Source organism: Pseudomonas sp. CCI3.1 (assembly GCF_034313985.1).
GTDB classification, from domain to species: Bacteria; Pseudomonadota; Gammaproteobacteria; order Pseudomonadales; family Pseudomonadaceae; genus Aquipseudomonas; species Aquipseudomonas psychrophila.
On the sequence record NZ_JAVIWO010000001.1, the window covers coordinates 114,931 to 171,831 of the forward strand.

The following is a 56,901-nucleotide window of genomic DNA, read 5'->3' on the forward strand; positions in this document are numbered from 1 at the left end:
CGCGCCGCAGTAGAGCGGGCCGGTGTGGCCCCCGATGGCGTAGAGGAGGTGCTGTTCGGTTGCGTTCTGTCGGCGGGTCTGGGCCAGGCGCCTGCCCGTCAGGCCGCCCTGGGTGCCGGGCTGGACAAGGGCACACGCTGCACCACGCTGAACAAGATGTGCGGCTCAGGCATGGAAGCCACCATTCTGGCTCATGACCGCTTGCTCGCCGGGAGCGTCGATGTGGTGGTGGCGGGTGGCATGGAAAGCATGTCCAACGCACCGTATTTGCTGGATCGCGCACGCAGTGGCTACCGCATGGGTCATGGTCGGGTGCTGGATCACATGTTTCTCGACGGTCTGGAAGACGCCTATGAACGTGGTCGCCTGATGGGCAGTTTTGCCGAAGACTGCGCCCAGCTCCACGGCTTCAGTCGTGAGGCTCAGGATGCGTTTGCCGTGGCGTCGCTGACCCGTGCGCAGCAGGCGATCAAGGATGGCAGTTTCAGCGCCGAGATCGTTCCGGTGCAGGTGACCACGGGCAAGGAGCAGCGCCTGATCAGTGAGGATGAGCAGCCGCCCAAGGCCAATCTTGCAAAGATCCCCACGCTGAAACCGGCTTTCCGGGAGGGCGGGACGGTGACTGCGGCCAACTCCAGCTCGATTTCCGATGGTGCGGCGGCGCTGGTGCTGATGCGCAGGAGCGAGGCGCACAAACGCGGTCTTGAACCCTTGGCGGTGATCCACGGGCATGCGGCCTTTGCCGACGAACCCGGCCTGTTCCCGACCGCCCCGGTGGGCGCGATCAAGCGGCTGATGAGCAAGACCGGCTGGGACCTGAACCAGGTTGATCTGTTCGAGATCAACGAAGCGTTTGCAGTGGTCAGCCTGGTCACGATGGCCGAACTGGATATCCCCCACGCCAAGGTCAATATCTACGGCGGCGCCTGTGCGCTGGGGCATCCGATCGGTGCTTCGGGAGCGCGCATTCTGGTGACCCTGCTTTCGGCACTGCGTCAGCAAAAGGCCAAACTCGGCGTTGCAGCAATCTGCATCGGCGGCGGTGAAGCCACGGCGATTGCCGTGGAATGCTTGTATTAAGGGTTTTTTATGCTGCCTACCTCCGAACACTTACAAATTCGCGAAGCCGCCCAACAGTTTGCCCAGGAGCGTTTGAAGCCCTTTGCCGCTGAATGGGACAAGCAGCACCGCTTCCCCCGCGAGGCCATCGACGAGATGGCGCAGCTGGGCTTCTTCGGCATGCTAGTGCCTGAGGAGTGGGGCGGTTGCGACACGGGCTACCTGGCCTACGCGATGGCCCTTGAAGAAATTGCCGCAGGCGACGGGTCGTGCTCCACGATCATGAGCGTGCACAACTCGGTGGGTTGTGTGCCGATTCTCAAGTACGGCACCGAGTATCAAAAACAAGAGTTTCTGGTCCCGTTGGCCAGTGGTGCGATGCTTGGGGCGTTTGCCCTGACCGAGCCCCAGGCGGGCTCCGACGCCAGTGACCTGAAAACCCGTGCCCGCCGGGAGGGCGATTTCTATGTGCTCAATGGCTGCAAGCAATTCATCACGTCGGGACAAAACGCCGGGGTTGTGATTGTGTTTGCGGTGACGGATCCGGCGGCGGGCAAGCGCGGTATTACCGCCTTTATCGTGCCCACGGACTCACCGGGTTACAGCGTGGCCCGGGTCGAGGACAAGCTGGGGCAGCATGCTTCAGACACCTGCCAGATCCTGTTCACCGACCTCAAGGTGCCGGTGGCCAATCGTCTGGGTGAAGAAGGTCAGGGCTACAAAATTGCCCTCGGCAACCTGGAAGGCGGGCGCATCGGCATCGCTTCGCAAGCAGTGGGCATGGCCCGCGCGGCCTTCGAAGCTGCACGGGACTATGCCCGTGAGCGCGTGACCTTTGGCCAGCCATTGGTTGAGCATCAGGCGGTGGCGTTTCGCCTGGCCGATATGTCGACTGAAATCGCGGTTGCCCGGCAGATGGTTCGTTACGCCGCAGCCTTGCGTGACAGCGGGCAATCGGCGTTGGTCGAGGCTTCGCAGGCCAAGCTGTTTGCTTCGGAAATGGCCGAGCGTGTGTGCTCCAAGGCGTTGCAAACCCTGGGCGGTTATGGCTACTTGAGCGACTTCCCGCTGGAACGGATCTACCGCGATGTGCGGGTGTGCCAGATCTATGAAGGCACCAGTGACATTCAGCGCATGGTCATTTCGCGCAATCTTTGAATCGAGGGCATTAATGATGAGCTACGAAACCATTCTGTTAGACATTCATGGGCATGTTGGCCTGATTACGCTGAACCGGCCCCAGGCGCTCAATGCCTTGAATGCACAGTTGGTCCGTGAGGTGAACCAGGCGCTGGACACACTGGAAGCCGATAACGAGATTGGCTGTATCGTCATTACCGGTTCGAAAAAAGCCTTTGCCGCTGGTGCGGACATCAAGGAAATGGCCGACCTGAGCTATCCGCAAATCTATCTTGATGACCTGTTTTCGGACAGTGATCGCGTGGCGACCCGGCGCAAGCCGATAATTGCGGCGGTAGCGGGCTTTGCCTTGGGCGGCGGTTGTGAGCTGGCGATGATGTGCGATTTCATTCTGGCCGGTGACAACGCCAAATTCGGCCAGCCGGAAATCAACCTGGGCGTGTTGCCTGGTATGGGCGGCACACAGCGACTGACCCGCGCAGTGGGCAAGGCCAAGGCGATGGAAATGTGCTTGAGTGGACGCTTGATCGGGGCCGAAGAAGCCGAGCGCTCAGGGCTGGTTTCCCGTGTGGTGCCGGTGGACGAGTTGCTCGACGAGGCGTTGAAAGTGGCAGCGCTGATTGCCAGGAAATCCTTGCCGGTGTTGATGCTGACCAAGGAATGCGTGAATCGTGCATTCGAGATCAGCCTGTCTGAAGGTGTGCGTTTCGAGCGACGGGTATTCCACGCCATGTTTGCGACACACGACCAGAAAGAAGGGATGGCGGCGTTTGTCGAAAAGCGCGAGGCCGAATTTGAGAACCGCTAAAAGTCACTGACTGTGGATGTGGGAGCGGGCTTGCTCGCGATTAAGGCAACCGGGTATATCAGTCATGCCGGGTCGCTGCCATCGCGAGCAAGCCCGCTCCCACAGGCGTTCTGTTTTTTTGGTGGGAGCCTGCCTGCAGGTGTCTAGATCAGATAATTCTTCAGTTCCCGTGCAATCACCATGCGTTGAATCTCGCTTGAGCCTTCATAGATCTGGGTGATGCGAGCATCGCGGTAGTAACGTTCTACCGGGTAGTCTTCAAGGTAGCCATAGCCACCATGAATCTGGATGGCTTTGGAGCAGACGTACTCGGCCATTTCCGAAGCAAACAGCTTGGCTTGCGAGGCTTCTGACAGGCAGGGCTTGCCCGCGCTGCGCAGGCGCGCCGCATGCAGGATCAGCAGTCGCGCAGCATTGATTCGGGTTTGCATGTCAGCCAGCATGTTGGCAATGCTTTGGTGTTCGATGATTGCCTTGTCAAATTGCACCCGGTCACGGGCATAGCCCAGCGCTGCTTCGAAGGCCGCGCGGGCGATACCCAGTGCTTGAGCGCCAATCCCGATGCGTCCGCCTTCGAGGTTGGACAGTGCGATGGCCAGCCCCTTACCACGTTCGCCGAGCATGTTGGCCTCAGGCACGGTGCAGTTGTTCAGGGTAACGGCGCAGGTATCCGAGGCGCGAATGCCCATTTTATGTTCGGTACGGTCGACGGTAAAACCGGGAGTAGAGGTAGGCACCAAAAACGCCGAAATGCCTTTTTTGCCAAGGTTCGGGTCGGTAACGGCAAACACGATGGCCAGCTTGGCGCGCTTGCCATTGCTGACGAATTGTTTGGCGCCGTTGATCACCCACTGGCCGTCGCGCAACTCAGCCCGTGTGCGCAGGTTATGGGCTTCAGAGCCCGCTTGTGGCTCGGTCAGGCAGAAGCAGGCGATGGTCTGGCCGCTGGCAAGCTCCGCCAGCCAGGCTTGCTTTTGCGCCTCGCTGCCGTATTTGAGGATCGGCCCGCAGCCGACCGAGTTATGAATACTCATCAGTGCACCGGTAGCGCCATCACCGGCCGAAATTTCTTCCACGGCCAGGGCGTAGGCAACGTAATCGACGTAGGTGCCGCCCCATTCTTCCGGGACTACCATGCCCAGCAGGCCCAGTTCGCCGAGCTTGGCTACCAGTGCGTCGTCGATCCAGCCGGCTTTTTCCCAGGCCTGGGCATGGGGGGCGATTTCGCGGCGGGCAAAGTCGCGGGCCATGTCGCGGATCATGACTTGTTCTTCGCTCAGTTCGATGTCTTGCATGACTCAGGCTCCCTTCGCGTCGAATGTGGTGAAAAAACTGGCAACATGCGCGGGATCCAGTGCGTCCAGGGTGGGTGGGTTCCAGTGCGGGGTTTTGTCCTTGTCGATAATCAGTGCGCGGACGCCTTCCATCAGGTCCCCGCGATCAAACCATTGACGGTCCAGGTGCAGCTCCAGGGCGAAACATTGCTCTAGGGGCAGCTCACGGCCACGGCGCAGCATTTCAAGAGTGACGGCCATTGCCAGGGGCGAGCGGGTTTGCAGCAGGTCAGCAGTTTCGTTGGCCCAGTCGCGGGTTTCAGGCGCTGTAACGGCGCGCAGATGAGCAACGATTCGCGGTATATCGGCTTGGGCAAAAACGCTGTCTATCAGGGGGCGAAGACTGGCCAGCGGCGGCTCGGGCAACACGGTCACCGCGAACGTTCCGATCAGTGCTGTCAGATCATCAATGGGGGTGCCTCGCCATTCGAGGGTATCGAGGCTTCTATCCAGTTCAGGCAGTTTGCTGCTCTCCAGATAGCCGTCAGCCAGCCCGCAATACAGCGCGTCGCTGGCGCGGATTTGCACGCCGCTGACTCCCAGATAAGTACCAAGCTGGCCAGGTGTGCGGCTCAGAAAGTAGCTGCCCCCCACGTCAGGGAAATAACCTATGCCAACTTCCGGCATCGCCAGCTTGCTGCGCTCGGTGACCAGACGCAGGTCTGCGCCTTGCACCAGCCCCATGCCGCCGCCGAGGACAAAACCGTCCATCAAGGCAATCACGGGTTTGGGGTAGTGGTGCAGGGTGAGGTCGAGGGCGTATTCCTCTTCGAAGAACACCGTGTGCAGGGTGTCGTTGTTTTTGTAGCTGTCGTATAACGAGCGGATATCACCGCCAGCGCAAAAGGCTTTTTCGCCAGCGCCACGCAGAACGATGGCTTTTACCCGGGGATCTGCGGCCCAGGCATCTAGATGTTGCTGGAGGCTGCGAACCATCTCCAGATTGATGGCATTCAGACCGCTGGGGCGGTTGAGGGTCAGGTGACCAATGTGGTTACGGACCTCGGCCAGAATAGTGTCGTCAATTGGAGCGATTTCCGGTGTCGGTGAGGAGGAAACCTGAGCAGTCATCACTAACTCCCTGCTTTATATTATTTTTAGTCGGTGTTCACGGGCGAACGATCACCGATGCTAACAGTGCAAATTTGCCCATTACAACCCTGATAAGTGCAGGGTTGGTGTGCATTTTTGCATGTCTGCCGTGCAGCAATGTGCGAACTTATTGCGCCAGCCAACCGCCGTCCACATTCCAGGCCGCGCCGCGTACCTGGCTGCCTGCCTCGCTGCATAAAAACAGCACCAGTTCCCCCAGTTGGGGCGGGGTCACGAATTCCAGGGAGGGTTGTTTCTCGGCCAGCAGATCGTGCTGCGCCTGATAGGGATCAATGCCCTGACTGATGCGCTGATCAATCTGTTTTTGCACCAGTGGCGTCAGCACCCAGCCCGGGCAGATGGCGTTGCAAGTGATGTTGCTGGTGGCGGTTTCGAGGCCAACGACTTTGGTCAGGCCGATCACGCCATGTTTGGCGGCGACATAGGCGGCTTTGCCGACCGAGCCCACCAGGCCATGAACCGAAGCGATATTGACAATGCGTCCCCAGCCACGCTTGCGCATGCCGGGTAAGGCCAGGCGGGTACTGTGGAACACGCTGGACAGGTTGATCGCGATGATTGAATCCCAGCGTTCCACCGGGAACTCCTCGACGCTGGCCACATGCTGGATGCCAGCGTTGTTGACCAGAATATCGATGCCGCCAAACTCGCGATCGGCATAACTGATCATGTCGGCGATCTGAGCCGGGTCACTGACATCCGCCGGATGATGGCCGACTTTGACGCCCAGCTGTTCGATTTCAGCAATGACTTTGCTGGCATCGCCAAAGCCGTTGAGTATCAAGTCGGCGCCAGCTTTGGCCAAGCTCAGTGCAATGCCGAGGCCGATACCGCTGGTGGAGCCGGTAACCAATGCAGTTTTACCCTTAAGGCTCATGATCAATTCCTCAGTTCGTCGGGTTGGTGAATGAGGAAACGTAGCACGTGGTTTGCAGTTGCGGATACGAAACGGCCCACCAAGAGGTGGGCCGTTTTCACGCAGCGCGGGGAGAATTAGTCCTGGCGGCTGGTGACTTCCAGCAGGTGGTAGCCGAACTGGGTTTTAACCGGGCCCTGAACCACGTTGATTGGCGCGCTGAAGACGACGGTGTCGAATTCTTTAACCATCTGGCCTGGACCGAAAGAACCCAGGTCGCCGCCCTGACGGCTGGACGGGCAAGAAGAGTTGGCTTTGGCAACTTCGGCGAAATCAGCGCCGCCTTCAATTTGGGCTTTCAGTTCGTTGCACTTGTCTTCGGTGGCAACAAGGATGTGACGGGCAGTGGCTTTGGCCATGAGGGAGTACTCCTTTCAAGAAAGTGCCGAGCCTACCGGATTCAGTGTGGTTTTTCTCGGCAAAAGTGCGGTTTTGTGTTTTTGCTGACTGGCGGATCAGTATTTAGCCGGCTTGCATCGGGCGGCTTTTATAAGCCTTTGTTTTTCAAATGCTTGGCGTGCTCGACATAGAGCTCGACCGGGTTGACGGTTTTTTTGCTCATACGGGCCAGCTGGTTGATGGTGTCTAGGTGATCCAGGGGGTAGTCCGATCTGATCACATGGCCCAGATGGGAGCTGAATCGTCCGACCATTCCGTCATTTTCGGTTGTCTCACGGGTAAAAAATGTGCTGAACACACGACACGCGTTGTGCAGAGGGTCAAGCAGGTTCAGCGGTCCCGACACTCTCGAGCCTTTGATAATGCCGCTCCAGGAGTAATAGAAAACGTCGTTTACCTGCTCGGGACCCATCCCGCCCCAGGTCTCAGGTAGGCCTTGTGGGTATTCAAGATTAAACCTGGCAACACCTTCGGTGGTCAGGGCATTGAGTGCGTTCAGTGCATGTTGGGGCAGTTGCGGATGGCCGCTCAGGGTGGACAGGAATGAGCTGAATGCCGTGGTCAGGCCCGCCGCGACGGTTTCGCCCAGTCTTCCCGGGATAAATGCCTGGCGCAGGCGATCGGCCAGTTCGGAGCCATGGTTGGGCCCGCTGACGGAGGTTACGGATGCGATGATATCGGGAGCAATGGCGGCCACATAACGTGCGGTCAGGGCGCCTTGGCTGTGGCCAATCAGGTTGAACCGCTGTGTTCCGGTCTGTTTGCGCAAGTTGTATATCTGCTTGAGCAGTTGATCGCCTCGCGCTTCATTTGAATGGGTGGCGGAAATAAACGGAACGAAGACGTTCGCACCACGAGAGCTGAGCGCTTCCCTGATGCCGTTGAAGTAGTGGTGAAAGCCAATCCGGTCGAATCCAAAAAGGCCGTGCACCAGTAAAATTGGGTATTTGGTGCGTGCAGAGTCATCCATGTTCAATCTCGCTGGGTGTTTTGAATCATAAAAACACCTTAGCCGATATCGACTTCGCGCAACCGTGGGCAGATTCCCAGGTTGCGCGGCTGTTTACAGCGCTCGATTGTCAGGCGAGGACCCGCGCAGCACGGCGTTGTATTTGCAGTTGTTGGGCGGCGTTGCGAAGCAGTTGTTCGGTTGCATCCCAGCCCAGGCAACCATCGGTCACGGAAACGCCGTAACGCATGTTTGCACCCAGGGGCTGGCAACCTTCGAACAGATGGCTTTCGAGCATCATGCCAATCAGGGACCTATCGCCTGCCAGGCGCTGCGCGAGGACATCATTGAACACGTCAGGCTGGCGTAACGGGTCTTTGCCGCTATTGGCGTGGCTGCAGTCGACCATCATGCGGGCCGGGACAGCGCTTTTTTCCAGCCCGGCGCGAGCTTTGGCGACGCTGCCGCGGTCGTAGTTCGGGCCACTGTGGCCCCCCCGCAATACCAAGTGAGTATCGGGGTTGCCGCGGGTCTCGACGATCGCCGGATGGCCCTGGCTATCGACACCGAAGTGACGATGACTGTGTGCAGCAGAACGCATGGCGTCGCAGGCAATTGCCACACCGCCGTCAGTGCCGTTTTTGAAGCCGACCGGAAGAGCCAGGCCGCTGGCCATTTCGCGATGGATTTGCGATTCGGTGGTGCGGGCGCCAATGGCTACCCAGCCCAGCAGGTCGTCGAAGTAGCCTGCGGCAATGGGCTGCAAGAGTTCGGTGGCGACCGGAAGGCCCATGCGCAGCATTTCGATCATGAGCTCCCGCGACAGGGTCAGGCCGTGAGCCATGTCGTCGCTGCCATCCAGGTGCGGGTCGTAGGCCAGACCTTTCCATCCCACAGTGGTGCGCGGTTTTTCGATGTAAGCTCGCATGACCAGCAACATGTCGTCGCGAACATCGTGGGCCAAGGCTGCGAGATTGCTGGCGTATTCGAGCGCGGCAATGGGGTCGTGGATAGAGCACGGGCCGACAACTACGAGTAAACGGGAGTCTTCACCGTTGAGGATGGCGCGAATGGCCTGGCGCTGGCTGCTGACCTGCTCACTAAGCTTGTTGCTCAGAGGCAGTTGCTGTTTGAGTTGCACTGCGCTGGGCAGGCGACGAGTCGAAACGTGGGTAGTGGCAGTGTGTACAGCTGGCAGAGCGGATACGGATGCGTTCATGGTGTGTGCTTCCTGGGCAGGCGGCGGGTTATCCCGCGCGCTCAGCCCTACTGGGGTGTTCGACAATTGGCCAGACTGGCTATGAGTGCTTGCGTGCCACCAATGTGGGTCCGTTCGGAGGCGGCAGGCTGTCCCGAACGGCGGCTGATAAATCGCCATGCAGTGCAAAGGTCGAAGCGGTAATAAGTGGCGTAGTTCATGGGGTAAATCCTCAATTCAATAAAGTGTCAGGGGCCAAAAAAACAAAACCCCCGGTCGGGAAGCCGACCGGGGGTGAGAATTCTCTGGTAGGCGACCCCTAAGTAGTGGGCGCCGTGTGGGTATCAGGCGCGCCAGTGGCTAAACCAATACCCAAAATAAAATCGTGCTGTGGAGTGCAAGTTGTTCGCGCACACAGCTTCAGCCATACGCTCATCGCGTGCGGTCTTACAAATGTCTGTGGTGGCGTGATGCAACATGGGTTGTCTCCGATTGATGGGTTGCAGCTTACTTGAGGCGAACAGACGTATTCAATCAAAAAATACTATGTGGATTAACAATAAACACTATTGCCTCGAAGCCGGGAGGCGAGAGATGAATTTTACGAGAGAGCCCGGAGTACATAAGACCCCTGTTTGCGGGCTTTGCGGCCCGGCTTGGCGTGCAGGCGGCTGAGGTGGGGGCTGGCCGTAATACTAAATGGGGAGTCACGCCCGATTAAGCGCATACTCAAGCGAGTTCATCACCTTCAGCCTCTAACGAATGTGTGGCCTGGGGAACAATGATCCCGTCTTTCATGCCCAGAAGAACAGCCACCTTGTGGGCTTCACCACGCTTCCCTTTTTTGCGCCCGGCGAGCACTTGATAAGTGGTTGCCGGGTCGACGCCATGTTCCCGAGCAAACTCTTGAACGGATTTCCCCTGGTATTCCAGCCATGCCTTGGCTTGTGCGGCAGTACGAATTCCGGTCATAGTTCAAAACCGTTCAAAAGTGTTTAATATTTATGGATTATATCATCCTTGTGGGTGTTTAAAATGGGATCCTTCATCCAAATGAGTGGAATTGGTGTGCGCTTGCGGCAGGAGCGAGAGCGACTTGGTTTGTCGCAGAAAACTTTTGGCGAAATCGGTGGCGTCGAGGCCAACGCCCAAGGCAAATATGAAAATGGTGATCGCGCGCCCAAAGCAGACTACTTGTCGCGGGTTGCAGGCCGCGGCGTGGACGTGCTGTTTGTATTGACCGGCAGCCCGACCCCGACATTAATCGATAACCTCAGTCATGTAGAAGAAAAAGTCCTGATCAGCTATCGGGTATTGCAAAAGGAAGATCAGGACGCCATTCGCCGCTTGACCACAACCCTGGCCGAGTTGTCTGCGCCGCATCCGGTAAAGGAACGACGCGAGCCTGAGGAAGTAGATCCTGTCAAGGACTGAACATTTACAAGGATTTAACGTTTTGACAAGGATAGTTGACGCAAGTCGGTAGGTTGGTGCATTAGTTTTTGCTAAGGTGTCGGCAATCAACCAAGACCAATTTGCGAGGTATCGACTTGATTCGGGTTCTAGTGGTCGATGACCACGATCTTGTGCGCACAGGGATCACACGAATGCTGGCCGATATCGAAGGCTTGCAAGTGGTCGGTCAGGCCGAGTCCGGTGAGGAGTCGCTTCTCAAGGCTCGTGAGCTGAAACCGGATGTAGTCCTGATGGATGTCAAAATGCCCGGTATTGGTGGTCTGGAAGCTACCCGCAAGATGATGCGCAGCCACCCCGACATCAAGGTTGTCGCCGTGACCGTGTGTGAAGAGGACCCTTTTCCGACCCGTTTGCTGCAAGCAGGCGCCGCAGGCTACATGACCAAGGGCGCCGGACTGGCCGAGATGGTCCAGGCAATTCGCCTGGTATTCGCCGGCCAGCGCTACATCAGCCCGCAAGTGGCACAGCAATTGGCGCTCAAGTCCTTTCAGCCTGCAAGTGACTCCCCCTTTGATGCCCTGTCAGAACGCGAAATTCAGATCGCGCTGATGATTGTTGGCTGTCAAAAGGTCCAGGTTATTTCAGACAAGCTTTGCCTGTCGCCCAAGACGGTCAATACTTATCGCTACCGAATTTACGAGAAGCTCTCGGTCAAAAGTGATGTTGAACTGGCCTTGCTGGCGGTTCGTCATGGCATGGTCGACGCTGGTTAACCATGACTGAAGTGTTTGACGCAAGTGCGTTCCTTTCGACCTGCAGCGGTCGTCCCGGCGTGTATCGCATGTTCGACAGCGAAGCACGCCTGCTTTACGTGGGCAAGGCCAAGCACCTTAAAAAACGCTTGGCCAGCTACTTTCGCAAAACCGGTCTGGCGCCCAAAACGGCGGCCCTGGTTGGGCGTATCGCGCAAATTGAAACCACCATCACCGCCAACGAAACCGAAGCGTTACTGCTTGAACAGACGCTGATTAAGGAATGGCGCCCGCCGTACAACATCCTGTTGCGCGACGATAAGTCTTATCCCTATGTGTTTCTGTCGGATGGCGAATTCCCGCGCCTGAGTATTCATCGCGGTGCCAAGAAGCAAAAAGGCAAATATTTCGGGCCTTACCCCAGTGCGGGCGCAATTCGCGAGAGCCTGAGCATCTTGCAAAAGACTTTTCTGGTGCGTCAGTGCGACGACAGCTACTTCAAAAACAGAACACGACCTTGCCTGCAGTATCAGATCAAGCGCTGCAAGGCCCCTTGTGTCGGGCTCGTTGACCCCCAGGAATATGCTGAGGATGTCCGCCACTCGATCATGTTCCTGGAAGGGCGAAGCAGTGCGCTGACCGACGAACTCAACAGTGCAATGGAGCAGGCCGCCAGCACCCTTGATTTTGAGCGTGCAGCCGAGGTGCGTGATCAGATTTCGCTTTTGCGCAGGGTTCAGGATCAGCAAAGCATGGAAGGCGGGACCGGCGATGTGGATGTAATTGCCGCGTTTGTAAACCCCGGCGGTGCCTGTGTGCATTTGATCAATGTGCGTGGCGGGCGGGTATTGGGCAGCAAGAACTTCTTTCCCCAGGTCGGTATCGAGGAGGAGGTGGCCGAAGTCATGGCGGCCTTTCTCGGTCAGTACTACATCAGCAGCCCTGAGCGCGACTTGCCTAGCGAGCTGATCGTAAACGTGGAACACGAAAGCTTTGGCGCAATCATTGACGCCATTGAAGAGCTGCGGGGCCGAGAACTGGCCATCAGCTACAGGGTGCGTGGTACGCGGGCACGATGGCAGCAACTGGCGGTTACCAATGCCGAGCAGGCGCTGGTCGCACGCCTGACAAACCGTCTGCATGTGGCAGCGCGTTTTGAGGCCCTGGCCCAAGTATTGAAGCTCGACGAGATTCCCCAGCGTCTGGAGTGCTATGACATCAGCCACTCGAGCGGTGAAGCCACCGTTGCATCCTGCGTGGTGTTTGGCCCCGAAGGTCCGATCAAGTCGGACTACCGGCGTTTCAACATTGAAGGCGTGACCCCGGGTGACGACTATGCCGCCATGCATCAGGCGCTGATGCGTCGTTTCAGCCGGCTTAAAGAGGGGGAGGGCAAGTTGCCCGACATCCTGCTGGTCGATGGTGGCAAGGGGCAGCTCTCGATGGCCCGTGATGTGCTTAATGAACTGGCCGTGCCGGACCTGATCCTGCTTGGCGTAGCCAAGGGTGCAACACGCAAGGCGGGCTTCGAAACGCTCTATCTGAATGACGCTGCCCATGAATTCACCTTGAAAGGCGATTCGCCGGCCTTGCATTTGATCCAGCAAATCCGTGACGAAGCCCACCGTTTTGCCATAACCGGGCATCGGGCGCGACGGGGTAAAACCCGGCGAACCTCAACCCTGGAAGGCATTGCAGGGGTAGGGCCGACTCGTCGCCGAGATTTATTGAAACATTTTGGTGGCTTACAGGAGCTATCTCGTGCCAGCATCGAGGAGATCGCCAAAGCACCCGGGATCAGTAAAAAGCTCGCTGAGTTGATTTATGCAAACCTGCACAGCGAGTAGAATGCCCCCTCACCTCGTAGCCAGTTGTGCCGATGAATATCCCTAATTTGATCACCGTACTACGCGTTCTACTTATTCCTTTCTTCATTCTGTTGTTCTATGTGCCGTACAGCTGGAGTTATGTAGCCGCCAGCTCAGTCTTCGCGTTTGCGGCGGCGACGGATTGGCTCGACGGCTATTTGGCCCGTCGACTGGAGCAAAGCACGCCGTTTGGCGCCTTTCTGGATCCGGTGGCCGATAAGCTGATGGTCGCTGTGGCACTGGTACTGTTGGTGCAAGAGCACCATAACGTGTGGCTGACCCTGCCTGCGGCGGTGATTATTGGCCGTGAAATTGTCATTTCCGCGTTGCGCGAGTGGATGGCCGAGCTGGGAGCACGCGCGCAGGTTGCCGTATCGAACATGGGCAAATGGAAAACTGCGGCGCAAATGCTGGCCCTGGTTATCTTGCTGGCCAATCCATCCGACTTCAGCTTCTGGGTGTTGGTGGGTTACGGGCTGTTGCTGGTGGCGGCCGGGTTGACCTTATGGTCGATGCTTCAGTATTTGCGCGCCGCATGGCCGCATCTGAAGACGACCTCGGTTAAATAAATAAAACTTTTTGAATCAATGGGTTGACGCATTCTTTTATTGCTATAGAATGCCCAGCACCAAGACGCGGGAATAGCTCAGTTGGTAGAGCACGACCTTGCCAAGGTCGGGGTCGCGAGTTCGAGTCTCGTTTCCCGCTCCAAACATGGCTTTACGAATTCATTGCAGTTCGATAGAGCAGAACAAAGGACCTTCGGGTCCTTTTTTCGTTTCTGGCTTTTCATCAGCGAGCTTGTCCAGGCGCCCAACAATGATTTCTTTGCGGCATCTCTCTCAAGTCACCACGCAGGATGCTCCGGCTTTTCAGCGGTTTGAAGGCGAGGGTGTCTGGGTATTGCCAAATGCGCAACGCCAGACCCGCAAGTCGTCCAGTGACGAGACTTTCAGTATCTGGCGCTGCCTGTGGGGCGGGAGTTGCAGAGTCTTCAGCTGAAGATAAACAGCCTGGGTAGCCGATCAGACACTGGCGACTAATGCGCCCTCGTTCATCCTGCGTTTGTAGGCACTGTCACGATTCGCCAGCCAGAAATACAACGGCGAAGTCACCACCAGCCCGACGATCCAGGACAAGTCCGCTCCGTTGATGTGTTCTGAAATCGGACCCACATACAGCGGCGTGTTCATGAACGGAATCTGCACCACAATACCGACCGCATACGCCAGCAATGCCTGGGGGTTGTAGCGCCCGTAAATCCCGCCATCCACACGAAAGATCGACGCAATGTCGTACTTGCCCTTATGGATCGCGTAGAAGTCGATCAGGTTGATCGCTGTCCACGGCACCAATACAACCAGTAACACCAGCACCATATCGACGAAGTGCCCGATAAAGTCCTTGGAGGCGAACACGGCTGCAGTTGCACACGTGGCCAGTACGATGATGGAGATCACCGCACGACTTTTGGCCGTTGGAATCCAGCGATACGCAAAGGTCTGCACCAGGGTGATGATCGACAGTACCGCGCCGTACAGGTTGAGAGCGTTGTGGCTGATCACGCTGAGTAGAAAGAGCACCAGCATCAGGGGGCCGATGGAGCCCGTGGCGAGTTTTACCGCTTCCATGGTGTCCATCCCTACCGGGGTGGCGAGGACGGCAACGGCGCCAAAGATGAAGGACAGACTGGAGCCCAGGACCGAACCCAGGTAGGTGGTCCAGAATGTGGACGCAACGGGGACGTCAGCCGGCAGGTAGCGGGAGTAGTCAGACACGTAGGGGGCAAAGGCGATCTGCCACAGGGCAGCCAGGGAAATGGTCGCCAGCACGCCTGCAATGTTGAACCCGCCGCGGGTCAGAAAGTCGGTGGTCTGTATGTGGGTGAAGATGTAGCCGAAACCGAGCACGATCCCGGCGCCCAGCACCCAGGTGCCAATGCGGTTGAGCACGTGGATAAAGCGGTAGCCGATGATGCCGATAATCCCGGAACCGATGGCGCCGATCACGATGCCGACCGGCACGGGCACCGAATCGACCACGCCGTGCAGGGATTTGCCCGCCAGCACGATGTTGGAAGCAAAGAAACCGATGTACATGACACCCGCGATCACCACCACCAGCAACGCACCGAGGGAGCCGAACTGGGCACGGCTCTGGATCATTTGCGGAATGCCCATCTGCGGGCCCTGGGCCGAGTGCAGCGCCATCAGCACGCCGCCGACCAGGTGACCGATGAGGATGGCGACGATGCCCCACATCAGATTAAGGTTGAACAGTTGCACACCCAGTGCTCCGGTGACGATCGGCAGCGGCGCGATGTTGCCGCCGAACCACAGGGTGAACAGGTCTCTTACCTTTCCATGGCGATCTTCGGGGGGCACGTATCCAATCGTGTGTTTCTCGATGAGCGGGGCGTTGGCTGTTGCAGTGGTGACCATGACGAACTCCAAGGCAGGTGAGTACGTGGACGTACTTCGCAGTGCGCCGCCAGGGCGGCGCTTTGTTGTTGGAGTGATCATCTGTAATGGGGGCAGGGAGGTAAATTAGTAAGTTTGTTGCTATAGACATTAAAAAAAGTATCTCCCGGGCTTTTTTGCTCCGGTATGTTGCATGCTCCGTGAACGCTGAATAAAACAGCTTTTTCTTGCACTGGTTTGGGGCGAAATCCCACGTTTCCCGAGGTTCCGATGGCTGCCTACAACCTGCGCCAACTCAGATATTTTGTGACCACGGCCGACTGCGGCAGCGTCGCCGAAGCGTCGCGCAAGCTTTACATCGCACAACCGTCCGTCTCGACCGCGATCAAGCAACTGGAAGACAGTTTTGGTGTGCAGCTGTTTATCCGTCATCACGCCCAGGGCGTGTCACTCACACCCAGTGGCGCACGGTTTTACCGCAAGGCGCTGGAGTTGTTGCGAGTGGCCCATGAGTTCGAACAAAACGCCCTGGCCGACAATGACGTGGTAGCGGGGCAGATCGATATCGGCTGCTTTGAAACCGTTGCACCGCTGTACTTGCCGCGCTTGATCGCCGGCTTCAAGGCGCGTTGGCCCGGGGTGGAGATCCGCATTCGCGACGGTGAGCAGCAGGAGCTGGTACAGGCGCTCACCGCAGGCACTATTGATGTGGCGATGCTGTTTGAACACGACCTGGGAACCGCCATCGAGACTGCGCCACTGATGCCGCCGCAGCAGCCATACGCCCTGTTACCGGCCGATCACCGCTTTGCACAGCAAGCCAGAGTGTCCCTGGCGGATCTGGTCCTGGAGCCGATGATTCTGCTGGATGTGCTGCCCAGCCGGACCTATTTCGTGAGCATATTCGAAGAGCGCGGGTTGACGCCGAATATCGTGTTCAGTTCGCCGTCGATCGAGATGGTTCGGGGGATGGTGGGCAGGGGGTTCGGCTTTTCGATACTGGTGACCAAACCGTTCACCGAGTACACCTATGACGGCCAGAAAGTCGTGTGTGTGCCGCTGGCTGAAACGGTCACCGGTTCAGGCTTGTCGGCTGTATGGCTGCGTCGCGCACCATTGACCAAACCGGTGCAGCTGTTTGTCGACTATTGCCGTGAAGAACTGGCGCAGTTACTTGGCTAGAGCTGTGGCAGCCGGGCTTGCCCGGCTCCCACAGTTGATGGGTATCGTTTGGGGTATCAGGTGCGGATCGAGTGCAGCATCCGCAGCAGCATGGCATCACATCCAGCCAACTGAGCCACACTCACAAACTCATCCGGCTTGTGCCCCTGGTCCATGCTGCCGGGCCCGCAGACTACCGTGGGAATGCCCACGGCATCGAACAGCCCCCCTTCGGTGCCAAACGCGACGGTGCCGAATTCCCGCGAGCCGCTGAACGCTGCAATCAACTCAGCCGCCTGGCTGCGCTCATCAGTCACCAGGCCCGGGTACGCAGACAACTCGGTAAAGCGGATCGCACTCTGCGCGCTGACGGCTTGCATGCGTGGCAACACCTGTTGTTCTGCGTACGTCTTCAACTGCGACGCCACCTTACTCGGGTCCTGGGACGGCAATGCACGGATTTCAAAGTCAAACCGGCAATCGGCAGGCACGATGTTCAGCGCTTTGCCCCCGGTAATCACCCCGGTTTGCACGGTGCTGAACGGCGGATCAAAACGGGGGTCCTGTGTCTCCTGTAATTGGTGTCCTATACGCCCCAACTCGCCAATCAACGCGGCGGCATGCTCGATGGCATTCACGCCATAGGGCGCATAGGCCGAATGACACGCCTCGCCCTGCACATCACAGCGCATGGCGAGCTTGCCTTTATGGCCGAGTACCGGCTTGAGCTGCGTCGGTTCGCCGATAATGCACAGCATCGGCTTCACAGGCCGCTGCTCCAGTACCTTGAGCAACGAGCGCACGCCCAGGCAGCCGACTTCTTCGTCGTACGACAGGGCGATATGCACCGGTATGCGCAACGGCGCCTGAATCAGCGCCGGGACCAACGCCAGCACACAAGCGATGTAACCCTTCATATCCGCCGTGCCCCGGCCAAACAGCTTGCCGTCGCGCTCAGTCAGCTCAAACGGCGGCGTTGTCCATGGCTGTCCATCAACCGGCACCACGTCGGTGTGTCCCGACAGCACAATACCCGCCAGTCCTTGCGGGCCAATACTGGCGAACAGGTTGGCCTTGCTGCGTTCTTCGTTGTAGACCAACTCACTGGCCACACCGAACCCGGCCAGGTAATCGCGCACAAAGTCGATCAGTTGCAGGTTGGACTCGCGGCTGGTGGTGTCAAACCCCACCAGCTTGTGCAGCAGATCGCGGCTGCTACTCATCGATCATCTCCGGCCACGCCGTAGCCGGGGGAACGGTCGGGAGCGATGGCGCGGTCGATGTAGTCCTGCACTTGCGGGCGATAAGCGTCCCAGAGTTTCTGCAGTTCGGTGATCGGGCGCTCATCGGCCCAGTCCACCCGCAGGTTGATGATCGGCCAGGTCAGTTCGCCCACCACCACCAGCGCTGCTGAATGCACCGGGCCGGCCTCGCCGCCGGCGTCGATGGCAGCATGCATTGCAGCCAGCAGCCGATCCGCCAGTTGGCCTTCGCCTTGCTCGAACGCCAGGACCATCGCCTCGATCACTGCACGGTCGGCCAGCATGTTGCCCGCCGCGACGCATTGTTCGCCCGCCACCCCATTGTGAGTACCCAGGGTCTCGCTGCCGCTGAAATGCACGGTGCGGCCCAGGTGATCAATCGCCGTCAGTTGCCGGTATTGGCTGTAGCCATTGCTCGTAAGCGCCTTGTCCAGCGCTGCGGCCGGGGCGAGGCCCCGTTCCAGCAAGTCCAGCACGTCCGGGCCCAGGGCCGGCAGGGTGATGTTCTGGGTTGAAACCGCGCCGACACCGGGGCGCAACCATGGGCAACGGGCACCCACGGCAATACTCGATGAGCTGATGGCGATGCCCAACTGGCCGGTGTCCGCGCAACGGCCAACGATTGAAAACGTCATGGGTAGCCTCCTTACTCCGGGATAACCGCGATCACATCGATTTCCATCAGCCACTGGGGCTGCCCGAGGGCCGACACCACCAGTCCGGTGGAGATCGGGAACACGCCCTTGAGCCATTTGCCGACTTCCTGGTAAACCGGCTCGCGGTAGCGCGGGTCGATCAGGTAGGTGGTGGTCTTGACGATATGGCTCAGGTCGCTGCCCGCTTCTTCGAGTAGTTGCTTGACGTTGCGCATGGCTTGCTCGGTCTGGGCCCTTGGGTCGCCTAGGCCAACGAGCTTGCCTTCGAAATCGGTACCCACCTGACCGCGCACATACACGGTGTTGCCGGCGCGCACAGCCTGGCACAGGTCGTTGTCCAGGGTTTGGTTAGGGTAGGTTTCCTTGGTGTTGAACATGCGGATGCGAGTGTGAGTAGGCATCAAATAAACTCCGAAAAAAAGTGATCAGGCGCTGACAGTCGGTTGGCGAGCCACGGCAGGGGCTTGGCGGTAGTCGAGGTATTTACGCTGGGTGGCGATGTGGTCGGCCACGTGCTTGGCGTCGTGCCAGACGCCCCAGATAAAGGAAGAACCTCGACGCGACTGCCACGGCAAGCCAAGGAAGTAGATCCCGGACTCGCTCGATACGCCGCGCTGGTGCTGGGGCTTGCCGGTAGCGTCGAACGCATCGACCTTCAACCAGCTGTAGTCCACGGCAAACCCGGTGGCCCAGATGATCGACGTGATACCAGCCTTGGCCAGGTCCAGTTCCAGGATCGGGTTCTTGATGCACGGCGCATCAGCAAACACGCGACGGGCTTCGGGTTCCAGGGGCAAGTCCAGGCCGTTGCGCTTCACATAGGCATCCGCCGCATCCAGCAGGGCCAGGTAGTTCTCATCACCGCGGGCCAGGTTTTCCAGCAGGTTGGGCTGAAAACGGGCGACGCTGCCATTGAACGATTGGGTCAGGCCAACCAGCGTCATGCCTTGCTGGGCCAACTCGCGAAAATCGATGGTTTTACCGCCCTGGGCGCCGCTTACCGCAATGGTCACGTGCTCGCGGCCAGGTTTCATCGCCGCCTGATCCCACTCGCCCAGCACACCCAGCCACCAGCAGAAATCGCGGTTGCGATAGGCGCGGGGCGGGCGGTCGTGGGCACCGACGGACAGGTACACCTGGCGACCGGAGCGTTGCAATTCATCGGCGATCTGCACGCCCGAAGAACCCGCGCCTACCACCAGAACGGCGCCAGCCGGCAGCTGCGAAGGGTTGCGATAGTCGGCGGAGTGGATCTGATGCAACGCGGTGTCTTGAGGTGCAATCGCCGGAATCACCGGTTTCTGGAAAGGCCCGGTCGCCGCCACCACGCGGTTGGCTTCGATCACGCCTTCGCTGGTGTGCACGGTAAAGCCCGGGCGTCCGATATTGCGGGTTACAGACAGGACGTCCACGCCGGTGCGGATCGGCGCATTGAACTTGCGTGCATAGGCTTCAAAGTAATCCGCCACCCGCTCTTTTGGCGCAAAGCCATCGTCGGCGACGTCATCGAATGCCAAGCCCGGAAACCGGTCATGCCAGGCAGGTCCGTTGGCCACCAGCGAATCCCAGCGCCCGGTGCGCCAGCGCTCGGCGATACGACTGCGTTCCAGTACCAGGTGCGGCACGCCCTGCTTGCTCAGGTGCTCACTCATGGCCACGCCCGCTTGACCGGCCCCCACCACCAGGGTGTCTATTTTTGTTATCGCTACAGTCATGTCTCTGTCCTTGCTTAATGCAGTTGGATTCAGTTCGTGCATGACTTCAAGGCTAGGAGGAGGGCAGTTTTAAATAAAATATTAAAAAGCTGGGGAGTGAACATAAAAATCGGATGCAGAGGTTCGCACCTCGATCTACCGATCGGGCCCCCTTCATGAAAGAGTGACGCGCCGTGGGCGCGTCGGATGGTCGCCTCACCCTAACGGGTGATTTCGGTGATTTTGCGTGTGTGGGACTATCACTCCACTCCTTGGCGCCACTGACGTGGTGTCCCACTCAACCGTTCTTTCGGCGAGTCTTTGAAGTGGAAAACGACCGGCTTTCATCCGCGCAATGGTTCGAACAGATGGCCAGGGTTACCGAGAACATCGGGCAGGCGGGATTCACCGCGACGTTATTCCAGGCCCTGGAATGCATTCGGCCCATTCAGGCGACAACGTTGTACCTGTACCCCCACGGGGGCATGCCCAGTGCGTTGTTCGAACTGGAAGGTCCCTGGTTGCCCCAAGGCAATGTGCGCCAGTACCTGTCCGGGTTCTACTTGCTGGATCCGTTCTACGGGGCTTGCATCGAAGGTGTCAGCTCCGGGTGTTACAACCTCGACGATGTTGCCCCCGATCACTTCGAACTCGGCGAATACTTCCAGTCGTTTTACCGTCACTCACATCTGGAAGATGAGTTGAACTACATCCTGCAGTCCAGTGCCGGGCTGAGCCTGTCGGTGTCACTGGCGTTTACGCAAAAACTGGACGCAGCTACCACCCAGCAGTTCAAGCGAATAGCGCCCTGGGTTCTGGCGGTGCTGGGCAAGCATTTCGTCGGTCTGGATGCCCGGGGGGCGCGCTTCGAAAACCTGCTGGAACAGCGAATCCATTCGGCCCTGAACAACTTCGGCTCGTCGCTGCTGACCGAGCGCGAATGCCGGATTGCCCAGCTGATCTTGCGCGGCCACTCCACACGTTCGCTGGCCGAACGACTTGGGGTCACGGAAGACACCATCAAGTCCCACCGCAAGAACATCTACAGCAAGTTGGATATCGGCACGCAATCGGAACTGTTTTCCCTGTTTATCGATTCCCTGGCAGAAGCCCAGGGGGTGCTCAGCAAAGACCCCCTTGAAAGCTACATGAGCAAGAACCGCTGAGCGGTGTACTTGCCCTTGTGTGACTCCCAACAAAAAGAGAAAACCATGAATTTACCATTCGAGTTGAAGCGCCAGACTGAGGATTACCAGCAGGCTGACGCGGCCCACCACATCCACGCCTTTGTGGATCAAAAAGCCCTGAATGCCGAAGGCCCGCGAGTGATGGTGCGGGGCAAGGGCCTGTATCTATGGGACAGCGAAGGCAAGCGCTACCTGGACGGTATGTCGGGGCTGTGGTGCACCCAGCTCGGCTATGGTCGCAAGGACTTGACCGCCGCTGCCGCCGCGCAGATGGACCAGCTGTCGTACTACAACATGTTCTTTCACACGACCCATCCGGCGGTGATCGAACTGTCCGAGTTGCTGTTCAGCCTGCTGCCGGGTCACTACAGTCACGTGATTTACACCAACTCCGGCTCCGAAGCCAACGAGGTGTTGATCCGTACCGTGCGCCGCTACTGGCAAGTGGTCGGCAAGCCGCAGAAAAAAATCATGATCGGCCGCTGGAATGGCTACCACGGTTCCACCCTCGCGGCTTCTGCGCTGGGCGGCATGAAGTTCATGCACGAAATGGGGGGCATGATTCCCGACGTCGCCCATATCGATGAGCCGTATTGGTACGCCCAGGGCGGCGAGTTGACCCCGGCTGAGTTCGGTCGTCGCTGTGCCCTGCAACTGGAAGAAAAGATCCTCGAACTGGGCGCCGAAAACGTAGCGGGCTTTATCGCGGAACCGTTCCAGGGCGCGGGCGGGATGATTTTCCCTCCAGAAAGCTACTGGCCCGAGATTCAACGCATCTGCCGTCAGTACGATGTACTGCTCTGCGCCGATGAGGTGATTGGTGGCTTTGGTCGCACCGGCGAGTGGTTCGCTCACGAGTACTTCGGTTTTGAGCCAGACACCCTGTCGATCGCCAAGGGCCTGACCTCCGGTTACATACCGATGGGCGGCCTGGTGCTGAGCAAGCGCATTGCCGATGCGCTGGTGGAGCAGGGCGGGGTCTTCGCCCACGGCCTGACCTACTCCGGGCACCCGGTCGCAGCAGCGGTGGCGCTGGCCAACCTCAAGGCGCTGCGTGATGAAGGCATCGTACGCACGGTGAAGGAAGACACCGGGCCATACCTGCAACAGATCCTGCGCGAAGTGTTCGCCCATCACCCGATGATCGGCGAGATCCAGGGCACGGGCTTGCTCGCGGCCTTGCAGTTCGCCGAGGACAAGAGCACGCGCAAACGCTTCGACAATGAAAACGACCTGGCCTGGCAGTGCCGCACCTTTGGTTTTGAAGAGGGCGTCATCATTCGCTCGACATTGGGCCGCATGATCATGGCGCCCGCCCTGGTAGCAACCCGAGGCGAGCTGGACGAGCTGGTCGAGAAGACCCGCATTGCAGTAGACCGCACCGCACGGATCGCGGGAAAACTGTGAAGTGATCAGCCCACCACCCCGCGTCCGGGGTGGTGGGCGACATCGTTACATCGCCCTGCGTGCCCATCACCATTTTCAACGAATGATTCACTAACGGTATCGATTTCATCGAATGCCGCGGCGCCCTGCATTCCAATTTCCAGGAGTCAGCAATGAATACAATAACAAACGTGGCCGATACTCCCTCCCATCATTCCCCCACCAGCGCAACGTCGGCCCGCAGGTTTCGACAACCGCTGGGCCTTGTCGGACTGGTTCTTTTCGGCCTGGCCTACATGGTCCCGCTGGCGGTGTTTACCACCTACGGCCTGGTCACCCAGATGACCAAGGGGCACCTGCCGACCGCCTACCTGTTGACGCTCGCGGCCATGCTGCTGACCGCCTACAGCTATGGACGCATGGTTCAGGCGCACCCTTATTCAGGATCTGTCTACACCTATACGCGCAAGGCATTTGGTGCCTATTTCGGCTTTATCGCCGGCTGGACGTTATTGCTGGATTACATCTTCCTGCCATTGCTCAGCTATTTGCTGATAGGCATCTATATGTCCGAGTACTTTCCCGCAGTTCCGACCGCGGTGTGGGTGCTCGGCTCCATTGCCCTGGTGACAGTACTCAACCTGGTGGGTATCGAGTCCATCACCCGGGTCAACTGGATACTGATCGTTGCCCAACTGGTTTTCATCGTGGTGTTCGTGGCGTTGTCAGTGAACACCCTGAGCGGGCGTTCCGAACCGCTTTCGCTGCTCGAACCCTTCCACCATGAAGGCTTCAGCGTGCCGTTGATCATGACGGGGGCAGCCGTGCTGTGCCTGTCATTTCTGGGCTTCGATGCGGTGTCGACCATGGCCGAAGAAACCCCTGACCCCAAGCGTACGATCCCGCTCGCCATCATGGTGGTGTCGTTGGTCGGAGGGCTGCTGTTTCTGGTGGTTTCGTATTGTGCCCAAATGGTTTTTCCGGAATGGAACAGCCTCGCCGACCCTGATTCGGCGTCGGTGGACGTGATGCGTCGCGTCGGTGGCGAACTGCTGGTGACAGCGTTTACCGCGACCTATGTGGCGGGCTGTTTCGCCTCGGCAATGGTGTCCCAGGCCAGTGTCTCCCGCGTGCTGTTTGCAATGGGGCGGGACGGAGCATTGCCCCGTGTACTCGGCAAGCTGGTCTCGAAAAAACGGGTGCCTGCCAACGCGATCATCCTGGTCAGTCTGTTCTCGCTGATTGCCCTGTTCATCACCCTGGATACCGTCGCCAACATGATCAGCTTTGGCGCGCTGTTCGCGTTCTCGGCGGTGAATCTGGCAGTGATCAAGCATTACCTGATTGATCAGAAGCTGCGCGGACGCCGCAACTACCTGATGTACGCCGTGCTGCCGGGGCTGGGGTTCCTCAGCACCCTCTGGTTGTGGACGAGCCTTTCGAGCATGTCGTTCCTCATTGGTCTGTGCTGGATGGGCCTGGGGCTCCTGTGTCTGCTGGGCGTCACCCGGGGGTTCCGGGTGGGCATGCCGGATTTGAAAATCGCGGAATAACTACCAAAAAATCCACTTGGGAGTACTGACATGTTCAACCTTGACTACTGGCAGCAGCGTGTTGCCCGCCAAACCTTCATTGACACCGCCCTGATCGACGGCCAGCCAGTGAGCTCGATGTCCGGGGCGACCTTCGACGCCATCAACCCGGCGACCAATCAATTGCTGGCCCGTGTCGCCGCGTGCGGCGAACAAGAGGTCAACCTGGCAGTGCGCTCAGCACGGCGCGCCTTCAACACAGGCCCTTGGCGGCGCATGGCCCCTGGGGAGCGCAAGAAAATCCTGATCAGGTTGTCCGTGCTGCTGATGGCCCACCGCGAAGAGCTGGCGCTGCTGGATTCGCTGAACATGGGCAAGCCGGTGATGGATGCCTACAACGTGGATGTGCCCGGCGCCGCACACGTTTTTGCCTGGTACGGCGAAGCCCTCGACAAGGTCTATGATCAGGTCGCACCTACGGCTCATAACGCACTGGCCACCATCACCCGGGAAGCGCTGGGGGTTGTTGCCGCGGTAGTGCCGTGGAACTTTCCGCTGGACATGGCCGCCTGGAAACTGGCCCCCGCATTGGCTTCCGGTAACAGCGTGGTGCTGAAACCGGCGGAGCAATCGCCATTTTCTGCGTTGCGCCTGGCCCAGCTCGCCTTGGAGGCCGGTATCCCGGAAGGTGTGCTGAACGTGGTGCCTGGCCTGGGCGAGAGCGCCGGCAAGGCCCTCGGCTTGCATCCCGACGTTGATTGCCTGGTGTTCACCGGTTCCACCCAGGTTGGCAAGTACTTCATGCAGTACGCCGCGCAGTCCAACCTCAAGCAGGTCTGGCTGGAGTGCGGTGGCAAGAGCCCGAACCTGGTGTTCGAAGACTGCCAGGATCTGGACCTGGCTGCGGAAAAAGCCGCCTTCGGCATTTTCTTCAATCAGGGTGAAGTGTGCTCGGCCAACTCCCGGCTTTACGTGCAGCGTTCCATCCACGACGAATTCGTCGAGCGCCTGCTCAGCAAGTCCCGCGCCTGGTTGCCCGGTGATCCCCTGAACCCGGGAAGCGCTGCGGGCGCCATCGTCGACAGCGAGCAAACAGCCCGCATCATGAAAGCCATCGGCCAGGCCACTGCGAGTGGTGCCACGCTGTTGAGCGGTGGTGAACAGCTGACCATCAATGGCTCTTCAAACTTTATCCAGCCGACGATATTCGCCAACGTGAACAGCGCCATGAGCATTTCCCGTGAAGAGGTGTTTGGTCCCGTCCTGGCCGTCAGCGCCTTCGATACTGAAGAGGAGGCCGTGGAACAAGCCAATGACAGCATTTACGGCCTGGCGGCTTCGGTGTGGAGCGATGACCTGAATCGTGCCCACCGTGTGGCTCGTGCCCTGAATGCCGGAACGGTGTCGGTCAATACCGTCGACGCTCTGGATGTCACGGTTCCCTTTGGCGGAGGCAAGCAGTCCGGTTTCGGGCGCGATCTGTCGCTGCACTCGTTTGACAAGTACACGCAGCTGAAAACCACCTGGTTTCAGTTGCGTTAAGTTCAGGAGGAGCGGGGTGGTCCGGCGGGTTAGAGGCGAAAGATCATTTGTGTGCTAGAGCCGAACCCTTGTTTTGCGCCAACAGGATGTCGATCAAGGTGCGGGTCACCTTAGGCAGTGCCTGTAAATCACGCACCAGCACACTTCGCTCCCGCACGCGCCAGGGCTCGTCGAGCTCGATGACTGACAAACCCATGGTCTGTTGATGTCGGCGTGCCGAAGACTCAGGAAGGATGGCCAGGCCCACGCCCGCTTCGACCATCCGGCACATCGCTTCAAAGCTGTAGACCTTGATGCGCATGTTCAGCGTATTGCCGTGCAGGGCTACCTGTTCACTCAAAAAACGCAGGAGGGTGGTGCCTTCGTGCAAGCCGATGTGCGGATAGGCCAGGGTTTCTGCCAGCTTGATCGTTTTGCGCCGGGCCAGCGGATGATCGAGGGGCGTCACCAGTACCAACTGGTCGGTACTGAAGTGTATGACCTGCAAGCTGTCGGCCTCTACCGGGCCGGCAATGATGCCCATGTCTGTAGAACCATCCATCACCCCGCGAACAATGTCGCGACTCAAACGCTCCTGCAGGTCAACGGTCACTCCTGGACGTTCGGCAAGAAAACCGGCGAGGATTTCGGGGAGAAACTCAGTGGCTGCCGTGGTGTTGGCAAATATTCTGATATGCCCTGAGGACTCGGTGCCGTACTCGGTGAACTCGCTTTTCATGTAGTCCACCTGACGCATGATCACGCGCGCATGGTGCAAAAACAGTTCGCCCGCAGGTGTGAGTTCAACCCCCCGGCTGTCACGGTAGAGCAGACGGCTGGCGAGGTTGTCTTCCAGGCTCTTGATCCGGGCACTGGCCGCGGCCGGGGAAATGAAAGCTTTGCGCGCACCCTGGGTCATGCTGGGGGATTCGGCAATATGGATAAACAGACGCAGGTCGACGAGATCAAAGTGCATGGCTGATTTTCCCTGGGCATGAATGCGGCAGCAGGACTTCGGCGTTAACCAAAACCGAACGCCCCCTAACGCAAACGCAGATTCACAGATCGCTGTCCTTTTGGCAATTATGTCCAAAATAACAAGCCACGGGGTAATCACCGATGAGCGATAACGCACTGTCCGCCTGGGTCGGACGCACCGAAGAAATCCATGATCACCTGAGCCTGAACCTGGTCACCCGCATCGCGGCCACCCTGGGTGAGCAGGCGCCCCGGGCCGGCGAACCCTTGCCGGAGCTGTGGCAGTGGTGTTTCTTCCAGCCAGCGGTAGAGGGCAGCGGTCTGGGCGGCGATGGTCATCCGGCCCGGGGAGGCTTTCTGCCACCCGCCGACAACCGTAACCGCATGTGGGCTGGCGGTCGTATCGAGTTCCACACGCCACTCAAGGTGGGCGCTCAAGCCACGCGGGTTTCCACCATCATCGATGTCCTGCAAAAGCACGGCAAGACCGGCGCTCTGCTGTTTGTCACCGTCCAGCATGACTATCTGCAGGACGGGCAATTGGCGATTCGCGAAGAGCAGGACATCGTTTACCGCGAGCCCACCCCTCCCAAGCTTGCGAGCGGAGAACCGTTGCCCGAGGGTGCATGGCAGGAGTCCGTCACGCCCACCCCCACCTTGTTGTTCCGCTACTCGGCAGTGACCTTCAATGGTCACCGCATCCATTACGACTGGCCCTATGCCACCGAGACCGAAGGCTACCCGGGGTTGGTGGTTCACGGCCCGCTCATGGCCACGCTGAGTCTGCGCGCTTTCTGCCGAGCCAATCCTGCTGCACGCCTGCGGCGGTTCACCTATCGCGGCGTTCGCCCGTTGATTGCACCCCGTCCCTTTGAGGTGAGCGGTCGTGTTGTCGCTGCAGGCAAGGCCGAGTTGTGGGTGGGTAATGACGAAGGTGTGGCCCAAAAGGGCGAAGTGACCTTCGACTGAACAATGACAATAAGGATCTGCAATGAATCCGTATCTGAACGAAGACTACAACGCTATTCGCGAGGGTGTGCGTGCCCTGTGTGCCGAGTTCCCGGCGGAGTACTGGCGCAAGATTGACGAAGAAAAGGGCTTTCCCGAAGCGTTCGTTGGCGCCATGACAAAGGCTGGCTGGTTGTCGGCGATGATTCCTGAACAGTACGGTGGCTCTGGCCTGGGGCTTGCAGAGGCTTCGGTGATCCTGGAAGAGGTCAATCACTGCGGTGGTAACTCCGGCACCGTACATGGCCAGATGTACAACATGTTTACCTTGCTGCGCCACGGCAGTGAAGAGCAGAAAAACTACTACCTGCCCAAACTCGCCAGCGGCGAACTGCGCCTGCAGTCCATGGGTGTGACCGAACCGTCCACTGGCACCGACACCACCAAAATCAAGACCACTGCGGTGCGCCAGGGCGATGAATACGTAATCAACGGGCAGAAGGTCTGGATCTCTCGGGTTCAGCACTCGGACCTGATGATCCTGCTGGCTCGCACTACACCGTTGGCGGAGGTGGAGAAAAAAGTCGACGGCATGTCGATCTTTCTGGTCGACTTGCGCGAAGCCATCGGTAACGGTCTGACCGTGCAGCCGATTGCCAACATGGTCAATCACGAAACCAACGAGCTGTTTTTCGACAACCTGAAAATCCCCGCCAGCAGCTTAATCGGTCAAGAGGGCAAGGGCTTTCGCTACATACTCGACGGGCTCAACGCCGAACGTACGCTGATCGCCGCCGAGTGCATTGGTGACGGCCGCTGGTTCAATGAGAAGTCGGCACAGTACGCCCGCGAGCGGGTGGTGTTCGGCCGCCCGATCGGGCAGAACCAGGGTGTGCAGTTCCCGATTGCCGAAGCCCACATCGAGCTTGAAGCCGCCGATCTGATGCGCTGGCGCGCCTGCGAGGAGTACGACAGCGGGCGCAGCGCTGGCGCGGCGGCCAACATGGCCAAGTACCTGGCGGCTAAAGCCAGTTGGGAAGCGGCCAATGCGTGCCTGCAGACCCACGGCGGTTTCGGTTTTGCCAATGAGTACGACGTCGAGCGCAAATTCCGCGAGACCCGTCTGTACCAGGTGGCGCCTATCTCTACGAACCTGATCCTGTCTTACGTGGCCGAGCACCTGCTCGAACTGCCGCGTTCATTCTAGGTATTGATCCGGATTCATATCCGAAGCCTAAACGGAGATTGAACATGCCGATCAGCCATCTCGACCATCTGGTACTGACGGTGCGTGATATTCCCGTGAGTCTGGACTTCTACAGCCGTGTGCTGGGCATGCAGCCGGTAGTGTTTGGTCAGGGGCGCCATGCCCTGTCGTTCGGCCAGCAGAAAATCAACTTGCACCAGGCAGGTGCCGAGTTTGAGCCCAAGGCAACGCATCCGCTGCCGGGGTCGGCCGATCTGTGTTTCATCGTCAACGACCGACTGGACACCGTTATCGAGCACTTGCGCGCCCACAGCGTGAACATTCTGGAAGGCCCGGTCATGCGTACGGGTGCCCGGGGACCGATCCGCTCGATCTACCTGCTCGATCCGGACCTCAATCTGATCGAACTTTCGAATTCCATGGAGACCGCTTCATGAGTCAGCACACTCAAGCGCTCACTGAGTTTTTGGCCAGCCTGCACTACGAGCAGTTGCCCGAAGCCGTTATCAGCCGTACCGAAGACCTGTTTCTTGACTGGTTGGGCTCGGCCCTGGCCAGCCAGGGTTCACATCCGATCCCGTTGTTCGAGCGTTATGCGGCAATGATGGGCCCGGTCAGTGGACCGGCCACAATCCTGGTCAGCGGCAAGACCAGCTCCGCGTATTTCGCTGCGCTGGTCAACGGTGCCAGCTCGCACCTGGTGGAGCAAGACGACCTGCACAACAGCTCCGTGCTGCATCCGGCGACGGTGGTGTTCCCGGCGGTTCTGGCCGCGGCACAGGATCTGGGCAAGTCCGGCCGCGAACTGATCGTTGCGGCAGTCGCCGGTTACGAAGCCGGTATTCGAATAGGTGAGTTCCTTGGCCGTTCGCACTACCGCATCTTTCACACCACGGCCACCGTCGGTACCCTGGCGGCAGCCGTTGGCGTGGGCAAGTTGATGGATTTCAATCAGGAGCAGTTCACCCATCTGCTTGGCACCGCGGGCACCCAGGCGGCGGGCCTGTGGGAGTTTTTGCGCGATGCAGCAGACTCCAAGCAGCTGCACACCGCCAAGGCGGCAGCGGACGGTCTGTTGGCGGCCTACTTGACCGCAGAAGGGCTGAGCGGCGCGAAAAACATTCTTGAAGGTGAGCAGGGCATGGCTGCCGGAATGTCCAGCGATGCCAACCCGGCTTGCCTGTCCGACAGCCTGGGCAGCCGCTGGGCGTTGATTGAAACCTCATTCAAGTTTCATGCCTCGTGCCGCCACACGCACCCGGCGGCGGATGCCCTGCTGGAGGTGATGCAGCGCGAAAATCTGCGGGCCGAAGACATTGCCCGCGTGATCACGCGGGTCCATCAGGGCGCCATCGACGTGTTGGGGCGCGTGCAGGTGCCACAGACCGTTCACCAGGCCAAATTCTCAATGGGCACGGTGCTGGGCCTGATCGCCGTTTACGGCAAGGCCGGATTGCCCGAGTTTCATCAACACGCGTTGACCGATCCACGCATCGGGGCATTTCGCGACAAGGTAAGCATGGTGCTGGACGAGCACGTCGACGGCGCCTACCCGCAGCGCTGGCTGGGCCGTGTGGAGGTGACGACGGTGCAGGGCCGGACGGTGTCCGGCAGCATCGATGAGCCCAAGGGCGATCCGGGCAACACCCTGAGCCGCGCCGAGCTGGAGGACAAGTTTCGCCGCCTGCTGGCCTTCTCGGGAGCGTGCAGCGACGAGCAGGCGACGGGGCTTGTGGAGCTGGTCTGGCACCTGCGCCATCTGGACAACCTGGACGTGCTGACCCGCACTGCCGCACCTGCAGGGACTGCATCATGAACGACACGGCATTCAAACCCCGCCCGCTGGACGGCATCACTGTTGTGAGTCTGGAACACGCCATCGCGGCACCGTTTTGCACCCGTCAGCTGGCCGACCTGGGGGCGCGAGTGATCAAGATCGAACGCCCGGGTTCCGGTGACTTCGCCCGTGACTATGACGAGCGGGTCAATGGCCTGGCCTCGCACTTCGTCTGGACCAACCGTTCCAAGGAAAGCCTGACCCTGAACGTCAAACAGCCGGACGCGGGAGAGGTGCTCGACAAGCTGCTGGCCACGGCAGATGTTTTGGTGCAGAACCTGGCGCCGGGAGCCGCCCAGCGCATGGGGCTGTCTTTTGAAGCCCTGCATGAGCGTTTCCCCAGATTGATCGTCTGCGATATTTCTGGCTACGGGGAGGGCGGACCCTACGAACAGAAAAAGGCGTACGACCTGCTGATCCAGAGCGAAGGCGGCTTTTTGTCCGTTACCGGCGGACCGGGCGAAAACGACATGGCCAAAGCCGGCTGCTCGATTGCCGATATTGCGGCGGGCATGTACGCCTACACCGGTGTGCTCTCGGCCCTGCTGTTGCGGGACAAGACGGGGGAGGGTAGCCGCATTGATGTGTCGATGCTGGAAAGCCTGGTGGAGTGGATGAATTACCCGATGTATTACGCCTTCAACGGTGCCGCCCCACCTCCGCGAGCCGGTGCCGCCCACGCCACAATCTACCCCTACGGGCCGTTTCCGGCAGGGGATGGTGGTACGGTGATGCTTGGCCTGCAGAACGAACGTGAATGGCAGCAGTTCTGCAACAAGGTGTTGCTGCAGCCGGAGCTGGCGGACGACATACGCTTTAATGCAAACGCGCGGCGCTCGGACAATCGTGCCGAACTGCGGGCCATCATCATTGAGGCATTTGCCCGCATGAGCGCCGATGAAGTCATCGCACGGCTCGACGCGGCGTCCATTGCCAACGCCCATGTCAACGACATGGCAGGGGTTTGGGCCCACCCGCAACTTAAGGCCCGTGACCGCTGGCGCGAGGTGGACAGTCCGGCCGGCAAGCTGCCAGCACTGCTGCCACCGGGTCGCAATCTCGCTTTTGAACCACGAATGGATCCAGTGCCGCACTTGGGCGAGCACACCGACAGCCTGCTCAATGAGCTGGGCTACGGAGCAACGGACATCCAGCGCCTCCATCAACAAGGAGCGGTGTGAGGCGCGCGCCTCGCACCTCGGCACGGAGCACTTTCATGAACAGAACAATCATTCGTTCAGCGTTGTTTGTACCGGCTACCCGCCCTGAGCGGATTGCCAAGGCGCTGGAAAGCGGCGCCGATGCGGTCATCGTCGACCTTGAGGACGCCGTTGCAGAAAACCTCAAGGTCCAGGCACGGGCCAATCTGGACGCCTTTCTTGATGCCAACCCACAGGCACGGGTCCTGGTGCGTATCAATGCGCCGCATCATGAGCAACAGGCGGCCGATCTGGACTTGTGCCGTCGCCAGCCGGGTGTAGTGGCGGTCGTGCTGCCCAAGGCCGAAAGTGCTGCGCAGGTTGAACTGGCTGCGGCGTGCGCCAAACCCGTTTGGCCAATCATCGAAAGTGCCAGGGGCTTGCTTGAGTTACCGGCCATTGCCCGGGCAGCCGGGATCGAGCGATTGACTTTCGGTGCACTGGACCTTGGCCTGGATATGGGCTTGAGCAGCACCAGCGTCGCAGCGCAGCGAATTCTCGATCAGGCCCGCTACGCCATTTTGCTGCACAGCCGGCTGGTAGAGCTGGCGCCGCCGCTGGACAGCGTATTTGCAGATATCAAAAACATCGAGGGCATGACCCAAATGGCTGCCGATGCCAGGGATATGGGGTTTGGCGGCCTGTTGTGCATTCACCCCACTCAGGTTGCACTGATTCACGACACCTACATGCCCGGTCATGAAGAGCTGGACCGGGCCCGACGGATTCTGTCTGCGGTTGAGTCTGCTGACGGAGTATTCGTGGTTGACGGGCAGATGGTCGACGCTCCGGTGATCGAACATGCACGGCGAATAGTGCGGCGGGCGGGTTCTGCGTCAGCCTGATTCAAGCAGCACTAAGGCAACACCAGGCACTACCAAACTTATAACAACAAGAGGTATGTACCCATGTTCAAGCACACCCTCAAGGCGTTGGTCTGCGCACTTCCGTTATTCGCAGGTTTTGCGAGCGCGGCCGATCCCATCAGCATCAAGTTCGCCCACGTTGTCGCCGAACACACCCCCAAGGGCCAGGGCGCGCTCATGTTCAAAAAACTGGCCGAGGAGCGCCTTCCAGGGCAGGTCAAGGTCGAGGTCTATCCAAACTCCTCGCTGTTCGGTGACGGCAAGGAAATGGAAGCGTTGTTGCTGGGAGACGTGCAGCTGCTGGCGCCGTCGCTGGCCAAGTTCGAGCACTACTCCAAACCGATCCAGATCTTCGATCTGCCATTCCTGTTCGACGACATCGATGCGGTCGACCGTTTCCAGCAGAGCCCGCAAGGTCAGGCCTTGCTCAAGTCCATGGAAGGCAAGGGCCTTACCGGCCTCGGTTATTGGCACAACGGCATGAAGCAGTTGTCTGCCAACAAGGCCCTGCATGAACCCAAGGATGCTCGCGGCCTGAAGTTCCGGGTACAGGCTTCTGCCGTGCTGGATGAGCAGTTCAAGGCCTTGCGTGCCGCGCCGCGCAAAATGAGCTTTGCCGAGGTCTATCAGGGTTTGCAGACCGGTGTAGTCAATGGGACCGAGAACACCTGGTCGAACTACGAGAGCCAGAATGTGTATGAAGTGCAGAAGTTCTTCACCGAGTCCAATCATGGCGCCATCGACTACATGGTGATCACCAACACCAAGTTCTGGAACAGCCTGCCGCCGGAAATACGCACCACCCTGGATGAGGTCATGGCCGAGGTCACGGTGGAGGTGAACAAACAGGCCGAGAAGCTGAACCAGGACTCCCGTCAGAAGATTGCCGATTCCGGCAACAGCGAAATCATCACCCTTACCCCTGAGCAGCGCGAGATGTGGCGTGAAGCCATGCGCCCGGTGTGGAAAAAGTTCGAAGGCGCCATTGGTCCTGATGTGATCCAGGCCGCCGAGCTGGCCAACAAAAGTAGCTGAGACCCCGATTGTCGTTGGCGACCCCGTGCGGGGTTGCTAACGGCTACGTTTACGGCGGCCCTGACTTCATCGGTCCCACACGTCGCTTTGCGACCGCTCTATCAAGGGAGAAACCCATGCACGCAGTCGTTCGTGTCTGGAATCACGCGGAAGAAATGCTGGTGGCGTTCCTGCTTGCAGGCATGACCCTGGTCACTTTCGCGTACGTGGTGTTCAACAACCTGTATGGCGTTTTCTACTCTCTGGGGGATTCGCTGCCCTTCGCCAACGAAACCATGCTCGGTATCGGCGACAAAATTCTATACATCGCCCAGGAGATGACCTGGAGCGTAGCGCTGACCAAGGCCATGTTTGGCTGGCTGATCTTTGTGGGGCTGGCCTGGGGCGTGCGGATTGGCGCCCACATTGGCGTCGACTTGCTGGTGCGCCAGTTCAACCCTGCCAACCAGAGACGTGTGGCCATGCTTGCCGTACTCATTTGCCTGGGCTACTGCGCCTTGATGGCGTACTCCAGTGAGCAGTGGGTGGCTACTTTGTATGAGGTCGGGACCAGTGCTGAAGACCTGGACCGTTTCGGCATTGCCCAATGGCAAATCGTAATGATCGTGCCCATCGGATTTGCTCTGATGTTCGTGCGTTTCCTGCAGATTTTCATCCGTATCGCCCAAGGCAAACAGCAGGGGCTGGGCTTGCACAGTGAAGTGGATGACGCCGTCAAACTGGCGGAAAACGACCAGTCGGGGACCGAAAAATGACCATTGCCTTCCTTTTTGTCGCCCTGTTCGTGCTGATGTTTATCGGTATTCCGGTGGCGATTTCCCTGGGTTTGTCAGGGGCCATGACCATCCTGTTCTTCAGTAACGATTCGGTTCGTTCCCTGGCGATCAAACTGTTCGAAACCAGCGAGCACTACACGCTGCTGGCCATTCCGTTCTTTCTGTTGTCCGGCGCATTCATGACCAGCGGTGGCGTAGCCCGTCGCCTGATCGACTTCGCCAACGCCTGCGTCGGTCATATCAAGGGTGGCCTGGCCATCGCGGCGATCCTTGCCTGCATGCTGTTTGCGGCGCTGAGCGGTTCGTCGCCAGCCACAGTGGCAGCGGTCGGCTCGATCGTTATCGCCGGTATGGTGCGCTCTGGCTACAAGCAAGACTTTGCCGCCGGTATTGTGTGCAACGCGGGTACCTTGGGTATTCTGATTCCACCGTCGATCGTCATGGTGGTCTACGCCACGGCCACCGAAACCTCGGTCGGCAAGCTGTTCATGGCCGGTGTCGTGCCGGGCCTTCTGTTGGGTCTCGTGTTGATGGTCACCATCTACATCATGGCCCGCGTGAAAGACATGCCCTCGCTGCCACGGGCATCGTTCAAGGAAATCATGACCGCAGGCCGCCGAGCCGGTTGGGGCCTGATGTTGATCGTGATCATCCTCGGCGGTATCTATTCGGGCATGTTCACACCGACCGAAGCCGCTGCCGTGGCCGCAGTTTATGCTGCTTTTGTGGCCATCTTCATCTACAAGGACATGACCGTCCGTGAATGCCCGAAGGTCATTATCGAAGCGGGCAAGCTGAGCGTGGTCCTGATGTTCATCATCGCCAACGCCATGCTGTTTGCCCACGTACTGACCACCGAGCAGATCCCGCAGTCGATCACTGCCTGGGTGGTTGAGCAGGGCTTTACGCCGATTGAATTCCTGCTGGTGGTCAATATCGTGCTGCTGGTTGCAGGCACCTTTATGGAGCCGTCCGCGATCATCCTGATCCTTGCACCGATCCTGTTCCCGATCGCAATGCAGCTGGGCATCGATCCGATCCACCTGGGTATCATCATGGTGGTGAATATGGAAATCGGGCTGATCACACCGCCAACCGGGCTCAATCTGTTTGTCACCTCGGCAGTCACGGGCATGCCGCTCACACGCGTGGTACGCGCCGTATCGCCTTGGCTGCTGGTGATGCTTGCGTTCCTGGTGTTGGTGACCTACGTGCCGTTTGTTTCTCTTGCGTTGCCGAACTGGCTGGGGATGTAGTTGTAGCCGCTGAGGAGCGAAGCAGTCGTAAAGTCAGCTTCCACGGTTTATCAGGCAAACCGCGTGTACCGGTTTGCGGTCGCTACGCAACCGGACGTAGCCTCGTTCTACTCGTCAACTGCTACGGAGCGGGACGGGTGGCGAATACCGTAGCAGCTGACGAGCCGTGCGAGGCTGCGTTCGGCTGCGAAGCAGTCGTGAAATCAGCTTGCACAATCAATCAGGTACTTCGCGTGTTGCGGATTTGCGACCGCTTCGCGATCGAACGTAGCCTCGTTCTACTCGTCAACTGCTACGGAGCGGGACGGGTGGCGAAAACCGTAGCAGCTGACGAGCCGTGCGAGGCTGCGTTCGGCTGCGAAGCAGTCGTAAAATCGGCATTCCCGGTTAATCAGGCACTCCGCGTGTTGCGGTTTTACGACCGCTTCGCGATCGAACGTAGCCTCGTTCTACTCGTCAACTGCTACGGAGCGGGACGGGTGGCGAAAACCGTAGCAGCTGACGAGCCGTGCGAGGCTGCGTTCGGCTGCGAAGCAGTCGTAAAATCGGCATCCCCGGTTAATCAGGCAAACCGCGTGTACCGGTTTTACGGTCGCTACGCAACCGGACGTAGCCTCGTTCTACTCGTTAGCGACTACACGCGGTTACACAGCAATTGCCCGCCGCGCAGGTTTATACTCGCCGCCATCGCAATTAACCAAAACCTGGGTACCGAGATTCCTCATGAGCAGTTCTCTTTCCATGTCACCTGTGCGCAAGTCTGTGGCACCACTGGTGGCTTTTGCCTTTCTGTTGTTTGGCGCCGTGTTCCTGCAAAACAGTGTCGGCTCGCGCCAGGTACTGTTGCTGGTAGTCGGAGCAGCACTGGGCTTGACCCTCTACCACGCTGCCTTCGGATTCACCTCGGCGTGGCGAGTGTTTATCAATGATCGGCGTGGCGCGGGTTTGCGTGCGCAAATGGTGATGCTGGCAGTGGCGGTGGTGCTGTTCTTCCCCGCGCTGGGAGCGGGCACCTTGTTTGGCCAGCCGGTGGTTGGGCTGGTGGCGCCTATTGGGATTTCGGTCGTTTTCGGCGCATTCATTTTCGGTATCGGCATGCAGCTGGGTGGCGGATGTGCGTCCGGGACCCTGTTCACAGTGGGTGGCGGCAATGCGCGCATGCTGGTCACCCTGTTTTTCTTTATCTGTGGCTCGCTGATTGCCACTCACCACGTTGACTGGTGGTTTGCGCTGCCCTCGTTTGCACCCGTTTCCATCGTCAAGAGCTTTGGCGTGGTTCCGGCTTTGCTCTTGAGTTTGGCCGTGTTCGCGCTCATTGCCGCGGTGACCGTACGGCTGGAAAAGGGCCGGCATGGCAAGCTGGAAGAGGGCGTTAGCAGCGAACATCAGGGCCTGCGCCGCTTCTTGCGGGGGCCGTGGCCGCTGGTATGGGGGGCAATTGGCCTGGCGTTGCTCAATTACGCCACTTTGGCGCTGGCCGGGCGGCCCTGGGGCATTACGTCGGCCTTTGCACTGTGGGGCGCCAAGGCAGCCAGCGGGTTGGGTGTCGATGTTGGCAGCTGGGCGTTCTGGCAGATGCCGGGCAATGCCAAAGCCTTGGCCGCACCGGTGTGGGAAGACATCACCAGTGTCATGAACCTGGGCATTGTGCTGGGTGCGTTACTGGCCGCAGGCCTGGCCGGGCGTTTTGCACCCAGCCTGAAAATTCCGACCCGCTCGCTGGTGGCGGCGGTGATCGGTGGTTTGTTGCTCGGTTACGGTTCGCGTCTGGCGTATGGCTGCAACATCGGCGCGTACTTCAGTGGCATCGCCTCGGGCAGCCTGCATGGCTGGGTGTGGCTCGTAGCTGCTTTTATCGGCAACAGCGTGGGCGTGCGCCTGCGGCCGTTCTTCTTTGTGGGCGAACGTCGGCAGGTAGCGCTGAGCGGCTGCTGAGAAAGCGGGCGGTACGGGCGTGCTGATCCCTTCTCAGCAACGCCCGTATTGAAGCGACAGCAAATCTTTACGCCGATTTCCTGGGTTCAAGGTTGATCAGTGTTCTTGCTCGAAGTGCTTTTTACGGGGTGGCGAGGCGTGATCATGGCTTTCGTCGGCTTCTACAATGGGTACTTCCTTGCCGTTGCAATCGAACAGCTTACCATCGCGAAACACATCACCTTCATTGAGCCAACGGATGTCCCGGGAGCGCAGGATGCGATCGCTGGCGGCGACGAATACCGACTGTTGGTCGGAGTTGCCGGCTCGCAAATGGTTGAACAGCAGGTTGAGCAGGATGGCCATGATCGCTGCCGAGCTGATGCCGGAGTGGAAAATGGTCTCGAACCAGGTCGGAAAGTGGTGATAGAAGGATGGGGCTGCAATCGGGATCATGCCGAAACCGATCGATGTAGCCACGATGATCAGATTCATGTTGTTACGGTAGTCCACCTGGGCCAGGGTGCGGATGCCGCTGGCCGCGACGGTGCCGAACAGTACCAGGCCAGCACCACCGAGTACGGCGGTGGGCACCGCGGCGACCAGTCTTCCCATCACTGGCAGCAGCCCCAGAGTCACCAGAATCATTCCGGCGGTTGCCACCACGTAGCGGCTTTTCACGCCGGTTACGGCGACCAGACCAACGTTTTGCGCAAAGGCGCTCTGGGTAAACGAGCCAAACAGCGGCGCCAGGGCACTGGAAATCATGTCCGCCCGCAGTCCGTTGCCAAGGCGTTTTGAGTCGACTTTGGTCTCGATGATCTCTCCGACGGCGAGAATGTCTGCGGAGGTTTCGACCATGGTCACGATAATAACGATCAGCATCGACAGGATGGCCGCGATCCTGAACTCAGGCATGCCGTAGTGCAGGACCTCTGGCAGTGCGACCAGCGGGCCATTCAGCACATTGGAAAAATCAGTCATGCCAAAGGCCCATGCGACCAGCGTGCCGATGACGATTGCCAGCAGAATCGACAGGCGAGAAATGCTGGCGCTTCCCAACTTGCTGAGCAGCAGTACGGTCACAAGGGTGAATGCCGCCAGGCCTATGTTGGCCGTGCTGCCAAAGTCAGCGGCCTGGCTGTTGCCGCCCATGGCCCAGCGTGCGGTAACAGGCATCAGGGTCAACCCGATGGTGACGATGACGATGCCCGTCACCAGCGGCGGAAAGTACTTGATGATGCTCGAAAACAGCGGCGTGATCAGCAGCCCGACCAACGACGCCACAATCACCGCCCCGAACACGACTGGCAACCCGCCTGCACCGTCACTGCCGATGATGGCGACCATGGTGGCAACACCCGCGAAAGACACACCCTGAACCAGGGGCAGGCGGCAGCCGAAGAAGGGAATGCCAAGTGTCTGCAGCAAGGTGGCCAGGCCGCCGGCGAACAGGGATGCCGCGATCAGCAGGCCAACATCGGCCGAAGAAAGGCCGGCCGCCTGACCGATGATCAGGGGCACAGCAATGATGCCCCCGTACATCGTCAGCACGTGTTGTAGACCATAGGCCAGGTTGGGGCCTATACCGAGGTTTTCGTCCTCTGGACGAGATGTAGCTGAAGAAGTCATGGTGAGTAGCTCGCTTTTGTTATTTTAGATGCGTCTAACAGCACGTTCTCAGTCGCATTCGATGAGTTTTTGGGCTCTGTTGCAGCCCGTCGTTGCCCTCAGTGCAGAGCGCAACGGGGTGAACGGATTACTCGCCGCTGACCAACTGGCGGGCCAGTGTGTTGTGGCGTTCCAGCACCAGGGGCAGGTCGACGGTGGTGAGGTGGCCGTCCTTTACCACCACGCGTCCATTGATCACGCTGGTGTCAACGTGGGTGGGGGTGCAGAACACAAGGGCGGCCAGCGGATCGTGAAGGGCGCCGGCATAGGCCAGATGGCCAAGGTCGAAAGCCACGAAGTCCGCAACCATGCCGGGTGCCAGCGCGCCAATATCGTTGCGATTGAGCACTTTGGCACCGCCCAGTGTTGCGATTTCGAGTGCCTCGCGAGCGGACATTGCATCGGGGCCAAAACCGACACGCTGCAACAGCAGTGCCTGACGAACCTCTCCGATCATGCTGGCCCCATCGTTGGAAGCCGAGCCGTCGACACCCAGGCCCACCGATACACCGTGGTCACGCATCTTGCGAATCGGCGCGATCCCCGAGCCCAGGCGCATGTTTGAGCACGGGCAGTGGGCGACCCCGGTGCCCGTGCGGGCGAACAGTTCAATGCCGTGCTGGTCCAGTTGTACGCAGTGGGCGTGCCACACGTCGTGGCCGACCCAGCCCAGGTCTTCGACGTACTCGGCAGGTGTCATACCGAATTTTTCGCGGCTATAGGCGATATCGTTGACGTTCTCCGCAAGGTGGGTGTGCAGCGACACACCGTACTGACGCGCAAGTACGGCAGATTCACGCATCAGGTCGCGGCTCACCGAAAAGGGTGAGCAGGGCGCCACGACCATGCGCAGCATCGAACCATGACTGGCGTCGTGATAGCTCTCGATCAGGCGCTGGGAATCCTTGAGGATGAAGCTTTCTTTCTCCACCACTGAGTCGGGCGGCAAACCGCCCAGGCTTTGCCCAACACTCATGCTGCCGCGGGCAGCGTGAAAGCGCATGCCAATTTCAGCCGCAGCGTGGATGCTGTCGTCGAGCTTGCAGCCGTTGGGGTAGATGTAGAGATGATCACTGGATGTCGTGCAGCCAGAGAGAATCAGCTCGGCCATCGCTGTTTGGGTCGAGACGGCGATCATTTCTGGAGTAAGTCTTGCCCAGATTGGATACAAGTTGGTTAGCCAATTGAACAACTCACCGTCCTGGGCCGCTGGTACAACGCGGGTCAGGCTCTGGTACATGTGGTGGTGGGTGTTGACCAGCCCCGGGATGACTACTTTACCGGCCATGTCCAGAATCACATCGGCCTGTTGAGGCAGCGTTTCGGTAGGGCCGACTTGCGTGATCAGGTTGTCTTCAATGAACAGGCCACCGCGCCTGATCTCCCGGCGTTCTCCATCCATGGTCACCAAAAGTTCGGCGTTCTTGACCAGTAAAGTTTTGGGCATCGGGTTTCCTCTTCCGTGATGGCTCAAGCAAGCATCGGAATGCGCGCTGGGTGACATTTTTGGAGCACGCGCAATGGGTTCGAGCAGCTGTGGAGGTTGCATTTTTAGTTGACCCTCGCAATACGCACCGGCGATTACCGGGGTCGTAGGCGCGGAATTATGTAACCAGAATTATTATGGATTGTATACAAGTAAAGTTCGGTGCTGATTTACCCCGCCACGGGCGGTGGCATTGGGGCAGGAAGGGCAGGTTCTGCAGGTCAGCGCTATGCACTGCCTCTCTTCAGGACATGGCCTGCGATGACCGTTTGGCAGTTTTCGACCCAAACACGTGGCCTGTAGGTGCCAAAAGGGCCAGGTCAAGGGATTATTTGGCCATTAATTTGCCATCAAGCTATGATCAACAGGTGTGATCAACCGGACTTTTCAGCCCTATGCCCGTCGACCTTCAAGCGCTCTACCCAAAACTTATCCATCTGATGCTGGATACGGTTTTTGTGGTCGACAGGGATAACCAGATTGCATTTGTGAGTGATGCCTGCGAAGCACTGCTCGGCTACCGTGCCGAAGAGCTGACCGGAACCGCGATCACTGACTACATGCATCCCGATGATCTGGCGACCACACGGGCTTCCATCGTTAGGGTCATGAACGGTCAACCCCACGTTGATTTTCGCAACCGCTATATCCGCAAGGATGGAAGCATCGTGCATATTCTTTGGGCTGCCTTCTGGTCCGAGGATGTCGGCGCGCGTATCGGTGTTGCGCGGGATGTGACGGCCCTCAAGGAGGCAGAAGACGAATTGCGCTTCCTTGCCCATCATGATCCGCTGACCCAGTTGACCAACCGCTCGCTGTTCAATGATCGGCTGGACCTCGCCATACGCACAGCGAACCGGCGCACAAGCACGCTGGCCTTGCTGTTTGTGGACATGAACGACTTCAAGGGCATCAATGACATTTATGGGCATGCCATGGGCGATCGTGTGTTGTGCATGGTGGCTAGACGGCTGGAAGGTTGCGTGCGCGAGACGGATACGGTGGCGCGCATGGGCGGTGATGAATTCACGGTGCTGTTGACGGACATCCGCTCGCAGGACGTCGTGCTGGAGAAAGTCGCACAGATCAACGCGATCATGGCCGAGCCACTGGGTGTCGAGTTTGGTGGGATGCACATGCCGTCCTGCAGTATCGGTGTGGCCTTTTATCCTGAAGACGGGGAGGACGCCGATACGCTGCTCAGCCATGCCGATGGCGATATGTACCGGATCAAGCGGCACCGCTCTCTGGCCGGGTGAGGGTTTTCCCGGGGTTGGGATTCAGTCCTTTTCAGGCCGGATACAGCGCTGTTTGCCTTTTGCGTCACCGATAGTGTGTCTTTGGGCTCTATTCGTTGAAAAATCAGATCGCCGTGTCTTCAACTTGCACGTGTCTGCGGCTAACATGCGCGCCCTGGTTTTGCATGCCCGGTCAGTTGCAGGGTGTGCGTCCAGCATGCCTTGAACCTTGCCTGTAACTCGCCCGCCATGACGGTGGCGTCGAGCGAAGCTCAATCGCACATACCTGTTTTTTATCCCGGCCCGGTCTTTGCCCGTGCAGGGTTGCACCTGCTTGTCGCGGGCTTTTCCATTGATCAATGAGGTCGTGAGTCAATTATGTCTGTCCAACTGCTGGCGATGGCGCTGGCACCTTTACTTGGGCTGTTTATCATCAGTATCGGCAACGGCATGCTTTCGTCGTTGACGACGTTGCGACTCGACACATTGGGCGAGTCAGCCACCATGGTCGGTGTCGTCTCTTCTGCGTATTTCATCGGGCTGACGCTGGGCTCGATCTTCAATGATCGTCTGATTGTGCGGATCGGGCATATCCGCGCCTACAGCTGCTTCGCTGCCCTGATCGCCACCACGATTCTGTTCCAGGGGATGACTTCAGATCCCTGGACCTGGTTCGTGTTGCGCCTGATCACGGGCTGGGCCAGTGTCGGCGTGTTTCTCGTGGTGGAAAGCTGGTTGTTGATGGCCGCCGACCCCAAGATCCGTGGACGCCTGTTGGCTCTTTATATGATTGCCCTATACGGTGCTGGCCTGCTGGGGCAGGTCAACCTGGGCGTCATCGCGCAAACCGGTGACACCATTCCCTTCATGATTGCGGCCATCCTGGCGTCGCTGTCCCTGTTGCCCATTGTGATGATTCCTCGTGCGACGCCCATTGTGGAGCGGGCCGAACCGCTAATGCCACTGCAGTTGCTGCGTGCAACGCCGACCGGGGTCATCGGCTGTTTTGGCTCGGGCATCGCCATTGCTGCGGTGTACGCGCTGCTTCCGCTGTATTTGCAACGAATCGGCATGGACGTGACTGAAGTCGGACACATGATGGCCTGTGTGATTCTCGGCGCCATGCTGTTGCAATACCCGGTCGGACGCTGGTCGGACCATCAGGACAGGCATCTAGTGCTGATCGTGTTGGGCGCTGCCTGCGCGGTGTTGTCGCTGATCATCCTGTTCCTGCCGCCGGGGTCGCCCTTGCTGGTCGTGGCGTTTTTCCTGCTGGGAGGCGGTATTTTCGCGATTTATCCGGTCGCAGTCAGTCACGCAGCGGATCGGGCATCGTCGGGGGCGATAGTGCGCATGATCCAGGGCCTGTTGCTGATCAACTCGCTAGGGTCTGCCATCAGCCCGCTGGTGATTTCACCGTTAATGACCAGGGTCGGCGAAGGCGGGTTGTTCTGGGCGTTGGCAGCGCTCAATGTGTGCCTGGTGCTGCTGTTTATGTGGCGGCGCGGCAAGCGTTCGGAGCCGGTCACGGCAGCGCCATTCACCGCTGCGGCACAAATGTCAGCGGTGGGGGTCGAGATGCGCGTCACTGAAGACCTCGCCCAGGCCGTGTTCGACCACGAACGGGATATCGACGTTGTGGTGCAGGAAGAAGATGCATCGCACGGTCAAGACGAGCAGAGGGTGCAGCGTCAGGCTTAAGCATCATCGCGATGCACGAGCGTTGCGATGATGGCAGAGAAATGCGCCCCGGGAGGGGCGCATTGATCAGCTCACTGGCATTTGCGGGCGTCGTTTGACGCGGCGTTTTACAAACACGGCAATAAAAAGCACCACCAGTGCCAACACGCTGAAGAACACCGTGTTAAACCAGGGGAAGGGTTCATCGCGGGTTTTGGTAGCTTCGATCGCGGTGATGTTCGGGAACACCGACAGGATCTTGATGCGCCATCCGTAATATCGAATAAGTGCCAGCTGCTCGGCATCTCGGGAGTATCCCTGGGCCTTGGCCTGGATGTCTGCAGAGTCGAACTTGAAATACCATGGGAAGGACCAGCCGGTGTCCTCGTTGCGATACACCATGACTTCCTTGGTGATCGGGTCTTCGGTGTTGATGAAGTACACATCACGGGTCGGGCCGTCGGCCGGATTTTCAGCGTTGATAACGCCGTTGTGATCAACCCGTTTGACTTCAACCCCGGTGACCATCACCACATCGTGTTGAGGCAGAAAGTAAAACAGCCCAAGCGCTACAGCGCCGACTGCAAGCAGTATCGCGCCCAGAATGATGCCCTTGAGCCACTTCATGCAAAAACCCCGTACATATCGATAATTCCTGATTGCTGTTGATTGAACCAATGGCGGAGCTTATCGCAGCCTATCCAGGGGACTACAAGTTCCGAGTGAGCTGCCTACATGATTTGTAGCAGTTTAGTTCTTCATCTACACCCCCAGGCCCTGTTGGATCGACTAAAGGACTGAGGTAGAAGAAAAAGAACTTGGTATCAAGATAAAACACAAATTAGAATCACTCTCATTTGCCATATCCTGCACACAGGGGCCTCTTGAGATGATTGAAGCAGCGACACCGAAAGAGCAGACCCTGCATGCGCTGTATCGCGATCATCGCAGCTGGCTGGAAAACTGGTTGCGCCAGCGCATGGGCAACGCCTGGGATGCGGCAGACCTGAGCCAGGACACCTTTGTTCGCGTCCTTGCCAGCGCCCAGCCACTGGCTGATTTGCGTGAACCTCGAGCCTATTTGCTGACGGTCGGCAAGCGTCTGCTGAGCAATTTCTATACTCGGCGCAGCCTGGAACAGGCCTATCTGGATGCGCTGGCACAGCTGCCCGAAGACAGTGTGCCGTCCCCCGAGCAACGTTGGCTGCTGCTCGAGACCTTGCAGGCCCTGGACGAGTTGCTTGATGGGTTACCGGCAGTAGTGCGCCGGGCGTTCCTCTGGAGCCAGCTCGAAGGGCTGGGGTACAGGGAGATTGCCGAACGCCTGAAGGTCTCTGAACGTACGGTCAAGCGTTACATGGCCCAGGCATACGAACACTGCTTGTTGGTGGACGCTTGAAACAGGCCGATCCTTCAACCGAAGTCAGAAACGTTGCCCGCGCTGCTGCCCACTGGCTGGCGCTGATGGAGTCCGGCACGGCCACTGACCGAGATCGCGCGCATCTGCAACAGTGGCGCGACAGCGCCGGTGCTCATGAGTCCGCCTGGCAGAAAGTGCAATTACTTCGCCAGCGCTTCCACAAGCTGCCTTCTGCGTTGGCAATGGCCACCCTTGACCGTCCTGATCCGGGACGGCGTGCACTCCTGAAGCAGGTACTGTGTGTGGGCGCCGTGGTGCCGACAGCCTGGTTGCTGACACGCCAGTTGCCCCTGGATGCATGGCGCGCCGATCTGCACACCGCCACGGGGGAACATACCGATGTGCCGTTGGCCGACGGCAGCACACTGCAACTCAATACGGCCAGCGCTGTGAATGTCGACATGCAAGCCCGGTTGCTGACGTTGGTACGGGGCGAGATGGCGCTCAAGGCAAGGGGCGTTGCACCCTTCACCATTGACGCCCGCTACGGGCGCATCACCCTGAGTCACAGTGACGTCTGCGTGCGTCTCAATGCAGGGGATTGTCAGGTTTCGGTGGTCAGCGGCACGGTGCAGGTACAGCCCGTGCATGGGGCTGCGCTGTTGTTGCGTGAGGGCCAGCAGGTCAGCTTGGGCGTGACGGGAGCAGGGGCCATTGGTCCGTTTGATCCGTTGCAGCCTGGTTGGCGGGAGCGGGTGCTGATGGCGCAGAACCAGCCCTTGGGGGATTTTTTGCGTGAGCTGAGCCGCTATCGCGCAGGCTGGCTGCGCTGGGAACCCGGGCTTGAAACCCTGCGGGTCACTGGCAGTTTTCAGTTGGACAATACCGACCGCATCCTGTCGCTGCTGGCCGCTACCTTGCCGGTACAGGTGCAAACACGCACACGCTATTGGGTCACGCTGGTACCCCGAAATAACCAGGCGTGAATCCTCTAAAACCTCTAGATACTCTGTTGTAGATCAAGCCCTATTGTGGGAGCGAGCCTGCTCGCGAACGACCTTCGCGAGCAGGCTCGCTCCCACAGTTGCCGTTTTCCTGCGCCAGCGTCTTGTATGTTGGCGCTAAAACGTTTTGCGCAAGGTTCTGTGGCGTCTGCGATGGATTTTGCTTTTGCTTTTGCTTTTGCTTTTGCTGGAGCCACACGAATGTCCAGACGACGCGAATGCCCATCACAGAAGGCCGAACGCAGGTGCTGTTATGGGGGTGGCGCGGCAGGACGCCGCGCCAGCCGCGATGGGCCATGGATGGCCCGTCGCGGCGAGCCCCCATGACAGTGCCGGAGTGAGGGAACCACCGAGCCTGGGCGAGGCGGCCGAATGGTAGGGCAAGCCTTTTTGGTTACTTTTTCGGCGTTTGGAAAAAGTGACCCGCCGTAAGGGCGGAACCCGTAGTAGGTCGTGACATATCGAATGGATATGTACTCGGCATCGCTGCGGGCGCATCGCAAAACAACGGGCACACGGGGTACATATCCGGCATTCGCGGTTAACTGAAATGATGGTTTCGCTCTTACAGCGAGGCACTTTTGTCAAACAGCCACAAAAGTACCCAAAAAGGCCTTGCCCCAGCGTACGGCCCTCGCTGCGCTCAGGTGTCCCTCACTCCGGTCCCGCTCCGTGGGCACGCCGTGACGGGCCATCCATGGCCCAACACGGCTCTCCCGGCATCCATGCCGGTCGACCCACTACGCAGAACCTCCTCTCAGCCTCCCGAAGGGCAGGTAGATCAAAAACCAGTGCAAAAACAAGATCAACTGCCCGCCGAGGCGGCCTACAGGCCGACCTTTTTAGCGGAGCACATTGCTCTGAACAGGTCGGCTGGCAACAGAGTATCTACAGATTTTGTGCAACGCTCGCTGTCCCTTTTTTTCATCTCGCCTGTCATTCAAGGCAAGTGAATAAAATACGAGAGCTTTGCCCCATGCCAGCAGTATCGTCCTTGCGCCTGCGCCCGCTGTTTCGATTAGGTCTTGTGTTGACCCTCAGTTCCAGTCCGTTGTTCATCACCTCCAGTTGGGCCGACAGCTCCGAGCGCCGTACCTACGAGGTACCCGCGGGCACGTTGGGCGCAGCGCTGACCCGCTTCGCCGGTTTGGCCGGGGTTAACCTGTCGGTGGATCCGGCGCTGGTCAGCGGTCACAGCAGTAGCGGCCTGTCCGGTGCGTTTGCAGTCGAAGAAGGCTTCTCCCGGCTACTGCAGGGCTCTGGCCTGCAATTACTGTCCGCAGGCGATAAGGCCTATACCCTGATTCCCCTGGCGCAAGGCAGCGACAGCCTGCAATTGCCCAGTACTTCGATTCTCGGTGCAGACGGTATGGAGGGCGGTGCCGTGTTCGCTGGCGGTCAGGTCGCGCGCAGGGGTTCCCAGGGGATGCTCGGTTCGCGGGACTTCATGGAAACCCCGTTCAGCATGACCACCTACACCAGCGAGGCGGTCAAGAACCTGCAGGCGCGCACCCTGGGTGATCTGATCGGCAGCGACCCTTCGGTACGTGCCACCAACCCGGCGGGCGGGCGCTATGAGCAATTCACCATTCGCGGCTTCAGCCTGTTCAACAGTGACGTGTCCTATAACGGCCTCTACGGCATTTTGCCGACGTATACCATCGACATGGAAATGGCCGATCGCGTCGACATCCTTAAAGGGCCGAGCCAATTGATCAATGGCATCTCGCCCCGTGGCAGCGTGGGCGGTGGCATCAATGTGGTGCCCAAGCGCGCCACGGATCAGCCGATCACCGAGTTTACCGGCAGCTATGCCTCCAACAGTCAGGTGGGCGGTGCGGTGGATATTGGCCGTCGGTTCGGCGACGAAGACCAGTTCGGGGTGCGCTTCAACGGTGTAAAACAGTCCGGCGATACCGAGTGGGACCATCAGAGCGTCGATCGCGAGATGGCCGTACTGGGTCTGGATTTTCGCGGCGAGCGTCTGCGCGTGTCGACGGATATGGGCCGCACCGAACGCATCACCGACGCCCCTCAGGAGCGGGTGCAGGTGGGTCCAAAAGCCAAGGTTCCGGACGCCAGCGATGTTCGCCACAACTACGCAGAGCCCTGGAGCCGGGCCCATACCAAGGATACGTTTGGCGCGGTGAACGCAGAGTATGACGTCAACGATTCGGTCATGGTCTACGGCGCCGTCGGCGCGCGCAAAAGCAACCACGACTTCCTGCGCCATGCCGTTTCGGTGACCAACGATGCCGGTGACTTCAAGGTGCAGCCGCGAGCGTTTACCCGTGATGAAAACGTGCGCACCGCGATGGCCGGTGTGCGCAACTGGTTCCATACCGGACCTGTGAGTCATGAGGTCAATCTGGCCGCCAGCTACTTTTATATGGACTTTACCAATGGCGGCGCCCGTTACGCGGAGGCCAACAGCAACCTCTATCACCCCGTTGAAACGCCAAAACCCGGCACACCGACCCGGCTTGACCCCGAGGTCTACACCGAAAGCCGTTATAGCGGCGTAGCGTTGTCCGACACCCTGGGCTTCTTTGATGATCGCCTGCTCCTGACCGTTGGTGCTCGCTGGCAGCGGGTCAAGGTCGATGACTGGAGCAATGACGTCAAAGGCACCACCGGTTATGACGAAGAGAAAATCTCGCCTTCGGGAGGCATTCTGTTCAAGGCCACCGAACAGCTCTCGCTGTACGCCAACTACATGGAAGGTTTGAGCCAGGGCAAGATTGCGCCGTCGACAGCGTCCAACAATGACGAGATTTTCCCGCCGTTCATCAGCCGTCAAATTGAAGCCGGGGCCAAGTACGACATGGGCCCGTTCGCGATCACCGCAAGCGTGTTCCGGATCCGGCAGCCGGCCTACGAAACCAACGCCATCAGCCGGGTGTTCGGGCCCAACGGCAAGCGACAAAACCTGGGTGCCGAAGTGAGCGTATTCGGTGAGCCGCTCCAGGGGCTTCGCCTGCTGGGTGGCGTGATGTACATCGACAGCAAACTGACCGATACCCTGGGCGGCAACTTTGACGGCAACCGTGCGCCTGCCACGCCCAAGTACAACGTCAACCTGGGCACCGAGTGGGATGTGCCGGGCGTACAAGGGCTGACCCTTACCGGGCGCGGCATCTACACCAGCTCGCAGTATCTGGACCAGGCCAACACCAAGGAAATCGATGCCTGGGAACGCTTCGACGTGGGGGCGCGTTACGCATTCAAGGTCGAGCAAAAGGACGTGACCTTACGGGCCAGTGTCGAGAACGTGCTGGGCAAACGGTACTGGAGTTCGGCGGGCGCCTCGGATGACAGCGAGCCGGGGCTGACCCTCTCGACGCCACGAACCTACCTGTTGAGTGCCACTGTGGGGTTCTGATCTTCAACGGTCTTGAACCGGGGCCTGGCGATGGGGGAGGGACAGTTGCCGACACGCCCCGGTCGTCTCTCTCCAGCAGGAGCTTTTTGGCCTGCCGGGGGGTAGCATTGGGCCTTATCACAGCATAAAAATGGATCTGGCCTTGATCGAGCGACGTCAATTCAGCACCGGCATGAAGGGTAAAAACCTTCGTTATCTCAAGGACAGCCACGCCGAGGCAGGCCCGGTGGTTCGCACGGGCTTTGTGCTGCTTGAACACTTCTCGCTGCCCGCATTTACCCAGGCGCTGGACACCCTCATCACCGCCAACCTGCTGCGTGCCGGTTTGTTTTCATCGCGCACCTATGGCCTGGGCGAAGGCGAGGTCGTCAGCGATCTGGGCCTGGTGATTCGTCCCGATGCCCGCATTGACCCCACCCTGCTCGACGAGCTGGACCTGCTGGTTATTTGCGGTGGCTACAGAACCGAACTCAAGATCAGTGACGAACTGGTCAGCCTGCTCAGGGCTGCTTCCAGTGCAGGGATCACCCTCGGCGGGTTATGGAACGGCGCCTGGTTTTTGGCCAGTGCCGGGCTGCTGGACGGCTACCGTTGTGCTATCCACCCCGAACATCGCCCCGCACTGGCCGAAGTGGCCAAGGCCGCACAGGTCACCAGCGAGCCCTTCGTCATTGATCGTGACCGGCTGACGGCCTCCAGCCCTGCCGGGGCCTTCCAGATGGCGTTGGGCTGGATCAAGGGCTTGCATGACAAGGCGTTGGTCGAAGGTATCGAGGATATTCTGGCGTTTGAAGAATCCCGGTATCGGCGCATCAAGCCGGAGCAAAACATCTGCGTGAGCGCCCCGCTGCGTGAAGTGGTCATGCTGATGGACGCCAACCTTGAAGAACCCCTGGAGCTGGAACAACTGGCGGTCTATGTGGGCCGATCCCGTCGTCAGCTGGAGCGTCTGTTCAAGGAACAGTTGGGCACCACGCCACAACGGTATTACCTCGAACTGCGCATTACCGAAGCGCGGCGCTTGCTGCAGCACACCGAACTGTCACAGGTGGAGGTGCTGGTGGCCTGCGGATTTGTGTCGCCGAGCCATTTCAGCAAGTGCTACAGCGCCTATTTCGGCTACCGGCCCTCCAAGGAAGTCCGTCTGGTCAAATAGCGCTGGCGCATGGCTGTGCGGCACACGGCTGAACCTTGACTATGCTGTTGGCAATTACTGCGCTGGCAGATGATCTGGCTTGAGGGACTGGAATGATTTCAGAATGGGAAATGATTGCGCGCCTGCTGTTGGCCGCAGTGTTGGGCAGCATGATTGGATTGCAACGAGAACATCAATTTTGGACCGCGGGTTTGCGCACCCACATGCTGGTGGCGACCGGGGCATGCCTGTTCATGATCGTATCCGCCTTTGGTTTTCAGCAGGCGCTGACCCAGCAGGGCACGCAACTCGATCCTTCGCGGATCGCCGCGCAGATCGTTACCGGTATCGGCTTTCTCGGTGCAGGCTCGATCATGATGCGCGGTGAAGTGATCAAGGGGCTGACCACGGCCGCGAGCCTGTGGGCGGTGGCGGCCATTGGCATGACCATCGGTGGCGGGCTGTATCTATTGGGCGTGGCGGCTACCGTTCTGATTCTGCTGATCCTGATTACCATCGGGCCGATTGAGCACAGGTATCGCGATTACATAAAAGTGCATGTCATCAAGCTGGTGGCGCCAATTGGCGTATTGAATCGCCAGACCCTTGAGGACTTTCTCGGCAAAGACGCAGGTCGCCTCAAACAGGTGGTTGTTGAGCAAGGCCCGGACATGGGCACCGAGAGCATCACCGTGGAGTTCAGAAAAACCAGCCGGGTGGAAACCGCAGAACTGTTGAAGCGGATTCTGACGATTCCCGAAGTCCGTGAGGAACCACCTCCCCACTGACAACCTTTTCACGGGCTGTCGGCCCCTGTGTTTATCCGGGATGCCTGGAGGCTGTTCGTGAGTGCTCAACAGTGCCCGGCATCAGGTGCAGTGTGACGGCCCAGAACCCAAGGGCCGTCAAGCTGACGCCGGCGCCAAGCAGGCACACACCGGTCCAGCCATGGGCCGCGAAAAGGGCAGTGGATGCCAGTGCGCCAAGGCCGCTGCCAACAGCATAAAACAGCATGTAGCAGCCCACGACGCGGCTGTGCGAGGCGGGCTGTGAGTTGAAAATCATGCTCTGATTGGTCACATGAATGGCTTGTGCGCCGAGGTCGAGCATCACAACGCCGATAAGTAGCCATACCATCGAGTCAGTCGTAAGCCAGAGAGCCCCCCAGGCCAGTATCAGCAGCGCCAGCGATACGCCGGTTGTCCATTGGCCCAGGCCTTTGTCCGCCCAAACTCCTGCGCGCGTGGCCGCGAGCGCACCCACTACGCCTGCCAGTCCAAATGTGCCGATGGTGGTGTGTGAAAACCCGTAGGGCGCGTGGGTCAGGAGAAACACCAGCGCACTCCAGAAAATCCCCAGCACCGCAAAAATGAACAAGGCGAGCATGCCGCGGATTTGCAGCACGGGATCCTCCTTGAGCAACTTAAACATCGACAGCACTAGCCGCGGATATGCCATGGGTGCGGATGACGGTCGTTGCGTGGGCAAGACTTTGTAGAGGATCAAACCCAGCGTCATCATGGCCAGCGCCGAGCTCAGGTACACCCAGCGCCACCCGGCCAGGTCCGAGATCAGCCCGGCAGCCAGCCGTGACAGCAACAGTCCAATCACAACCCCGCCTTGCACCGTGCCCACCACCCGACCGCGTTCTTCTGGCAAGGACGCAGTGGCGGCGAAGGCGATCAGGCCCTGTGTCATGGCAGTTCCCAGCAGACCGATCGCGAGCATGGCTAACAGCATGATCAAGGGGGAGTGGGTTATGCCGACGCAAAAAAGTCCGCCGATCAGCGCGCTGATTTGGACCAGCATCAAGGTTCGGCGGTTGATCTGGTCGCCCAGCGGCACAATCAACAACAAGGCCAGCACACTGCCGACCTGGGTGGCGGTAATTACACCGCCGACAGCGCCAGGGCTGATGGCGAAGTCTTCAGCCACCTGGTCAAGTAATGGCTGGGCGTAATAAACGTTCGCCACACTCAACCCGCTGGCGCAGGCGAACAGTCCGACCAGCCCTCGCGGAGTGCGCAGTGGGGGCGCCCCGCAGACGGGATGAAGTTGATCATTGTGCACGGGCAAACCTCGCGGCAATCTAGTCTCAAATTAAGACTTGTTTCATTGTAGGGCAACCAGTCTTAAAATGAAACTTGCTGCGAGAAATCATTCTGATTTCCTAAACAATCAAAGGAGCCTGCATGGCCAAGCCGCACATTGATCCAGCCCCCACCTGCCCGGTGGCACGGACTGTGGACTTGATCGGCGATCGCTGGTCGTTATTGATCGTACGCGATGCGTTCGATGGCGTTCGGCGCTTTGGGGACTTTCAGAGTGGTTTGGGTGTAGCGCGCAGCGTGCTGACCCACCGGCTCAAGGGCCTGGTTGAGGCAGGTATTTTGGAAGTGCGGCCCGCGTCTGACGGGACCTCGTATCAGGAATACGTCTTGACGGCGAAAGGTGAGAGCCTCTTTCCGGTGGTCGTGGCTTTGCGGCAATGGGCAGAGCAGCATATGTTCGAGCCCCACGAGGCCCATTCGCAACTCGTGGATACAGCCACAGGGCAGCCGTTGGGGATGATGCAGCCCATCGACGCGCACGGACAGGTGATTGCCCCCGAGCAGACACGGGTCATCAAAAAAACGCTGTGACTGACAATGCTGTTCACTCAAGGTTTTTTTGGCTCTGTGGGAGCGGGTTTGCTCGCGATGGTCGTTAACGATGACGCGTCTTTACTGAGTTAATGCGGTGCTCTGAAGACCCTCGCGAGCAAGCCCGCTCCCACACTTGAGCAGCGTTGCTCTTGAGTGAATGGTTCAGGCGAATTGCATTTCCGGGACATGGTCCGGGACGATCAGCTTGCCTGCGGTTTTGCGAATGATTTCTTCAACGCTGACGCCGGGTGCGCGCTCCTTGAGGATGAACGCGCCGTTGTCGATTTCCAGGTAGGCAAGGTCGGTCAAGACACGCTTGATGCAACCTGCGCCGGTCAATGGCAGGCTGCAACGCGACAACAGCTTGGACTCTCCGTCCTTGGACGCGTGGGTCATGGTGACGATGATGTTTTCTGCGCCGGCCACCAGATCCATCGCGCCGCCCATGCCCTTGACCAGCTTGCCGGGGATCATCCAGGAGGCGATGTTGCCGTGTACGTCGACTTCGAAGGCACCGAGTACGGTGAGGTCGATATGGCCGCCGCGAATCATTGCGAACGACTCTGCAGATGAGAAAATCGACGCCCCGGTGCGTGCGGTGACGGTTTGTTTGCCGGCGTTGATCATGTCGGCGTCTGCTTCACCGACCCGGGGGAACGCCCCCATGCCGAGCAGGCCGTTTTCTGATTGCAGCATGACTTCCATGCCTTCGGGAATGTAGTTGGCGACCAGGGTCGGGATGCCGATGCCCAGGTTGACGTAGAAGCCGTCCTGCATTTCGCGGGCGACGCGCTGAGCCATTTGTTCGCGGGATAGAGCCATGGTTGTTCTCCGTGCTCGGGTTCAGGAGTTGGGCAGGGGATCAGGAACGCTCGGTGAGCTGTTCGATACGTTTTTCGAACGTGCCGCAAATGATCCGGTCGACGTAGATGCCCGGGGTATGGATCTGGGTCGGGTCCAGTTCGCCGGGCTCGACGATTTCTTCGACTTCAACCACGGTGATCTTGCCGGCCGTGGCGGCCAGCGGATTGAAGTTCTGGGCGGTATGGCGGTAGATCACATTGCCGAAGTGGTCGGCTTTCCAGCCTTTGACAATGGCGAAATCGCCGGTGATGGACTCTTCCATCAGGTAGGCGCGGCCCTTGAATTCGCGGGTTTCCTTGCCGTCGGCAACGGGGGTGCCGACACCTGTAGCGGTAAAAAATGCCGGAATGCCGGCACCGCCAGCGCGCATTTTTTCGGCGAGGGTACCTTGGGGTGTCAGTTCGACTTCGATTTCACCGCTCAACAGCTGCTTCTCGAACAGGGCGTTTTCACCCACATAAGAGGCGATCACCTTGCTGATCTGGCGGTCCTCGAGCAGGACGCCGAGGCCGAAACCGTCAACCCCGCAGTTGTTTGAAACCACGGTCAGGTCGCGGATGCCCTGACGCTTGATCTCGTTGATCAGGTTCTCGGGGATACCACACAAACCAAAGCCACCAGAGATGACGGTCATGCCGTCCTTGAGTCCCGCCAGGGCTTCCTCGTACGAGCTCACACGCTTGTCGAAACCTGCCATACGCACCTCTTTATTTTTAGTGGGCTGTGGTTAGCCGTTTGAAGTGAGTGTTACTGGATGTGATTGATTTGATAAGTTGATTTTTAAGCTGGATTAATAGATAAAACAAATCAATCACTGCGAGGCTAAGCCCATGACCGTGAAGCAGATCCGCGCCTTTCTCGCCGTGGCCCAGAGCTTGAGTTTTGCCGTGGCTTGCGAGCGCCTGCATTTGTCCCAGTCGGCCTTGAGCCTGACCATCAAAGCGTTGGAGGAGGGCCTGGGCGGGCGTCTGTTCAGCCGTACCACGCGCAATGTGGCACTGACACCCGAGGGCGAGTCGCTGTTGCCGCTGGCCCGACGTCTGATCGCGGACTGGGACAACGCCGAGGATGACTTGCGTCAGCGTTTCACCCTGCAACGTGGGCGCGTGACCCTGGCGGCGATCCCGTCATTCTCGGGTAATCAGCTGCCAGCGATGCTCAAGCGTTTTCGCGTGCGCTATCCCAAGGTTAACGTCACGGTGAACGACGTCATCAACGAGCAAGTACTGGAGATGGTTCGCGATCGTCAGGTGGAGCTGGGTGTGGCTTTCGAACCCGCACCCGGTTCGTCGCTGACCTTTACCCCGTTGTACCTCGACCGTTTTGTCGCGGTAGTGCCCCGTGATTCGGTGCTGGCCGGGCTTGGTTTGATTGACTGGAAAACCCTGCTGCAAGAGCCCTTTATTACCCTGCAACGGCCTTCTGCCGTGCGGGTAATGCTGGAAGAACACCTGCAGGCGCGACAGATGAAATTACCGGTGGAATTCGAAAGTCATCAACTGGCCACGGTCGGGCGAATGGTCGCCAGCGGGCTGGGCGTGAGCGTGGTACCGGCGCTGTGCGCCGAGCAGATGCGTGAGCTCGGCGCATGCTGCATCACCTTGCATGAGCCCGTGGTAGAGCGCGCCATCGGCGTGCTGACCAAACCCGGTCATGAGTTGTCGGCGGCAGCCCAGGCCATGTTCGACAGCCTGCTTGAGAGCGGCGGGGTCTTACAGGTAGGTCGAGGTGATGCCATCGCGAGCAAGCCCGCTCCCACAGCGAGGGTGTAACCATCACGTTTTGTGGGTATGTGGAAGCTGGCTTGCCTGCGATGCTAACGGCGCGGTCTGTCCCTAGGCCTCGCGCCCGGCCTTGTGTCCGGCACTGATGGCACCCTCGATATAGCCAATGCTCCGGCAGTCGCCAATGCTGGTGGCGCTCAATCCTGCACGGGTCAGCTCGTCGAGTAATCCGGTGTTGGGCTGTGCGCCGATGGCCAGTACCACCGAATCGGCTTCGCTGCGGGCACTGCTGCCATCAGCCAGTTGGTAAAGCACGGCATGGCCTTCAATGGCTGTTACGCAGGCCCCGGTAATCAACTCGCCGCCATGCACGCGAACTTCGTGGAGCACCCGCCAGCGGCGCACGATGGCCAGTTCGCGGCCCAGGTGGGTGCCGCTTTCCAGCACGGTTACCTGACGCCCGCGAGCAATCAGGAATTCCGCCAGTTCCAGGCCCACCAGCCCGCCACCGATGATGGTCACGCGCTTGCCCAAGGGCATCCACACCCGTGACAGTTTTTGCATGGCTTCCCGGCTGTCGGTAACACCGGTCAGGCTGCCAGCTTTCATCAGTGCACGCTGGGTAAAGGACAGCTTGCGCTTGGCGATTTCGTCGGCGCGGTCACCCGTCATCAGGCGTCGCAGCTCATCTCCGCTCCAAACGTGGTCTTGATCGGCACCGGGGATCGCCGGTGCCGCACGTTCAGCGCCAACAGCCACCAGCACTTGATCGGCGCCCAGGTCGCGAAGCAGGGCGGGGCTGGCCTGGGTGTTCAAGCGCACATCGATGGATGATTGCTGCACCTGAACCTTCAGGTTGTCCAGCAAGCGGGCGTTTTCGGCATAGGCCAGGCCCGCAAAAAACAGCGTGCCCCCCAGGCGGTCG

General features: G+C 59.2%; 51 protein-coding genes and 1 tRNA gene (2 of these 52 cut by a window edge). 32 read left to right on the plus strand and 20 right to left on the minus strand.

The window, feature by feature from the left end; translation table 11 throughout:
* The 3 genes in view from RGV06_RS00470 to RGV06_RS00480 are tightly spaced (at most 16 nt apart) and all read left to right on the plus strand, a layout consistent with a single transcriptional unit that may run on beyond the window.
* A protein-coding gene (locus tag RGV06_RS00470) for an acetyl-CoA C-acyltransferase (RefSeq protein ID WP_019827412.1) crosses the window boundary here: on the plus strand, nt 1-1,080 show its 3' portion. The gene continues 114 nt to the left of window position 1, outside the view; the window shows 1,080 of its 1,194 coding nt (coding positions 115-1,194); the start codon falls outside the window, past its left edge; it ends in the stop codon at nt 1,078-1,080.
* A gap of 9 nt (nt 1,081-1,089) precedes the next feature.
* Nucleotides 1,090-2,217, plus strand: coding sequence for an acyl-CoA dehydrogenase (locus RGV06_RS00475; protein WP_322149060.1), 1,128 nt, complete (start codon nt 1,090-1,092; stop codon nt 2,215-2,217).
* A gap of 16 nt (nt 2,218-2,233) precedes the next feature.
* A complete protein-coding gene (locus tag RGV06_RS00480) occupies nt 2,234-3,007 on the plus strand; it encodes an enoyl-CoA hydratase (protein ID WP_322151799.1) in 774 nt (257 codons plus the stop codon).
* Nucleotides 3,008-3,150: 143 nt separating this feature from the next.
* Here the strand turns inward: RGV06_RS00480 and RGV06_RS00485 are convergent, their stop codons facing one another.
* The 7 genes from RGV06_RS00485 to RGV06_RS00515 form a co-directional block, all read right to left on the minus strand.
* Nucleotides 3,151-4,302 (minus strand): acyl-CoA dehydrogenase family protein, encoded by a 1,152-nt coding sequence (locus RGV06_RS00485; RefSeq protein ID WP_322149061.1) that lies wholly within the window; start codon nt 4,300-4,302, stop codon nt 3,151-3,153.
* A gap of 3 nt (nt 4,303-4,305) precedes the next feature.
* Entirely contained in the window at nt 4,306-5,412 is a 1,107-nt protein-coding gene (locus RGV06_RS00490; protein WP_198822029.1) for an enoyl-CoA hydratase/isomerase family protein, read from the minus strand.
* Nucleotides 5,413-5,560: 148 nt separating this feature from the next.
* Nucleotides 5,561-6,331, minus strand: a complete 771-nt coding sequence (locus tag RGV06_RS00495) for a 3-hydroxybutyrate dehydrogenase (RefSeq protein ID WP_019826338.1) — start codon at nt 6,329-6,331, stop codon at nt 5,561-5,563.
* Between the two features lie 116 nt (nt 6,332-6,447).
* Entirely contained in the window at nt 6,448-6,729 is a 282-nt protein-coding gene (locus tag RGV06_RS00500; protein ID WP_016781241.1) for a peptidylprolyl isomerase, read from the minus strand.
* Between the two features lie 128 nt (nt 6,730-6,857).
* Nucleotides 6,858-7,739 (minus strand): lipase family alpha/beta hydrolase, encoded by an 882-nt coding sequence (locus tag RGV06_RS00505; RefSeq protein ID WP_322149063.1) that lies wholly within the window; start codon nt 7,737-7,739, stop codon nt 6,858-6,860.
* A gap of 109 nt (nt 7,740-7,848) precedes the next feature.
* Complete coding sequence (locus RGV06_RS00510) at nt 7,849-8,937, minus strand: 3-deoxy-7-phosphoheptulonate synthase (RefSeq protein WP_322149065.1); 1,089 nt, start codon at nt 8,935-8,937, stop codon at nt 7,849-7,851.
* A 708-nt stretch (nt 8,938-9,645) separates the two neighbouring features.
* Nucleotides 9,646-9,888, minus strand: a complete 243-nt coding sequence (locus RGV06_RS00515; protein WP_019826341.1) for a DNA-binding protein — start codon at nt 9,886-9,888, stop codon at nt 9,646-9,648.
* A gap of 81 nt (nt 9,889-9,969) precedes the next feature.
* Here RGV06_RS00515 and RGV06_RS00520 point away from each other — a divergent pair, with 81 nt between their 5' ends.
* The 5 genes from RGV06_RS00520 (at nt 9,970) to RGV06_RS00540 (ending at nt 13,663) form a co-directional block, all read left to right on the plus strand.
* Complete coding sequence (locus RGV06_RS00520) at nt 9,970-10,350, plus strand: helix-turn-helix domain-containing protein (protein WP_019826342.1); 381 nt, start codon at nt 9,970-9,972, stop codon at nt 10,348-10,350.
* 116 nt (nt 10,351-10,466) lie between these two features.
* The gene (uvrY, locus tag RGV06_RS00525; protein ID WP_019826343.1) at nt 10,467-11,105 is read left to right on the plus strand and encodes a UvrY/SirA/GacA family response regulator transcription factor; all 639 of its coding nucleotides are present in this window, start codon (nt 10,467-10,469) and stop codon (nt 11,103-11,105) included.
* A gap of 2 nt (nt 11,106-11,107) precedes the next feature.
* Nucleotides 11,108-12,931 (plus strand): excinuclease ABC subunit UvrC, encoded by a 1,824-nt coding sequence (uvrC, locus tag RGV06_RS00530; RefSeq protein WP_019826344.1) that lies wholly within the window; start codon nt 11,108-11,110, stop codon nt 12,929-12,931.
* A gap of 32 nt (nt 12,932-12,963) precedes the next feature.
* A complete protein-coding gene (gene pgsA, locus RGV06_RS00535) occupies nt 12,964-13,521 on the plus strand; it encodes a CDP-diacylglycerol--glycerol-3-phosphate 3-phosphatidyltransferase (protein WP_019826345.1) in 558 nt (185 codons plus the stop codon).
* A 66-nt stretch (nt 13,522-13,587) separates the two neighbouring features.
* A tRNA-Gly gene (locus RGV06_RS00540) sits at nt 13,588-13,663 on the plus strand.
* A 314-nt stretch (nt 13,664-13,977) separates the two neighbouring features.
* Here the strand turns inward: RGV06_RS00540 and RGV06_RS00545 are convergent.
* Entirely contained in the window at nt 13,978-15,393 is a 1,416-nt protein-coding gene (locus RGV06_RS00545) for a purine-cytosine permease family protein (RefSeq protein ID WP_046809834.1), read from the minus strand.
* Between the two features lie 249 nt (nt 15,394-15,642).
* Between RGV06_RS00545 and RGV06_RS00550 the strand changes: the two genes are divergently transcribed.
* Nucleotides 15,643-16,554 (plus strand): LysR substrate-binding domain-containing protein, encoded by a 912-nt coding sequence (locus RGV06_RS00550; RefSeq protein ID WP_019826348.1) that lies wholly within the window; start codon nt 15,643-15,645, stop codon nt 16,552-16,554.
* A gap of 56 nt (nt 16,555-16,610) precedes the next feature.
* Here the strand turns inward: RGV06_RS00550 and argE are convergent, their stop codons facing one another.
* From argE to RGV06_RS00570, 4 genes are read right to left on the minus strand one after another with little or no spacing between them, the layout of a single operon-like run.
* Nucleotides 16,611-17,756: an acetylornithine deacetylase gene (argE, locus tag RGV06_RS00555; RefSeq protein WP_019826349.1), complete on the minus strand. Its 1,146-nt coding sequence runs from the start codon at nt 17,754-17,756 to the stop codon at nt 16,611-16,613.
* Nucleotides 17,753-18,430, minus strand: coding sequence for a DUF1028 domain-containing protein (locus tag RGV06_RS00560; protein ID WP_019826351.1), 678 nt, complete (start codon nt 18,428-18,430; stop codon nt 17,753-17,755). The genes argE and RGV06_RS00560 overlap by 4 nt, the downstream gene beginning before the upstream one ends.
* Before the next feature lie 11 nt (nt 18,431-18,441).
* A complete protein-coding gene (locus tag RGV06_RS00565; RefSeq protein WP_019826352.1) occupies nt 18,442-18,852 on the minus strand; it encodes a RidA family protein in 411 nt (136 codons plus the stop codon).
* A gap of 24 nt (nt 18,853-18,876) precedes the next feature.
* A complete protein-coding gene (locus RGV06_RS00570; RefSeq protein ID WP_322149066.1) occupies nt 18,877-20,208 on the minus strand; it encodes a flavin-containing monooxygenase in 1,332 nt (443 codons plus the stop codon).
* 305 nt (nt 20,209-20,513) lie between these two features.
* Here RGV06_RS00570 and RGV06_RS00575 point away from each other — a divergent pair, with 305 nt between their 5' ends.
* The 4 genes from RGV06_RS00575 (at nt 20,514) to RGV06_RS00590 (ending at nt 25,792) form a co-directional block, all read left to right on the plus strand.
* Complete coding sequence (locus RGV06_RS00575) at nt 20,514-21,311, plus strand: helix-turn-helix transcriptional regulator (protein ID WP_019826354.1); 798 nt, start codon at nt 20,514-20,516, stop codon at nt 21,309-21,311.
* A gap of 45 nt (nt 21,312-21,356) precedes the next feature.
* Nucleotides 21,357-22,739 (plus strand): aspartate aminotransferase family protein, encoded by a 1,383-nt coding sequence (locus tag RGV06_RS00580; RefSeq protein WP_322149067.1) that lies wholly within the window; start codon nt 21,357-21,359, stop codon nt 22,737-22,739.
* A 152-nt stretch (nt 22,740-22,891) separates the two neighbouring features.
* On the plus strand, nt 22,892-24,271 hold the full coding sequence (locus RGV06_RS00585) for an APC family permease (RefSeq protein ID WP_322149068.1): 1,380 nt from the start codon (nt 22,892-22,894) through the stop codon (nt 24,269-24,271).
* 30 nt (nt 24,272-24,301) lie between these two features.
* Nucleotides 24,302-25,792 carry an aldehyde dehydrogenase gene (locus RGV06_RS00590; RefSeq protein WP_322149069.1) on the plus strand — a complete coding sequence of 497 codons (1,491 nt, stop codon included), beginning with the start codon at nt 24,302-24,304 and terminating at the stop codon, nt 25,790-25,792.
* 43 nt (nt 25,793-25,835) lie between these two features.
* Here RGV06_RS00590 and RGV06_RS00595 read toward each other — a convergent pair whose 3' ends face one another.
* Complete coding sequence (locus RGV06_RS00595) at nt 25,836-26,747, minus strand: LysR family transcriptional regulator (RefSeq protein ID WP_322149070.1); 912 nt, start codon at nt 26,745-26,747, stop codon at nt 25,836-25,838.
* Between the two features lie 143 nt (nt 26,748-26,890).
* Between RGV06_RS00595 and RGV06_RS00600 the strand changes: the two genes are divergently transcribed.
* The 10 genes from RGV06_RS00600 to RGV06_RS00645 all read left to right on the plus strand — a co-directional run bounded on the left by RGV06_RS00600 (nt 26,891) and on the right by RGV06_RS00645 (nt 37,808).
* Nucleotides 26,891-27,718: an FAS1-like dehydratase domain-containing protein gene (locus RGV06_RS00600; RefSeq protein ID WP_322149071.1), complete on the plus strand. Its 828-nt coding sequence runs from the start codon at nt 26,891-26,893 to the stop codon at nt 27,716-27,718.
* Nucleotides 27,719-27,740: 22 nt separating this feature from the next.
* Nucleotides 27,741-28,904, plus strand: coding sequence for an acyl-CoA dehydrogenase family protein (locus RGV06_RS00605; protein ID WP_019826360.1), 1,164 nt, complete (start codon nt 27,741-27,743; stop codon nt 28,902-28,904).
* A 44-nt stretch (nt 28,905-28,948) separates the two neighbouring features.
* Nucleotides 28,949-29,341, plus strand: coding sequence for a VOC family protein (locus tag RGV06_RS00610; RefSeq protein WP_322149072.1), 393 nt, complete (start codon nt 28,949-28,951; stop codon nt 29,339-29,341).
* Nucleotides 29,338-30,720, plus strand: a complete 1,383-nt coding sequence (locus tag RGV06_RS00615; protein WP_048351836.1) for an MmgE/PrpD family protein — start codon at nt 29,338-29,340, stop codon at nt 30,718-30,720. Before RGV06_RS00610 ends, RGV06_RS00615 begins: the two co-directional genes overlap by 4 nt.
* Nucleotides 30,717-31,922 carry a CaiB/BaiF CoA transferase family protein gene (locus tag RGV06_RS00620; protein WP_019826363.1) on the plus strand — a complete coding sequence of 402 codons (1,206 nt, stop codon included), beginning with the start codon at nt 30,717-30,719 and terminating at the stop codon, nt 31,920-31,922. The genes RGV06_RS00615 and RGV06_RS00620 overlap by 4 nt, the downstream gene beginning before the upstream one ends.
* Before the next feature lie 35 nt (nt 31,923-31,957).
* On the plus strand, nt 31,958-32,785 hold the full coding sequence (locus RGV06_RS00625; RefSeq protein WP_046808763.1) for an HpcH/HpaI aldolase/citrate lyase family protein: 828 nt from the start codon (nt 31,958-31,960) through the stop codon (nt 32,783-32,785).
* A 63-nt stretch (nt 32,786-32,848) separates the two neighbouring features.
* Entirely contained in the window at nt 32,849-33,841 is a 993-nt protein-coding gene (locus RGV06_RS00630) for a TRAP transporter substrate-binding protein (protein ID WP_019826365.1), read from the plus strand.
* A 116-nt stretch (nt 33,842-33,957) separates the two neighbouring features.
* Nucleotides 33,958-34,596 (plus strand): TRAP transporter small permease, encoded by a 639-nt coding sequence (locus RGV06_RS00635; protein WP_019826367.1) that lies wholly within the window; start codon nt 33,958-33,960, stop codon nt 34,594-34,596.
* Nucleotides 34,593-35,873: a C4-dicarboxylate TRAP transporter large permease protein DctM gene (gene dctM / locus RGV06_RS00640; RefSeq protein ID WP_048351840.1), complete on the plus strand. Its 1,281-nt coding sequence runs from the start codon at nt 34,593-34,595 to the stop codon at nt 35,871-35,873. The genes RGV06_RS00635 and dctM overlap by 4 nt, the downstream gene beginning before the upstream one ends.
* Nucleotides 35,874-36,596: 723 nt before the next feature.
* A complete protein-coding gene (locus RGV06_RS00645; protein WP_198821995.1) occupies nt 36,597-37,808 on the plus strand; it encodes a YeeE/YedE family protein in 1,212 nt (403 codons plus the stop codon).
* 96 nt (nt 37,809-37,904) lie between these two features.
* Here the strand turns inward: RGV06_RS00645 and RGV06_RS00650 are convergent, their stop codons facing one another.
* Nucleotides 37,905-39,419, minus strand: coding sequence for a nucleobase:cation symporter-2 family protein (locus RGV06_RS00650; protein ID WP_037032450.1), 1,515 nt, complete (start codon nt 39,417-39,419; stop codon nt 37,905-37,907).
* 127 nt (nt 39,420-39,546) lie between these two features.
* The gene (locus tag RGV06_RS00655) at nt 39,547-40,905 is read right to left on the minus strand and encodes an 8-oxoguanine deaminase (protein WP_046810592.1); all 1,359 of its coding nucleotides are present in this window, start codon (nt 40,903-40,905) and stop codon (nt 39,547-39,549) included.
* 434 nt (nt 40,906-41,339) lie between these two features.
* Here RGV06_RS00655 and RGV06_RS00660 point away from each other — a divergent pair, with 434 nt between their 5' ends.
* Together RGV06_RS00660 and RGV06_RS00665 are read left to right on the plus strand one after the other, a co-directional pair.
* Complete coding sequence (locus RGV06_RS00660) at nt 41,340-42,203, plus strand: sensor domain-containing diguanylate cyclase (RefSeq protein WP_322149075.1); 864 nt, start codon at nt 41,340-41,342, stop codon at nt 42,201-42,203.
* Between the two features lie 357 nt (nt 42,204-42,560).
* Entirely contained in the window at nt 42,561-43,883 is a 1,323-nt protein-coding gene (locus tag RGV06_RS00665; protein WP_048351842.1) for an MFS transporter, read from the plus strand.
* Nucleotides 43,884-43,949: 66 nt separating this feature from the next.
* On the opposite strand, the gene RGV06_RS00670 is transcribed toward RGV06_RS00665, so the two are convergent.
* Nucleotides 43,950-44,489 (minus strand): DUF1523 family protein, encoded by a 540-nt coding sequence (locus tag RGV06_RS00670; RefSeq protein ID WP_019826378.1) that lies wholly within the window; start codon nt 44,487-44,489, stop codon nt 43,950-43,952.
* A gap of 262 nt (nt 44,490-44,751) precedes the next feature.
* Here RGV06_RS00670 and RGV06_RS00675 point away from each other — a divergent pair, with 262 nt between their 5' ends.
* The 5 genes from RGV06_RS00675 (at nt 44,752) to RGV06_RS00695 (ending at nt 51,531) form a co-directional block, all read left to right on the plus strand.
* The gene (locus tag RGV06_RS00675) at nt 44,752-45,261 is read left to right on the plus strand and encodes a sigma-70 family RNA polymerase sigma factor (protein WP_019826382.1); all 510 of its coding nucleotides are present in this window, start codon (nt 44,752-44,754) and stop codon (nt 45,259-45,261) included.
* On the plus strand, nt 45,258-46,208 hold the full coding sequence (locus RGV06_RS00680; RefSeq protein ID WP_322149076.1) for a FecR family protein: 951 nt from the start codon (nt 45,258-45,260) through the stop codon (nt 46,206-46,208). The genes RGV06_RS00675 and RGV06_RS00680 overlap by 4 nt, the downstream gene beginning before the upstream one ends.
* A 994-nt stretch (nt 46,209-47,202) precedes the next feature.
* The gene (locus RGV06_RS00685) at nt 47,203-49,608 is read left to right on the plus strand and encodes a TonB-dependent receptor (RefSeq protein ID WP_046810595.1); all 2,406 of its coding nucleotides are present in this window, start codon (nt 47,203-47,205) and stop codon (nt 49,606-49,608) included.
* Between the two features lie 130 nt (nt 49,609-49,738).
* Entirely contained in the window at nt 49,739-50,764 is a 1,026-nt protein-coding gene (locus RGV06_RS00690; RefSeq protein WP_019826387.1) for a GlxA family transcriptional regulator, read from the plus strand.
* A 92-nt stretch (nt 50,765-50,856) separates the two neighbouring features.
* Nucleotides 50,857-51,531 (plus strand): MgtC/SapB family protein, encoded by a 675-nt coding sequence (locus tag RGV06_RS00695; RefSeq protein WP_019826389.1) that lies wholly within the window; start codon nt 50,857-50,859, stop codon nt 51,529-51,531.
* A gap of 31 nt (nt 51,532-51,562) precedes the next feature.
* On the opposite strand, the gene RGV06_RS00700 is transcribed toward RGV06_RS00695, so the two are convergent.
* Complete coding sequence (locus RGV06_RS00700) at nt 51,563-52,813, minus strand: MFS transporter (protein WP_322149077.1); 1,251 nt, start codon at nt 52,811-52,813, stop codon at nt 51,563-51,565.
* A 122-nt stretch (nt 52,814-52,935) separates the two neighbouring features.
* Between RGV06_RS00700 and RGV06_RS00705 the strand changes: the two genes are divergently transcribed.
* Complete coding sequence (locus RGV06_RS00705; RefSeq protein ID WP_019826392.1) at nt 52,936-53,385, plus strand: winged helix-turn-helix transcriptional regulator; 450 nt, start codon at nt 52,936-52,938, stop codon at nt 53,383-53,385.
* Between the two features lie 165 nt (nt 53,386-53,550).
* On the opposite strand, the gene RGV06_RS00710 is transcribed toward RGV06_RS00705, so the two are convergent.
* A complete protein-coding gene (locus RGV06_RS00710; RefSeq protein WP_019826394.1) occupies nt 53,551-54,210 on the minus strand; it encodes a CoA transferase subunit B in 660 nt (219 codons plus the stop codon).
* Nucleotides 54,211-54,250: 40 nt separating this feature from the next.
* Complete coding sequence (locus RGV06_RS00715; protein WP_019826399.1) at nt 54,251-54,949, minus strand: CoA transferase subunit A; 699 nt, start codon at nt 54,947-54,949, stop codon at nt 54,251-54,253.
* A 133-nt stretch (nt 54,950-55,082) separates the two neighbouring features.
* Here RGV06_RS00715 and RGV06_RS00720 point away from each other — a divergent pair, with 133 nt between their 5' ends.
* Nucleotides 55,083-56,024 carry a LysR family transcriptional regulator gene (locus RGV06_RS00720; RefSeq protein ID WP_046810598.1) on the plus strand — a complete coding sequence of 314 codons (942 nt, stop codon included), beginning with the start codon at nt 55,083-55,085 and terminating at the stop codon, nt 56,022-56,024.
* Between the two features lie 63 nt (nt 56,025-56,087).
* On the opposite strand, the gene RGV06_RS00725 is transcribed toward RGV06_RS00720, so the two are convergent.
* Nucleotides 56,088-56,901: the 3' end of an FAD-dependent oxidoreductase gene (locus tag RGV06_RS00725; RefSeq protein ID WP_322149078.1), read on the minus strand. It continues 1,316 nt past the right edge of the window; only the last 814 of its 2,130 coding nucleotides appear in the window; its start codon lies off the right edge, out of view; the stop codon is at nt 56,088-56,090.

What these genes read in the sequence shown, in the direction of transcription:
- RGV06_RS00475 (WP_322149060.1), top strand. Translation starts at nt 1,090, where the DNA reads ATGCTGCCTACCTCCGAACACTTACAAATTCGCGAAGCCGCCCAACAG.
- RGV06_RS00480 (WP_322151799.1), top strand. Translation starts at nt 2,234, where the DNA reads ATGAGCTACGAAACCATTCTGTTAGACATTCATGGGCATGTTGGCCTG.
- RGV06_RS00485 (WP_322149061.1), bottom strand. Translation starts at nt 4,302, where the DNA reads ATGCAAGACATCGAACTGAGCGAAGAACAAGTCATGATCCGCGACATG.
- RGV06_RS00490 (WP_198822029.1), bottom strand. Translation starts at nt 5,412, where the DNA reads ATGACTGCTCAGGTTTCCTCCTCACCGACACCGGAAATCGCTCCAATT.
- RGV06_RS00495 (WP_019826338.1), bottom strand. Translation starts at nt 6,331, where the DNA reads ATGAGCCTTAAGGGTAAAACTGCATTGGTTACCGGCTCCACCAGCGGT.
- RGV06_RS00500 (WP_016781241.1), bottom strand. Translation starts at nt 6,729, where the DNA reads ATGGCCAAAGCCACTGCCCGTCACATCCTTGTTGCCACCGAAGACAAG.
- RGV06_RS00505 (WP_322149063.1), bottom strand. Translation starts at nt 7,739, where the DNA reads ATGGATGACTCTGCACGCACCAAATACCCAATTTTACTGGTGCACGGC.
- RGV06_RS00510 (WP_322149065.1), bottom strand. Translation starts at nt 8,937, where the DNA reads ATGAACGCATCCGTATCCGCTCTGCCAGCTGTACACACTGCCACTACC.
- RGV06_RS00515 (WP_019826341.1), bottom strand. Translation starts at nt 9,888, where the DNA reads ATGACCGGAATTCGTACTGCCGCACAAGCCAAGGCATGGCTGGAATAC.
- RGV06_RS00520 (WP_019826342.1), top strand. Translation starts at nt 9,970, where the DNA reads ATGAGTGGAATTGGTGTGCGCTTGCGGCAGGAGCGAGAGCGACTTGGT.
- uvrC (WP_019826344.1), top strand. Translation starts at nt 11,108, where the DNA reads ATGACTGAAGTGTTTGACGCAAGTGCGTTCCTTTCGACCTGCAGCGGT.
- pgsA (WP_019826345.1), top strand. Translation starts at nt 12,964, where the DNA reads ATGAATATCCCTAATTTGATCACCGTACTACGCGTTCTACTTATTCCT.
- RGV06_RS00545 (WP_046809834.1), bottom strand. Translation starts at nt 15,393, where the DNA reads ATGGTCACCACTGCAACAGCCAACGCCCCGCTCATCGAGAAACACACG.
- RGV06_RS00550 (WP_019826348.1), top strand. Translation starts at nt 15,643, where the DNA reads ATGGCTGCCTACAACCTGCGCCAACTCAGATATTTTGTGACCACGGCC.
- argE (WP_019826349.1), bottom strand. Translation starts at nt 17,756, where the DNA reads ATGAGTAGCAGCCGCGATCTGCTGCACAAGCTGGTGGGGTTTGACACC.
- RGV06_RS00560 (WP_019826351.1), bottom strand. Translation starts at nt 18,430, where the DNA reads ATGACGTTTTCAATCGTTGGCCGTTGCGCGGACACCGGCCAGTTGGGC.
- RGV06_RS00565 (WP_019826352.1), bottom strand. Translation starts at nt 18,852, where the DNA reads ATGCCTACTCACACTCGCATCCGCATGTTCAACACCAAGGAAACCTAC.
- RGV06_RS00570 (WP_322149066.1), bottom strand. Translation starts at nt 20,208, where the DNA reads ATGCACGAACTGAATCCAACTGCATTAAGCAAGGACAGAGACATGACT.
- RGV06_RS00575 (WP_019826354.1), top strand. Translation starts at nt 20,514, where the DNA reads ATGGCCAGGGTTACCGAGAACATCGGGCAGGCGGGATTCACCGCGACG.
- RGV06_RS00580 (WP_322149067.1), top strand. Translation starts at nt 21,357, where the DNA reads ATGAATTTACCATTCGAGTTGAAGCGCCAGACTGAGGATTACCAGCAG.
- RGV06_RS00585 (WP_322149068.1), top strand. Translation starts at nt 22,892, where the DNA reads ATGAATACAATAACAAACGTGGCCGATACTCCCTCCCATCATTCCCCC.
- RGV06_RS00590 (WP_322149069.1), top strand. Translation starts at nt 24,302, where the DNA reads ATGTTCAACCTTGACTACTGGCAGCAGCGTGTTGCCCGCCAAACCTTC.
- RGV06_RS00595 (WP_322149070.1), bottom strand. Translation starts at nt 26,747, where the DNA reads ATGCACTTTGATCTCGTCGACCTGCGTCTGTTTATCCATATTGCCGAA.
- RGV06_RS00600 (WP_322149071.1), top strand. Translation starts at nt 26,891, where the DNA reads ATGAGCGATAACGCACTGTCCGCCTGGGTCGGACGCACCGAAGAAATC.
- RGV06_RS00605 (WP_019826360.1), top strand. Translation starts at nt 27,741, where the DNA reads ATGAATCCGTATCTGAACGAAGACTACAACGCTATTCGCGAGGGTGTG.
- RGV06_RS00610 (WP_322149072.1), top strand. Translation starts at nt 28,949, where the DNA reads ATGCCGATCAGCCATCTCGACCATCTGGTACTGACGGTGCGTGATATT.
- RGV06_RS00615 (WP_048351836.1), top strand. Translation starts at nt 29,338, where the DNA reads ATGAGTCAGCACACTCAAGCGCTCACTGAGTTTTTGGCCAGCCTGCAC.
- RGV06_RS00620 (WP_019826363.1), top strand. Translation starts at nt 30,717, where the DNA reads ATGAACGACACGGCATTCAAACCCCGCCCGCTGGACGGCATCACTGTT.
- RGV06_RS00625 (WP_046808763.1), top strand. Translation starts at nt 31,958, where the DNA reads ATGAACAGAACAATCATTCGTTCAGCGTTGTTTGTACCGGCTACCCGC.
- RGV06_RS00630 (WP_019826365.1), top strand. Translation starts at nt 32,849, where the DNA reads ATGTTCAAGCACACCCTCAAGGCGTTGGTCTGCGCACTTCCGTTATTC.
- RGV06_RS00635 (WP_019826367.1), top strand. Translation starts at nt 33,958, where the DNA reads ATGCACGCAGTCGTTCGTGTCTGGAATCACGCGGAAGAAATGCTGGTG.
- dctM (WP_048351840.1), top strand. Translation starts at nt 34,593, where the DNA reads ATGACCATTGCCTTCCTTTTTGTCGCCCTGTTCGTGCTGATGTTTATC.
- RGV06_RS00645 (WP_198821995.1), top strand. Translation starts at nt 36,597, where the DNA reads ATGAGCAGTTCTCTTTCCATGTCACCTGTGCGCAAGTCTGTGGCACCA.
- RGV06_RS00650 (WP_037032450.1), bottom strand. Translation starts at nt 39,419, where the DNA reads ATGACTTCTTCAGCTACATCTCGTCCAGAGGACGAAAACCTCGGTATA.
- RGV06_RS00655 (WP_046810592.1), bottom strand. Translation starts at nt 40,905, where the DNA reads ATGCCCAAAACTTTACTGGTCAAGAACGCCGAACTTTTGGTGACCATG.
- RGV06_RS00660 (WP_322149075.1), top strand. Translation starts at nt 41,340, where the DNA reads ATGCCCGTCGACCTTCAAGCGCTCTACCCAAAACTTATCCATCTGATG.
- RGV06_RS00665 (WP_048351842.1), top strand. Translation starts at nt 42,561, where the DNA reads ATGTCTGTCCAACTGCTGGCGATGGCGCTGGCACCTTTACTTGGGCTG.
- RGV06_RS00670 (WP_019826378.1), bottom strand. Translation starts at nt 44,489, where the DNA reads ATGAAGTGGCTCAAGGGCATCATTCTGGGCGCGATACTGCTTGCAGTC.
- RGV06_RS00675 (WP_019826382.1), top strand. Translation starts at nt 44,752, where the DNA reads ATGATTGAAGCAGCGACACCGAAAGAGCAGACCCTGCATGCGCTGTAT.
- RGV06_RS00685 (WP_046810595.1), top strand. Translation starts at nt 47,203, where the DNA reads ATGCCAGCAGTATCGTCCTTGCGCCTGCGCCCGCTGTTTCGATTAGGT.
- RGV06_RS00690 (WP_019826387.1), top strand. Translation starts at nt 49,739, where the DNA reads ATGGATCTGGCCTTGATCGAGCGACGTCAATTCAGCACCGGCATGAAG.
- RGV06_RS00695 (WP_019826389.1), top strand. Translation starts at nt 50,857, where the DNA reads ATGATTTCAGAATGGGAAATGATTGCGCGCCTGCTGTTGGCCGCAGTG.
- RGV06_RS00705 (WP_019826392.1), top strand. Translation starts at nt 52,936, where the DNA reads ATGGCCAAGCCGCACATTGATCCAGCCCCCACCTGCCCGGTGGCACGG.
- RGV06_RS00710 (WP_019826394.1), bottom strand. Translation starts at nt 54,210, where the DNA reads ATGGCTCTATCCCGCGAACAAATGGCTCAGCGCGTCGCCCGCGAAATG.
- RGV06_RS00715 (WP_019826399.1), bottom strand. Translation starts at nt 54,949, where the DNA reads ATGGCAGGTTTCGACAAGCGTGTGAGCTCGTACGAGGAAGCCCTGGCG.
- RGV06_RS00720 (WP_046810598.1), top strand. Translation starts at nt 55,083, where the DNA reads ATGACCGTGAAGCAGATCCGCGCCTTTCTCGCCGTGGCCCAGAGCTTG.